The organism is Paenibacillus sp. J22P15, assembly GCF_056269345.1.
On the sequence record NZ_JBWDNT010000001.1, the window covers coordinates 864450 to 922120 of the forward strand.

At 42.0% G+C, this 57671-nt stretch carries 51 protein-coding genes, 2 pseudogenes and 1 riboswitch (2 of these 54 cut by a window edge); of the genes and pseudogenes, 17 read left to right on the top strand and 36 right to left on the bottom strand.

Annotated elements, in window-relative coordinates; all coding sequences use genetic code 11:
- The 4 genes from AC0YN6_RS04040 to AC0YN6_RS04055 form a co-directional block, all read right to left on the bottom strand.
- A protein-coding gene (locus AC0YN6_RS04040) for an ATP-binding protein (RefSeq protein ID WP_475745323.1) crosses the window boundary here: on the bottom strand, positions 1-1088 show its 5' portion. It extends 199 nt beyond the left edge of the window; 1088 of the gene's 1287 nt are visible here — the first part of the coding sequence; the start codon lies at positions 1086-1088; the stop codon falls past the left edge of the window.
- 250 nt (positions 1089-1338) lie between these two features.
- Positions 1339-2220 carry an aminoglycoside phosphotransferase family protein gene (locus AC0YN6_RS04045; protein ID WP_475745324.1) on the bottom strand — a complete coding sequence of 294 codons (882 nt, stop codon included), beginning with the start codon at positions 2218-2220 and terminating at the stop codon, positions 1339-1341.
- A gap of 257 nt (positions 2221-2477) precedes the next feature.
- Positions 2478-2792 (bottom strand): DMT family transporter, encoded by a 315-nt coding sequence (locus AC0YN6_RS04050; protein ID WP_475745326.1) that lies wholly within the window; start codon positions 2790-2792, stop codon positions 2478-2480.
- Positions 2792-3133, bottom strand: coding sequence for a DMT family transporter (locus AC0YN6_RS04055; RefSeq protein WP_475745328.1), 342 nt, complete (start codon positions 3131-3133; stop codon positions 2792-2794). Before AC0YN6_RS04055 ends, AC0YN6_RS04050 begins: the two co-directional genes overlap by 1 nt.
- Before the next feature lie 69 nt (positions 3134-3202).
- Positions 3203-3300, bottom strand: a riboswitch (guanidine-I (ykkC/yxkD leader).
- 171 nt (positions 3301-3471) lie between these two features.
- On the opposite strand from AC0YN6_RS04055, the gene AC0YN6_RS04060 reads away from it, so the two are divergent.
- From AC0YN6_RS04060 to AC0YN6_RS04070, 3 genes are all read left to right on the top strand, one after another.
- Positions 3472-3711 carry a hypothetical protein gene (locus AC0YN6_RS04060; RefSeq protein WP_475745329.1) on the top strand — a complete coding sequence of 80 codons (240 nt, stop codon included), beginning with the start codon at positions 3472-3474 and terminating at the stop codon, positions 3709-3711.
- A 566-nt stretch (positions 3712-4277) separates the two neighbouring features.
- Entirely contained in the window at positions 4278-5078 is an 801-nt protein-coding gene (locus tag AC0YN6_RS04065; protein WP_475745331.1) for a DUF2935 domain-containing protein, read from the top strand.
- 125 nt (positions 5079-5203) lie between these two features.
- Positions 5204-5818, top strand: coding sequence for a hypothetical protein (locus AC0YN6_RS04070; RefSeq protein ID WP_475745333.1), 615 nt, complete (start codon positions 5204-5206; stop codon positions 5816-5818).
- Between the two features lie 74 nt (positions 5819-5892).
- Here the strand turns inward: AC0YN6_RS04070 and AC0YN6_RS04075 are convergent, their stop codons facing one another.
- The 3 genes and pseudogenes from AC0YN6_RS04075 to AC0YN6_RS04085 form a co-directional block, all read right to left on the bottom strand.
- Entirely contained in the window at positions 5893-6708 is an 816-nt protein-coding gene (locus tag AC0YN6_RS04075) for a GNAT family N-acetyltransferase (RefSeq protein WP_475745335.1), read from the bottom strand.
- A 13-nt stretch (positions 6709-6721) separates the two neighbouring features.
- A complete protein-coding gene (locus tag AC0YN6_RS04080; protein WP_475745337.1) occupies positions 6722-7429 on the bottom strand; it encodes a DUF7002 family protein in 708 nt (235 codons plus the stop codon).
- Between the two features lie 169 nt (positions 7430-7598).
- Positions 7599-8835: pseudogene (locus AC0YN6_RS04085) on the bottom strand (HAD-IC family P-type ATPase); the annotation flags it as partial.
- Positions 8836-9030: 195 nt separating this feature from the next.
- On the opposite strand from AC0YN6_RS04085, the gene AC0YN6_RS04090 reads away from it, so the two are divergent.
- The 4 genes from AC0YN6_RS04090 (at position 9031) to AC0YN6_RS04105 (ending at position 12186) form a co-directional block, all read left to right on the top strand.
- Positions 9031-10467 carry an alpha/beta fold hydrolase gene (locus AC0YN6_RS04090; RefSeq protein ID WP_475745338.1) on the top strand — a complete coding sequence of 479 codons (1437 nt, stop codon included), beginning with the start codon at positions 9031-9033 and terminating at the stop codon, positions 10465-10467.
- 143 nt (positions 10468-10610) lie between these two features.
- Positions 10611-11378, top strand: coding sequence for an esterase/lipase family protein (locus AC0YN6_RS04095; protein ID WP_475745340.1), 768 nt, complete (start codon positions 10611-10613; stop codon positions 11376-11378).
- 59 nt (positions 11379-11437) lie between these two features.
- Complete coding sequence (locus AC0YN6_RS04100) at positions 11438-11641, top strand: hypothetical protein (RefSeq protein WP_475745342.1); 204 nt, start codon at positions 11438-11440, stop codon at positions 11639-11641.
- A 116-nt stretch (positions 11642-11757) separates the two neighbouring features.
- A complete protein-coding gene (locus AC0YN6_RS04105; RefSeq protein WP_475745344.1) occupies positions 11758-12186 on the top strand; it encodes a VOC family protein in 429 nt (142 codons plus the stop codon).
- Positions 12187-12279: 93 nt separating this feature from the next.
- Here AC0YN6_RS04105 and AC0YN6_RS04110 read toward each other — a convergent pair whose 3' ends face one another.
- Entirely contained in the window at positions 12280-12816 is a 537-nt protein-coding gene (locus AC0YN6_RS04110; RefSeq protein WP_475745346.1) for a DUF1697 domain-containing protein, read from the bottom strand.
- A gap of 232 nt (positions 12817-13048) precedes the next feature.
- Between AC0YN6_RS04110 and AC0YN6_RS04115 the strand changes: the two genes are divergently transcribed.
- A complete protein-coding gene (locus AC0YN6_RS04115; protein ID WP_475745348.1) occupies positions 13049-13342 on the top strand; it encodes a hypothetical protein in 294 nt (97 codons plus the stop codon).
- A gap of 92 nt (positions 13343-13434) precedes the next feature.
- On the opposite strand, the gene AC0YN6_RS04120 is transcribed toward AC0YN6_RS04115, so the two are convergent.
- Both AC0YN6_RS04120 and AC0YN6_RS04125 read right to left on the bottom strand, forming a co-directional pair.
- The gene (locus AC0YN6_RS04120; RefSeq protein ID WP_475745349.1) at positions 13435-14334 is read right to left on the bottom strand and encodes a hypothetical protein; all 900 of its coding nucleotides are present in this window, start codon (positions 14332-14334) and stop codon (positions 13435-13437) included.
- Between the two features lie 631 nt (positions 14335-14965).
- A complete protein-coding gene (locus AC0YN6_RS04125) occupies positions 14966-15580 on the bottom strand; it encodes an acyl-CoA thioesterase (RefSeq protein WP_475745350.1) in 615 nt (204 codons plus the stop codon).
- Between the two features lie 164 nt (positions 15581-15744).
- Here AC0YN6_RS04125 and AC0YN6_RS04130 point away from each other — a divergent pair, with 164 nt between their 5' ends.
- Positions 15745-16638: a LysR family transcriptional regulator gene (locus AC0YN6_RS04130; RefSeq protein ID WP_475745352.1), complete on the top strand. Its 894-nt coding sequence runs from the start codon at positions 15745-15747 to the stop codon at positions 16636-16638.
- A gap of 131 nt (positions 16639-16769) precedes the next feature.
- On the opposite strand, the gene AC0YN6_RS04135 is transcribed toward AC0YN6_RS04130, so the two are convergent.
- The 7 genes from AC0YN6_RS04135 to AC0YN6_RS04165 all read right to left on the bottom strand — a co-directional run bounded on the left by AC0YN6_RS04135 (position 16770) and on the right by AC0YN6_RS04165 (position 23964).
- Positions 16770-17585, bottom strand: coding sequence for an AraC family transcriptional regulator (locus AC0YN6_RS04135; protein ID WP_475745354.1), 816 nt, complete (start codon positions 17583-17585; stop codon positions 16770-16772).
- A 112-nt stretch (positions 17586-17697) separates the two neighbouring features.
- Positions 17698-18447, bottom strand: coding sequence for a phytanoyl-CoA dioxygenase family protein (locus tag AC0YN6_RS04140; protein WP_475745355.1), 750 nt, complete (start codon positions 18445-18447; stop codon positions 17698-17700).
- A 160-nt stretch (positions 18448-18607) separates the two neighbouring features.
- Complete coding sequence (locus AC0YN6_RS04145) at positions 18608-19429, bottom strand: carbohydrate ABC transporter permease (RefSeq protein ID WP_475745356.1); 822 nt, start codon at positions 19427-19429, stop codon at positions 18608-18610.
- A gap of 5 nt (positions 19430-19434) precedes the next feature.
- The gene (locus tag AC0YN6_RS04150) at positions 19435-20322 is read right to left on the bottom strand and encodes a carbohydrate ABC transporter permease (RefSeq protein ID WP_475745357.1); all 888 of its coding nucleotides are present in this window, start codon (positions 20320-20322) and stop codon (positions 19435-19437) included.
- 82 nt (positions 20323-20404) lie between these two features.
- Complete coding sequence (locus tag AC0YN6_RS04155; protein WP_475745358.1) at positions 20405-21703, bottom strand: ABC transporter substrate-binding protein; 1299 nt, start codon at positions 21701-21703, stop codon at positions 20405-20407.
- A 139-nt stretch (positions 21704-21842) separates the two neighbouring features.
- Positions 21843-22667, bottom strand: coding sequence for an AraC family transcriptional regulator (locus AC0YN6_RS04160; RefSeq protein WP_475745359.1), 825 nt, complete (start codon positions 22665-22667; stop codon positions 21843-21845).
- Positions 22668-22881: 214 nt separating this feature from the next.
- Positions 22882-23964, bottom strand: a complete 1083-nt coding sequence (locus AC0YN6_RS04165) for a glycoside hydrolase family 172 protein (RefSeq protein WP_054024578.1) — start codon at positions 23962-23964, stop codon at positions 22882-22884.
- Between the two features lie 268 nt (positions 23965-24232).
- On the opposite strand from AC0YN6_RS04165, the gene AC0YN6_RS04170 reads away from it, so the two are divergent.
- Positions 24233-25114 carry a helix-turn-helix transcriptional regulator gene (locus AC0YN6_RS04170; RefSeq protein ID WP_475745360.1) on the top strand — a complete coding sequence of 294 codons (882 nt, stop codon included), beginning with the start codon at positions 24233-24235 and terminating at the stop codon, positions 25112-25114.
- A gap of 330 nt (positions 25115-25444) precedes the next feature.
- On the opposite strand, the gene AC0YN6_RS04175 is transcribed toward AC0YN6_RS04170, so the two are convergent.
- From AC0YN6_RS04175 to AC0YN6_RS04185, 3 genes and pseudogenes are all read right to left on the bottom strand, one after another.
- Positions 25445-26854 carry a sialate O-acetylesterase gene (locus AC0YN6_RS04175; RefSeq protein ID WP_475745361.1) on the bottom strand — a complete coding sequence of 470 codons (1410 nt, stop codon included), beginning with the start codon at positions 26852-26854 and terminating at the stop codon, positions 25445-25447.
- 183 nt (positions 26855-27037) lie between these two features.
- Positions 27038-27718, bottom strand: coding sequence for a vWA domain-containing protein (locus tag AC0YN6_RS04180; RefSeq protein WP_475745527.1), 681 nt, complete (start codon positions 27716-27718; stop codon positions 27038-27040).
- Between the two features lie 63 nt (positions 27719-27781).
- Positions 27782-28300, bottom strand: a pseudogene (locus AC0YN6_RS04185) (TerD family protein); the annotation flags it as partial.
- A gap of 264 nt (positions 28301-28564) precedes the next feature.
- On the opposite strand from AC0YN6_RS04185, the gene AC0YN6_RS04190 reads away from it, so the two are divergent.
- Entirely contained in the window at positions 28565-28963 is a 399-nt protein-coding gene (locus AC0YN6_RS04190; protein WP_475745362.1) for a hypothetical protein, read from the top strand.
- A gap of 225 nt (positions 28964-29188) precedes the next feature.
- Here the strand turns inward: AC0YN6_RS04190 and AC0YN6_RS04195 are convergent, their stop codons facing one another.
- Complete coding sequence (locus AC0YN6_RS04195; RefSeq protein WP_475745363.1) at positions 29189-29530, bottom strand: antibiotic biosynthesis monooxygenase; 342 nt, start codon at positions 29528-29530, stop codon at positions 29189-29191.
- A 416-nt stretch (positions 29531-29946) separates the two neighbouring features.
- On the opposite strand from AC0YN6_RS04195, the gene AC0YN6_RS04200 reads away from it, so the two are divergent.
- Together AC0YN6_RS04200 and AC0YN6_RS04205 are read left to right on the top strand one after the other, a co-directional pair.
- Positions 29947-30528 (top strand): hypothetical protein, encoded by a 582-nt coding sequence (locus tag AC0YN6_RS04200; protein ID WP_475745528.1) that lies wholly within the window; start codon positions 29947-29949, stop codon positions 30526-30528.
- Between the two features lie 180 nt (positions 30529-30708).
- Complete coding sequence (locus AC0YN6_RS04205; protein WP_475745529.1) at positions 30709-31365, top strand: class I SAM-dependent methyltransferase; 657 nt, start codon at positions 30709-30711, stop codon at positions 31363-31365.
- Positions 31366-31451: 86 nt separating this feature from the next.
- On the opposite strand, the gene araA is transcribed toward AC0YN6_RS04205, so the two are convergent.
- Both araA and AC0YN6_RS04215 read right to left on the bottom strand, forming a co-directional pair.
- On the bottom strand, positions 31452-32942 hold the full coding sequence (araA, locus tag AC0YN6_RS04210) for an L-arabinose isomerase (protein WP_475745364.1): 1491 nt from the start codon (positions 32940-32942) through the stop codon (positions 31452-31454).
- A gap of 282 nt (positions 32943-33224) precedes the next feature.
- Positions 33225-33410: a hypothetical protein gene (locus AC0YN6_RS04215; RefSeq protein WP_339202807.1), complete on the bottom strand. Its 186-nt coding sequence runs from the start codon at positions 33408-33410 to the stop codon at positions 33225-33227.
- Positions 33411-33572: 162 nt separating this feature from the next.
- Between AC0YN6_RS04215 and AC0YN6_RS04220 the strand changes: the two genes are divergently transcribed.
- From AC0YN6_RS04220 to AC0YN6_RS04230, 3 genes are read left to right on the top strand one after another with little or no spacing between them, the layout of a single operon-like run.
- A complete protein-coding gene (locus AC0YN6_RS04220; protein ID WP_475745365.1) occupies positions 33573-34439 on the top strand; it encodes a class I SAM-dependent methyltransferase in 867 nt (288 codons plus the stop codon).
- Positions 34439-35152 carry an RluA family pseudouridine synthase gene (locus tag AC0YN6_RS04225; RefSeq protein WP_475745366.1) on the top strand — a complete coding sequence of 238 codons (714 nt, stop codon included), beginning with the start codon at positions 34439-34441 and terminating at the stop codon, positions 35150-35152. The genes AC0YN6_RS04220 and AC0YN6_RS04225 overlap by 1 nt, the downstream gene beginning before the upstream one ends.
- 19 nt (positions 35153-35171) lie before the next feature.
- Entirely contained in the window at positions 35172-36419 is a 1248-nt protein-coding gene (locus tag AC0YN6_RS04230; protein ID WP_475745367.1) for a CapA family protein, read from the top strand.
- Positions 36420-36439: 20 nt separating this feature from the next.
- Here the strand turns inward: AC0YN6_RS04230 and AC0YN6_RS04235 are convergent, their stop codons facing one another.
- Positions 36440-36844: a MarR family winged helix-turn-helix transcriptional regulator gene (locus tag AC0YN6_RS04235; RefSeq protein WP_475745368.1), complete on the bottom strand. Its 405-nt coding sequence runs from the start codon at positions 36842-36844 to the stop codon at positions 36440-36442.
- 204 nt (positions 36845-37048) lie between these two features.
- Here AC0YN6_RS04235 and AC0YN6_RS04240 point away from each other — a divergent pair, with 204 nt between their 5' ends.
- Complete coding sequence (locus AC0YN6_RS04240) at positions 37049-37216, top strand: hypothetical protein (RefSeq protein WP_475745369.1); 168 nt, start codon at positions 37049-37051, stop codon at positions 37214-37216.
- Here the strand turns inward: AC0YN6_RS04240 and gyrA are convergent.
- The 12 genes from gyrA to AC0YN6_RS04300 all read right to left on the bottom strand — a co-directional run.
- Positions 37197-39659 carry a DNA gyrase subunit A gene (gyrA, locus tag AC0YN6_RS04245; protein WP_475745370.1) on the bottom strand — a complete coding sequence of 821 codons (2463 nt, stop codon included), beginning with the start codon at positions 39657-39659 and terminating at the stop codon, positions 37197-37199. The genes AC0YN6_RS04240 and gyrA overlap by 20 nt on opposite strands.
- A gap of 12 nt (positions 39660-39671) precedes the next feature.
- Positions 39672-41642, bottom strand: a complete 1971-nt coding sequence (parE, locus tag AC0YN6_RS04250; protein ID WP_475745371.1) for a DNA topoisomerase IV subunit B — start codon at positions 41640-41642, stop codon at positions 39672-39674.
- A 2192-nt stretch (positions 41643-43834) separates the two neighbouring features.
- Positions 43835-44110, bottom strand: coding sequence for a YqkE family protein (locus tag AC0YN6_RS04255; RefSeq protein WP_475745372.1), 276 nt, complete (start codon positions 44108-44110; stop codon positions 43835-43837).
- A 30-nt stretch (positions 44111-44140) separates the two neighbouring features.
- Positions 44141-45325 (bottom strand): formate-dependent phosphoribosylglycinamide formyltransferase, encoded by a 1185-nt coding sequence (gene purT, locus AC0YN6_RS04260; RefSeq protein ID WP_475745373.1) that lies wholly within the window; start codon positions 45323-45325, stop codon positions 44141-44143.
- A 163-nt stretch (positions 45326-45488) separates the two neighbouring features.
- On the bottom strand, positions 45489-47312 hold the full coding sequence (locus AC0YN6_RS04265; RefSeq protein ID WP_475745374.1) for an ABC transporter ATP-binding protein: 1824 nt from the start codon (positions 47310-47312) through the stop codon (positions 45489-45491).
- Positions 47312-49099, bottom strand: coding sequence for an ABC transporter ATP-binding protein (locus AC0YN6_RS04270; RefSeq protein ID WP_475745375.1), 1788 nt, complete (start codon positions 49097-49099; stop codon positions 47312-47314). Before AC0YN6_RS04270 ends, AC0YN6_RS04265 begins: the two co-directional genes overlap by 1 nt.
- A 295-nt stretch (positions 49100-49394) precedes the next feature.
- Positions 49395-53045 (bottom strand): dynamin family protein, encoded by a 3651-nt coding sequence (locus AC0YN6_RS04275; RefSeq protein WP_475745376.1) that lies wholly within the window; start codon positions 53043-53045, stop codon positions 49395-49397.
- A 10-nt stretch (positions 53046-53055) separates the two neighbouring features.
- Entirely contained in the window at positions 53056-53328 is a 273-nt protein-coding gene (locus AC0YN6_RS04280; protein WP_475745377.1) for an NAD/NADP transhydrogenase alpha subunit, read from the bottom strand.
- A 5-nt stretch (positions 53329-53333) separates the two neighbouring features.
- On the bottom strand, positions 53334-54029 hold the full coding sequence (nth, locus tag AC0YN6_RS04285; protein ID WP_475745378.1) for an endonuclease III: 696 nt from the start codon (positions 54027-54029) through the stop codon (positions 53334-53336).
- A gap of 163 nt (positions 54030-54192) precedes the next feature.
- Positions 54193-56676: an S-layer homology domain-containing protein gene (locus AC0YN6_RS04290; protein WP_475745379.1), complete on the bottom strand. Its 2484-nt coding sequence runs from the start codon at positions 56674-56676 to the stop codon at positions 54193-54195.
- 94 nt (positions 56677-56770) lie between these two features.
- Positions 56771-57310: a GerMN domain-containing protein gene (locus AC0YN6_RS04295; RefSeq protein WP_475745380.1), complete on the bottom strand. Its 540-nt coding sequence runs from the start codon at positions 57308-57310 to the stop codon at positions 56771-56773.
- Between the two features lie 19 nt (positions 57311-57329).
- Positions 57330-57671: the end of an N-acetylmuramoyl-L-alanine amidase gene (locus AC0YN6_RS04300; RefSeq protein WP_475745381.1), read on the bottom strand. Its footprint extends 1056 nt past the window's final position; the window shows 342 of its 1398 coding nt (coding positions 1057-1398); the start codon falls outside the window, past its right edge; its stop codon occupies positions 57330-57332.

Sequence of the window (57671 nt, forward strand, 5' to 3'; positions counted from 1 at the left end):
CCCTTCCCTGTATCTATAATCTCAATACATATTTCATCATTACGATTATAAGCGTTTACCGTAACATCCCCACGATCTGGGATGGCTTCTACGCCATTTTTGATCAAATTTAGAATGACTTGAGACAGCTTCGGCTTATTCGCCCACACAAAAAGATCTGATTGATTACAGTTTAGATGAATTTGAACGTTCTGAATCAACCCATAGGAATTCATTATAACTAAGGTATGTCTTAAAAATTCTGAAATCTCGATTAATTCAAGATCATCTGCTTGAGGCTTAGCTAAATTTAAATAATCAGTAATGATATATTCCGCCCTATCCAACTCAGATAAAGCGATTTTAAAATAATCCTTTTTTTTATCGTCTACTGATTCCTGAAGCAGCTGCAGAAATCCTTTAACCACTGTTAGTGGATTACGCACCTCGTGCGCCACTGACGCTGCAATTTGGCTAACAATTTTCAGTTTTTCACTGCGTTCCAGTTCTTTCTTTATGTAAGCGTTTTCTATAAAATGCTCTTTCAGCAGGACGGATATACCCATACCAATTAATGACGCTATAGTAAATACGGTGAGGAGAAAAAAGCCGTATGATTTCATAATGGATGAATAATCGTTGATCTCTATGTATATGAAAACAGAAATGAATAATGCAATTACACTTTTCACTGAAAATAACATACACAAAATTATTCTTTTGCTTAATGTACTATCACGGAAAGTTTTGATTAAGAAGAAGCTTGGACCTACAATTAACACCATTGAGACGACTGCTATTACAACAGCATCTCCTCCGATATATATTCGGCTCACTATCGCAACAATGAGTGCAACAATCCCAGGCACAAGATTTTTGTTGCTATATACAATTAATATAATTAAAGGAATAATTCTCAAATCCACTTGAAAGCTGCCTGCCACATAAACCGGATGAGCCATACAAAGAATGGATGCAGCACCAAATACGAGACCATTCAATATCTGATAGCGGATACTATCAATTATTTTTTTACGCGAAAAAAAGAATTGCTGAATGAAGATTGGAAACAATATGATAATAAGCTGTATACATAATTGGTCTACCATTTCCGTTTATCAATTCCTTCTCTCAATTTACAATATTTGATATATATTTAACGAAAACCTTTTCAAATGTATAATATCACATATATCAGGAAATGATTATTGTTTTTTTTCGATCATATCTCTGCCCTAATCATCTTCCAATTCATTAATAAATTTAGTAGTAACATGAACTTCGTGACAGAAAAAAATCCTTTCTTGTGCCGATAGCGACGAGAAGGGATTTTTTGTTATTTTTATGATTACGCATAGGTTATTTTGATGTATGATCTTTCACAATCACTTCGATAATTCTTTTCGCTTCATCTGCTTTTTTTATATCTGCTCCATCATATTGTACAAAAGTGATTAGTGCTTTCCATAAAGCCCATGCTTGTCCTCGTTTCCAAGTAGCATGATCCAAATTCATAGCTTGTCTAAATACTTCTCGGCTTTCTTCTGACAAGAAAGTCCATGCAATGCTTAAATCAGATGATGGGTCTCCTACACCCAAAATACCAAAATCGATTACGCCACTCAGACGACCATTCCGCACCAATACATTCGAGTGAGAAACATCTCCATGTACCCATACCGGTGCTACTTCCCACTTGGTTGCAATGGCTTCGTTCCATATATCCGTAATAATTTGTTTATCAAAATCACTGCTCAGATTTAGAATTGCCTCTCTCGTTTCTCGATCATATACGGTAAGAGACCCTCCGCGATAAAAATTATGTTCTCCCGCAAGCGGCCCATCCGAACAATCAATGGCTTCAAACGATTTAAGAAAACCTGCTAAATCCTCAGCAAACATGTTCATATCTATAATATTTTCTTCATTTGCAGTTTCTCCATCAAGCCAAAGGCATACAGACCACTCCCATGGATAACCTTCACCAGGTTCACCTTTTGCGATTGGAACAGGTATAGGAATCGGAAGCAAAGACTTAAGCTTAGGTAACCATAATTGCTCCTTCTCTACTTGTGCTACATAACATTCATTGCTTGGTAATCTGACACTCATTCGATTGCCGAGATGAAAAGTACGGTTATCATTCCCTTGTGACTTTACAGGTCTAATTGTTAATTCAGACCATTGTGGAAATTGTGCTGCAATGAGTTTTTTTACTAAATCTGTATCAATAGAAATCATAAGGGCACCCCATTTATATGAAACATTCTGACAGTTGTCGTAAAAATTGCACCATATATTTCAGTTTAAGTCAACAATATGACACTTATTGGCCTGCTTGTCTTAGTACAACCATCATCGTAACCATCCTAATATCATCGAACCCGAGGAAGCTGATCTGTAACTCAGAGCTTCCTCAGAACTCACTAATTCATGATAAATAGTCGAAAGTTTCTAGAGAAAAGAGCTTATATGTTTATGATGTTTGTAAATATAGTTTACGAGACGAGCTTGAGACCAATCGCCGCCGCTAAAACCATAGCTATAAACACGACCCTCTTCCAATCTTTTGATTCGCCATATAGGACCATTCCTAATATTGCTCCTCCAGATGCACCGATACCTGTCCATATTGCATATGCAGTCCCCATAGGAAGTATTTTCATTGCATATGCAAGAAACAGAAAACTTGCCCCAAACCCGAGAACTAACAAGGCTAATGATTTCAAATTACGTTCCTTATGGAACTTGCTTATTAAAGCTACACCCAGCATTTCAAATAACCCTGCTAATATTAATGCAGCCCATGCCATTAGGACTCAGCTCCTTCCTGCGCTTTGTCTTTTGTTACTAATTTCAAACCAATTACACCTGCTAACAAAAGTAAAATCAAAAGCATTTTAATTACTTCGAATGACTCTCCAAAAAATAAGATCTCGGAGAGGACCGTACCCGCAGTACCCATCCCAACAAACACAGCATAAACAGTGCCAACAGGAAGCTTGCGCCCAGCCATAATCATTAAATAAAAGCTAACGATGATACAAATAACGGTACCTGCCCAAGTCCAAATGTCATTTGCGTGCTTTAATCCAATTACCCAAAAAACTTCAAAAAAAGCGGCAATAAATACTTTAATCCAGTTGGTATTCATTTCTATTCTCCTCTTCATTTTTTATTGAAAAACAACGAAAAAAAACCTGAAAGAAAACTGTTCAACAGTTTCTCCCAGGCTTTTATCCTTCCGTGACACAGCATAGCTGTGAGTTTTCTCTCGGACCAGACCAACACACTCGTTGCGGAACCCTAGAAAACATTTTTGTTTATTCAATTGCCTCTTATTATACATACTTTTGAAAGTAATTCAAGATCATCTCTTTAAATACCTGAATACTTTCGATTGTCGAATGTACAGTATTTACTATTTTTTAGAAAAATGGGCATTATATAAAATAAATATAGTCAAATAAAATTAGTGGAGGATTGAACACATTGCAAAATAAAACTAATATCGAAGAAGGACAAGAATTAGTCACTAACAAAGACTTTGAGCAAGCTATTCTTAAAAAGTGTACTGTAATAGTTATGCAAAAAAATATGCGCTTAAGACCACCGTCCCTAGTTACTGGTTTTAATGATAGTACGGTCAGACTCGCGGATAACGCGATCATACTTAGACATGGAAATAAGTTTCTCACGTTAAGTGAAGAAGATCGCTTATCAGCTCTATAAGAGCTGTCTTCTGACAACTCTTGGCCTCTTAATCGAACAATGCCCTGAATAATCACAGGGCATTGACTGAAATATTGAAATCCGAATGGTCCTCAATATACTCCCTTCACTTTACCCCTGAAGCGTCTAAATTGCTCGGAGTTCACTATAAAACGATCCTTAACATGATAAATGACGGTCGTTTGGCAGCTTCAAAAACCGATTCTGGCGATTGGGAATTAGTGAAAGTAATCTTGCTGCCAGAGAACAGCGTATCGAGGATAAAGAGTTTTCGGCGATCTACACACATATGGCCATACAGATGATCGAGAAAGAGCACGACCGTTCGAAAGCAATTGGATACAGAAAGCCATGGGTAATTGTTAAAACGAAGGTGCTTACTATTAAGATGAAGATCAGCAAAAGATATTATCCCCTCCGAGTCCCTCAACTTGTCACAATACAAAAGATCCAATTACCGTTTATTAAGCTGATCTGCCCACCCAAAATGTATACATACAAATGAGAAACGTTGAATATAATTAATTGTTTGTCTGTTAGCCTAGTCACTGGAGGTGCTACTGCAAATGTCAACTATGTTCGTTTCTCGCTCGTTAGATGAAATTCGCTTTTGGTCGCGAATCATGAAAGAGCATTCACTTTTTCTTAAATTAGGCTTTAGATGCGATGATACCCAATTAATCCAAGAAGCTAATCAGTTTTATGTTTTGTTTGAAGAAATCGAAAGAAGGTCTCATGCGTTCACAGCAGGAACAGACCCCGAACAAATTAGACGATTTAATATCGAAGTTCATAATGCAGCTTCCTACATTTGGGCGTTTAAAAGGAAGGTGTTAGGACTGGTATTAACTTGCCAGATGCCTGGGGCAAACAATTTCCCTTTATTAATCGATCATACCAGCAGGGAAGCAAACTATTTTAGAAACCGTTTGGAAGAACTCAATAACGGTACATTAGAACCGCTGCCTGACGCGATTATCGATGAAAATGTGTTTTTCCTTCGAATAATGGCTGATCATGCTAAATTCATCGGGCATCTGCTGGACCCATCTGAAAGGCAATTGGTAGATCAAGCACGCAATTTCAGTCAGGACTTCGACCAACTGTTATTCCAAGCCAAAGATTTGGAATCCATGCGACCGCAATCCCAAACCGTTCCACTGCTTGACCAATTTTTAGATCAAAACCGTGTATCTGTGAAATCTCTTAGAGACTTCAAAAAGACAGCTAAAGATTTAATAGAATCTTGCCGTATAAAAAGCATCATTCACCCCTTATTGGCAGATCATGTCTTCCGCGAAGCTGAGAGATTCCTATCCATTATCGATATGTTTGAGAAAAGTCTAATGGCTAATAAACCCAAATAACGATTAATTCTCTTCCTCGGTTTCAGTCAGATGCTTTTCCCATTTATTACACATGCAACTTTCACTCGTTTTATTAGTATAACTATGTACGTCATTGCACATATCATCAAGGGGGAACATCAAAGTTGAGAATTAAAGAAAATATTATTGGAGCATCGATCGCATTTGTCATTATGAGCGGTCTGGGAGTTTGGGGTTTATCCTTTTACAAAAAAAATATATACACTGCACCCGTTATATCAGATTCAGCAGAAGCTCAATCAACGAACAAGCCAATCCGTGTTCCTACCACATCTTTCCTAGAATATTCATCTGAAAACCGTGCGATTCAAACGATTAAAGATTTTCATGCGATGTTTGATCTGAAGGTTACTGGCGGAGGTATAGATAATTTTGTCGACAACGAAAAAGCATGGGATGACTTTTTGACCTCTGAAGTGTTCAATCCTCAGAAATATCGGAATATTGGAGAGCAGCTTGCAAGCATTGAAGGTTTAGAATTAGATATGCAAAACCTTATTGAGCTTGCAGTGATCGCTCGTGAAAAGCGTGACCCGCAGGCTCTCCGTTATATGCATCGTATACTGCATGATCTTGATATTTGGGCATTTCCGAACGAAGATACAAAAAGCGGAGACTTTTGGGGCGTAACGAACACCGCTCCGTCGAAGGATGCGAAAAAACGCGAGGAACATTCGCAATACATCGCGCAAAATTATATAACTAGTCAAAAGACCTGAGAGGATAACTTCTTTCAGGTCTTTTTTTCAGAGTTGACATCCTTTATAGATGAGGAATCATCTCTCGCTTTTTTTCAGCTAAGTCCATACCAAAATATTTTATAGTTAAAAAATACATCCATGCCCGCGCTCTTCGCCAACTTTATCGAGCCAGTATTTTCTGGTGAACAATCCCAATAAGGCGATAATCCTTTTTGAATACATTCTTCTACAAATGCTCCTGCTACCTTAGAAGCATAATGATGCCTCTTGTATCCATCAAGTGTTTCAATATCAATCGCATGTATTTTCCCTACAATAAACGCCGAAAAACATAAGCTCACTACAGTATGGTTATGCTCAACTAAATAACCAAACCCTTGCTGCAAAAAATCATCTATCGAATCCCAAAAACGAGTGATTTTCCCCTCAAGAAACCTTTGGTTTTCAAATTTTCGCAACTTGAATAAATCACGATCTATCCGCTGAATCGTTATCTGCTCATCTTGGAGCTCATTTGCAGTAACATTCCCTTTAAGCTGAAAGACATGCTGAATATCATTCGAAATATTTCGCTTATCAAAAATAACTTGTAAAGTTTCAGCCCAACTATCATTTTCACAACTAATTTCGACGCAGTTCATATTTAGTTTCTTTAAATTCGGTTCAATCTCATTTTTCATATGTTGCTCCAAATCGGACATAAAGGATTTACTTTGAGGATCTCCGATAATATGAAAGCCTTGCTGACCTTGAATCCAGATTAACGCTGCAGTTATCTCTTTAGGATCATCTACATAAACCCTTCCGGGGTTAACTCTATTTGCTACTGCCCTTACTTCTATATTGTCACATTTGTCTGTGATGAATTTGATCTTATAAAAGTCTTGTTTGTTAAGTTCTGATATCATATTAACCATCTCCTTAATTTTCTTCTGTTGGCGGTCGTCCCCCAAAATTAGCTATCGGTTTCAAAAGATCTCCCCAGCTTTCATATACTTCTTTACGATCATTTACAAAAACCGTTCGTAAATATTGATTCAAATTAAAGACCTGATCAACAATAAGCACCTCCCGTATTTCAGAAGCTTTTACAGGAACAGTGTTATTCACTGTGCTCTTGAAGTCCTCTAATGGAAGAAACATACTGAGACTCTTCTTATAATTACATTGCTTAGGAAACCGCGGTGAACTGCCAGAATCGTATTTAGAGAGCTTTACATTCGAATAATTTTCTAATAATAAGGAAAAAGCATCGAATTCCAGAATAGCAAAGGCTTCATCCGGTTCTCTTCGTGTGTAGTTGTCCATCATTTTCTGGCAGTCCTTAATTGTTGGCCAAAAAAACACATGACGATCAAGATAAGCACGAAATTGTTCCAACGTGCAAGCAGCTTCCATCATACTGTTAGCTATTCTAAGATGTGTATTAATTGTAATTGAATATCCATGATAGTTTACTTCTTTGGATACGGACCTGCGCTCACCGGCTGAATGAGGATAAATTCGATAACTGGACATGAGAGAATCATGTTGTGCAACAGATCGCAAATTTCTTACTCTTGTAAAATGATAAAGGCTCTTCCTGCCTTTTGCTTTAGTTACAGCTGATACGATCTCTTCCTTATCCATACAAATAATCCTCCTACAATTATATGTTAAATATTCCTGAATCTACAGGACGTAAATTGCTAAAAACCACATAAATAAAGAAAAAAAGGCGCCATAGGCGACCTTTTTTAGCTCTAAATTCTTTTAGATTTCTACTTCTATTTAACCAAAATTTCTAGGCATCAACTTGTTATACTTTCATTCTCTGCAAACGAAGTGTGTTTAATACAACTGAAACGGAGCTAAGTGCCATTGCAGCACCTGCGACCCATGGAGCCAGCAGTCCAATCGCGGCAATTGGAATACCTAACGAGTTGTAAGCGAGCGCCCAGAAAAGATTTTGTCTGATGTTGCCCATCGTCTTACGGCTCATAAAGATCGCATCTGGAATACTGTTCAGATCACCGCGCATTAATGTGATGTCCGCTGCTTCCATTGCCACGTCTGTCCCCGTTCCAATAGCCATTCCGATATCCGCCATCGCTAGAGCTGGTGCATCGTTAATTCCATCGCCGACCATGGCTACTTTTTTGCCCTGCGCTTGCAGTTTCTTCACTTCTTCTGCCTTACCTTCTGGCAGTACTTCGGCCAGCACATGATCAATACCGACTTGCTTCGCTATTGCTTGCGCCGTACGTTCATTGTCACCGGTAATCATAATGACCTCGATACCCATTTGTTTCAGACGGTAAACTGCTTCTTTAGATGTCTCTTTGATTGTATCAGCAACTGCCACCATGCCGGCATATTGTATGAGTAGATTCCAAGTGCTCGCCGCCCTTGAATAGAACTCCCAGGTCCGCAGCACGGCCAGAACCGGCCATAATCGATGTTGGAGTTGCTAGACCAAGCGCACAAGGACATGCGATGACAAGAATCGCGATTGCGATCTCCAGAGCGTTGGCGAAATCCCCTGATGTAACCCAGAAGTACCACACAAGGAAAGCTGCAAGTGCAACACCCACAACAATTGGCACAAAAATACCGGAGATCACATCAGCGACACGCTGAATTGGCGCTTTGGAGCCTTGTGCTTCTTCTACAACTTTAATGATCTGCGCCAACGCTGTATCCTTGCCAACCTTTGTCGCTTTTATTTTCAACCGGCCATTTTTGTTAATTGTCGCTCCAATAACGTTGTCGCCGATTCTCTTGTCAACTGGAATGCTTTCTCCTGTCAGGATCGATTCATCAACAGCTGAAGTTCCTTCGATGACTTCACCGTCCACCGGAACTTTTTCTCCCGGTTTTACCAATACATAATCTCCAGCGAGAACTTCCTCAACTGGAATCGACAGCTCCTTGCAGTCGCGAACGACTATTGCTGTTTTCGCTTGCAAGCCCATCAGCGTTTTGATTGCTTCAGATGTGCGCCCTTTCGCCAAACCTTCAAAGAGCTTTCCAAGAATAACAAGTGTAATTAACATCTATTAAATAACTAAGTATACTGGTATAATTTACAAGCAGGAAATTGGTTCATATGGAATAAACAGTTGGAACTTTAATTATCATTTTTTAAAGCTACACAGATCTATATTTTCAAATAATTAATTTGCGAAAAATACAATTAGAACCATATATACTATTGGAAATGGATTTATAAATAAAATGGGGGTATCCATTTGTCAGAGTTTATTATTTACAATTATGTTCCAGCTTTGAAACAATCAAGTGAAACGGTTATGCTTCTCCATGGAAACGGATTGAACTCTTCTTTGTGGGGTGTGATGGGCGAACACTTAAATCAACATTTCAATTTATTATTTATTGATATTAAATCATCACGCGAACTTTCTCCCAATTGGGATTTACTCTGCACCGAACTTCAAGCCACAATTGAACAATTAGGAATTAGTCAATTACATGTAGTAGGACATACATTCGGAGCATCTTTTGGAGTCGCCTATGCAAGCAGGTATCCTGATAGCGTGACTTCTCTTATTTTGATTTCGATTATTTTAGCTTATCCTGCCGTTGAAGGACAAAAAGTACTGGATAAATATATGGCCTCTGTTGAAAAATACGGAGTTCGAAATATTTTAAAAACTGAAGTTCTTCCTTACTTAACTCTCTTTCCGGAGGATCATGATATTGTAAAAACGATAACTAAATCTTTCGATGAAGTGGACGAAAAGCTATATCTAGACTTGTTTCATCTTCAAATGTTTGACCGCCCCTTAGATAATATTCTAGCGATAAATTGCCCAGTATTATTACTTGCTGGTGAAATGGATCATTTATACTTCCCTTCCCTACAATCCATTTCGTCTAGTTATCTTAAAGATAGTTCTTTCTTAATCGTTCCTAAGGCATCAAATTCTGTAATTTTTGACCAACCTCACTTATCGGCACAATGGACAATCGATTTTATTCAGAAAGCATTAAATCGAGTAGATTCTCCTATTCAAAAGCCACGAATTGCAGGTGATATCTCTCTAACTGTACATTCCACTTTTCAGACTGTCTTTAATGAAAAAAATGAATCAACTCATATATTATATATTTCTTTCCTCAATGGATTTAATGTGAAATTAAACAATGTTCCTTTGATCGATGGCTGGAATAAACGATATGCGAAAAATATATTGATCTATTTAATGTTCTACCCCACCTGTAGTCGAGAGGAAATTTGCGATGCCTTATTTTCAGATTTGGATATTGTTTCAGCCACTAAAAACTTGAGAGTGTATTTAAATCATTTGAAGAAAGTACTCGTTTTGCCAAATGGAAAAAGTATTCTAAAAACAACTCGATCGCAAGTCCAATTGGATGTACAAATTGAGAGCGATGTTCTACAATTCGAAAATCAATTAACTCGAATCATTTATTCGGAACATAGTGAGAATCGTTATTTTGAAAGCAAAGATCTATTAAAAAAAGTCAATACGAATCAATTTATGACAGGAATATTCGATGACTGGTTCATTCGATACAAAGCTGAAATGGAAGAGCAGCTAGCTATTCTTTCTAGTTGGGTATCAGAGTGGGAAATGAAGAAAAATCAATCAGATAACGCGCATTACTTTCGTAAGAAATCCGCTCGTCTTCTCGACTACTAAATAATCATCCTAAAGGTCGGACAAGGAATACTCCTTGTCCGACCTTTTCTTTTCTGTAACGTTGATGTAACGACGGAAACAATATACTTCTCTTAAACGACATTAGCCCTTGCTTCAAACCACTAAGAGAAGGTGTTATCGGATTGAACCTCAGAATAAATAAATTTAGCCTCGTTAAGAACTATCTATCTCGTTCTAAAAATAAAGTATTTCATATCAATACGAATTCCAACATCGCTATTGAAAAAACGAAACATATTATTCTACTTCACGGCTGGGGCAAAACAAGCAGTGACATGAATTTATGGGCTGATGCTTTTAAAAATTATTATTTCTCCAGAGAAATGAATATTTGGAATATTGGGTACCCCACTCAGCTCAATTTTGTAACCATTGCAGGTCAGTTACATCAAATTTTTACGAATAAGATCCATGATGGATTTATATTTAAAGAAGTTTATTTTCTTGGATACAGTATGGGAGGAATAATAGCAAGACAGTTAGTTTCATTGGAATTTCCTATAACAAAACTAGCAACCATATGCTCTCCTCATTTAGGAATTCACTCATTTATTCCTTCGATTGACGCAGGTGTATCCTCTTTAAAACAAAATTCCATTGAACTTTCGCTCTTAAAACATAATTCGCTTGATATTTTAATGCGAGATCGATATTTGTTTTGTTCCATTGGCTATAACGTAGAGTCCCTCATGAAAAATCGAAGCTATGATGATGACACTACCGTTAAGGGAGAAAGCGCTCGCGGTGAAGAACTAATTGGATCAATCACAAGAAAGCATATTCAAATTAATTATAAAAAAAATACGAATTGGGGCACTCCTCACCTCGAAGGTATGAACCCCAAAAATTTCGAATGTGTCTTTCGGTTTTTCACTTCCCATCAATCTTAAGCTTGTTGTGGAAGCACTTTACGATATTCGCCACTTATTAAAAGAAAAGAGGTATGACCTTGATTTTTCTGATCACCCTATACGGTTTAATTAGTATTTTCACCGTTTTTAATTTGACCTATGATAGAAAGTTAAAAAAATACAACTTTTTCCCAGCTGGCATACTTGGTGGATGGTTTACTGTGGGTGTTTTGGTTCTAGCTTTTCTTTTCCCGTTCCCTTTCCTCTTTATTCAAGCTAAAGAGCGTTGGAGAAACACCTGATAATGTCGGACAATAAACATCCATTTTAAAGTTTGGAATATCATCATTCAAATGGTACAATTGGTGAGAAAATAAAGGTTCTATTCTGAACCAATGACTACGAAGGAGTGAAGTAAATGTCTGTAGATGTTTATATGAACTTTAATGGTAATTGTCGTGAGGCAGTCGAGTTTTACGCTCAAGTATTTGGAACAGAAATTACACATTTCACGACCTTTGGAGAGAGTCCTTCCCACCCCGATTTTGTACTTCCTGAGGAAGCAAAACAGCTAGTCATGCACGCTCGTTTAAATATCATGGGCAGCAACGTCATGTTTTCTGATGTATTTCCGGGTATGCCCTTTATTCAAGGTAATAATATTACACTAGCTATCGTTAGTAAAAGCATAGATGAGCTAACGTCATTATTTCATAAGCTGAAAGAAGGCGGCACGATAGGGATGGAGCTTCAAGAGACATTCTGGGCTAAGTGCTACGGGCAAGTTACAGATAAGTTTGGTATCGGCTGGCAATTCAGCAGCGTAACTGAAGAAACAAATGGTTAATTCAATATAACCGCCAAAAAGGATAGAAAGCTATTCATTTCATTGAATACTTTCCTATCCTTTTTTTAAATCGTTTCATGCTAATCGTTTCACTTATTTCATCGCTTTCGCCATGGAATCAAGCTTCATGATTGTTTTCCAGTTTCGTACAGTTGCTGGGTGCAGCTTCTGAAACTTTTTCGGGAGCTTGGAGTCAAGAATGCTATTTCGATAGAGAACGTAAATTTCTTTACCCTCTATAACATATTCGTCGTTACCATGGTCAACATCAGGCAGATGATCAATTTGGTCTTGCGTAATTTTTGTTTTTAATAAGGTGAGGTGTATACTCTCTCCTTCTGCCAAAACAACCTCAGCAAATGGTGAGTTTTCAATTATGCTGGCAAGCTCAGACGCCGTCCTTAATATTACAGCAATATTAAATCCAAATACTTTTTTAATCTCCTTCTCGATTTGTTCCTCTAGTGTAATCGCACTCTCATTCGATTCAAAGATGATATTCCCGCTATTTATATACGTTTGCACTCGCATATAGCCCAACGACTCAAACATACGTTTAAGCTCCGTCATTTTTATCATATTATTACCGCCCACATTAATTCCCCGTAAAAGTGCAAAATAAACCGTCATTCGTCTACTCCCTTTCTACCTTTTCTTTTCCTTTTCACTCCATCTTATTATAACTTTTTTTCCCAAAACTGCGAGTGCGGCATAATTCGTCAAACAATCCTATAAATCGTTCCTATCTTTTGACATACTTTTTTGTTGAAATCTGCTATTCTTGTGTTGTTCTTATGATGTTCTTATGCAACGATACACACTAATATGACAATTATTTTTATAAAGAAAGAGGAGATGAACTATGTTGATCAAGAAAAAAAATGATATTACGTTTATTCTAGAAAACTTTAATGAATTAGCGCAATGGGATGCTGCTGGTCAAAAATTTTACCTGGTGTTTGCAGATCGCAAGCGTGGAGGCCAATGGACTCTTATGAACTACAGCGAGGGTCGTTTCAGCATTCATGGATTAGGGGAAGATTACTTGGATGAGCAAGAGTATTTTTTCGAGGAGCCCAGTCAAATTCAATCTTTTCTATGGGAGAATCGAGCTGCTTTTAATGCCGCTCTTAAACCGACGACGATGTGCAGCTAATGAAATAGAATAAAATTATTCATTTGGCAAATAGCACAAAACACACCTATTTTAGCGTGTGTTTTGTGTATCATTTCTATATAAAACAATCTCTACTTATTAAAAGTAAATCGCTGTTGCAGCAGCACTGCCAGTTCCTCTACTTCATCCCATACGATTGGTCGAATGAACTCTTGTTGAATAAGCTGCTCATCCCTTTCGCTATGTCTGATCGTCCACACGACTGGGATATCTCTGCCGAGCGCATAACCAGCAGCCAAATAAACCTCTGGCGAATGGTTCGTTAGATCTGCAATGATGAGTTTACTATCAGAAAGATGGGCTAACGTATGATTTTCACTGCCATCTGCATCTGATGGTTGATATGACAAAGGTAAATAACCGAGCTGCTCCAATTTAGGAAATATACTCTCAATCCATCCTGTTCGCAAATCCGGATCGTCAGAAAGCAACACATAGCATGCTTTCAGCTTCCTGCCCCCTGCTCGTGCAGTCGCCTCACTCCAGCCCTTCTCTGTAAGATAAAAGGACATTCCCTCTCGTATGATGAATTGCTCTTCCCTCAGCTTCTCGATAATATAAACAAGCTCTTGTAGGTTGGGAGAATACGTTAAGTTAAAGCTTTGAGACAGCGGTTGAATAACAACAGCTTGTCCTGGCTCATCGGAATGCCTATAAAAATATTGCAGCAACCGTGCTCCTTTATCTTCAATCGTTACTGGAATATGTGGAGCATTCTCAATCGATTCTAAATCATCAATTGAAAGTAACACCCGTTTACCGCAATCTAACTGCTCTCTTATATATCCCGATATGATCGGAAAACGTTTATTTTTTATCGTATAGGATAATGAGTTAATTTCAAGATAACTATCTCGCAATAAACTATAATAGCCTCCCGGTGCACAGCTGCAGCTCAAATAATTTTCATACTCGCCTTTTTGTTCAATTGATACGATCTCAGAACAGAACAAGCATCGTTTCTTTTCCATGATCATATAACCCCCTATTCACATATATCTTTCGCATATCTTATATGAATTCAGGGGCATAATGTCATTAATATTTATTAATCCGCCTGGTAATATTTTCTGTGCTATTACATTTACTACAGCAGGCGGAGTTATCTTCATTATCGACGCTTCTTTCATGTTCATGTATGATGTGGTACAGCCTATCTGTTTCCTCATTCCAACCGTCAATTTCAAAATAGATTTCATCAAGCGCCGGCGGTGTCACATTATGATATAGCCAGTCATCAGAAGCTTCGCTTGCAAGGCTGCCCCTAGTGTAGTATTTCTCGCCTTGCGATAACGGATAATATAAACTGTAACATTTGACGATGATATGGAGTATTAGCGCACATATTAGCATTACCGTTCCGGATTTCACATTATCCGTTAAACAAAGCACTAGTATGGAGAATAAGATTGCGGGAAAAATAAAAAGAAGCGAAAACAGTGATATCATTAGCTTTAAAAATAAACTCCCTGCATTATGCATCGCATCCTATTTAATCGCATTTCAGCACTTTATAGGATATGCGGCAACAGGTTATCCCTATTTTCAAAATAAAAAGCCGCAGTGATAAACCCACAGCAGCCAATGATAACCTCTATTTTCTTACCAATCCGAACCCCATGCAGACTCATAACCTCTGTTAACAGAATGCTGCGGGACGGATTTAGAATGCGACTCTTTAAATGCATAATCTGTTCCCATATAGTTAGCGAAATGCTTGCTCTCTTGTCTGCGAATACGTCTTGCCTCTTTACGTTCTGGTGCAGTAGCAAACAATAATCGCTCTTCATCTGTTTCTGCATATACGCCTGGTACGACCGTTGGTTTGTCATCTTCACCTAAAGCAACGAACGTTAAAAATGAAGTAGCACACACTTTGCGTCCACCTGTAAGCAAATCCTCAGTCACGACACGGACAAAGACCTCCATTGACGTTTTATGTGACCAAGTCACGAAAGCTGATAAACTGACTGCATCTCCTTTTCTTACGGGGTGAAGAAAATCGACAGAGTCAGTTGAAGCCGTAACGACGGGACGACGGGCATGCTTAGTTGCTGCAATCGTAGCCACATCATCTATATATGCCATTAGCTTTCCACCAAAAATCGTTCCGTGATGATTGGTATCCGGCGGCAGGACGATCGATTCCTTAATGGTTAATGATGCAGATGCTGGCCTTGTTGATAAAGGCACAGTTAATTCTTCTAATAAATTCATGGTAACACCTTTTTTCTTTATAAAATTTTCGATAACGCTAAGTTTACACTCATCTAATCTATAGGTAAAATACATATATCGCATAGTTTTCATTCCTTTTCACTATACTTACACTTAAAGCAGCACATAGCAATATTCCTGCTCTACAGTTGAGGAGCAACCATATGGATCTTAAACATTTAAATTATTTTGTCGCTGTCGCCGAAGCCGGCAGTTTTACACAGGCAGCACACAAGCTGCATGTCACCCAGCCCTCATTATCCAAAATGGTTCGTCTGCTGGAGGAGGATCTTGGGGTACAGCTTCTTGACCGCTCAGCCAAACAGATCGAATTAACGGATGCTGGTGTATCCATTCTCCGTTCAGCGAAGCACATCATTCAATCGTTCGAAGATATGTCGAGTGAATTGGAAGAGGTCGTCACATTAAAGAAAGGAACGCTGCGTCTCGGTATTCCACCTATGGTAGGCAGTTATTTTTTACCGTCAATTATCGAGAAGTTTTTAACTCATTATCCGCAAATTCGCTTGCAAATAATTGAACAAGGCGGGAAAAGCTTAGAGCAAGATATCCTAAATGGTGAATTGGATTTCAGCATGGTCATCCAGCCAGTAAAGGATGTCGAACGATATCATGTCCTTCCTTGTATTAATGAAAATTTGCGGCTAGTTGTCCACGCTGAACATAAACTGGCAACTCAAAATACAATCGAGATGATTCAGCTGAAATCTGAGCCTTTCATCATGTTTCGGCAAGACTTTACGATCCATCATTTAATTAAAGAGCATTGTGAGGCAGCAGGATTTGAGCCTAAAATCGTGTTTGAGAGCTCCCAATGGGACTTTATGACCGAAATGATCGCAGCTAAATACGGAGTCACTCTTTTGCCAGAAGGAATATGTAGGCGGCTTGACCCTAAACGCTTCGCTACTCTATCCGTTGTTCAACCTGCGATTCCGTGGCAATTATCCATGATATGGCGCAAAGAAAAGTATCTATCCTTTGCTTCTCGCGAATGGGTTCAATTTATTGAAGCTGAGCTTCAGAACAAGAAGTGAAATCATACACTGGAACAGAACGAGCATTAACTTTCAAATAAAGGCAGCGTTTATTACATCAAAGGTCTCTCAAATATGTAAAATTTCGAATTCAAAAAAAAGTTCACAGCGTAGCAGCTGTGAACTTTTTTTTATTCGATATGATTACCCTTCCAAGAAAAATTCCTTACTTCCGTAGGCGTCTTACCTGTCTGCTGCTTGACCATCCTTGCAAAATGAAAGGTTGATTTAAATCCACATCTTAATGAGATCTCTGTAATCGATAAACCGGTATGTGTCAAAAATTCTAATGCTCGTACTACCCGATAATGCCAAACATATTTAATCGGAGTTGTATTCTCATGAGTTCTAAATAATCTCACCAGATGTTCTGGTGAGACACCAGAATGATCTGCTAGAATAGTCAAGCTTATTTCCTCTTGATATGTGCTATGAATCAGATTCTTCGAGAGTATAATCGACGGATGAACCTCAGCAAGCTCGCGTGTTCGCGACGTTTCAGAAATATATAATAGAATCGCCGACATACCCAAGCTTCGAACGACATCGCTGTCTGATGAATGATTGGATTGTACGGAAAGCATCACATCAACCAAACGATTAAGCTCTTCAGAGATCGGTTGGACTAGCGGCAGCCCCTCAAAATAAGCTTTCTCCATCTCTGATGAGCTCTCCATGTGTACGGATATCCACCGGTGCCAAGTCTCCCCTCTAGTGGAGAAAGTGAACTGTTCATGATGTTCTGGCTTTAGTAATACGACAGAGCCTGGTGTAATCAAGTGAGCTTCGCCGTCGATCTCGATTTTCATTTCTCCCGAATGCAGCAGCACTAGCTGCAAATCATCCTGCATCCTTGGGCCGTGGCGTCCACCAGATGGATAGATAATTGAGCCTGCCCAAGCTGATTTTATGTTGTTAAATGAAATACAATTCGGCGCGCTGCTCATATGTTCAACCTTTTCCGACTATCCATCATTAACCCGATTCCATTTTGTCATGACGCAACTCTCCTCTTGAACAGTATAAGCCCAAGCGAAGGTCGCTCGGGCTGACAGTCATTTACTTCAACGAATATTTCTCACGCAAGTCTTCACGCAGAGTAACCGCCGAATCCTCACGAATATAGTGACACACGTATGAACGGCGCCAGCGATCTGTACTTCTGTTACGGTTCGAGGAATGAATGAGCAGTTCGTGGAAAAAAAGCACATCACCTTTCTCCATGATAACTGGAATTTGCTCATTTAAATTGATACCCTCTGTTTCGTGAGTATGTTCTTCATGTTCTACGAGATCCTTCACCTTACCATGTGGAAGAAGCCCTAGCTTGTGTGTGCCTGGTATCACCCACAGACAGCCGTTTTGTTCATCCACCTTATCCTCCATAGCAATCCATGCAGCAATCATCGTCATCGGATCATTTTTAATATAGTAAAAATCTTGATGCGCGGCCTGACCCTGTGATCCAGGTTCTTTATAGAAGAACATGCTTTGTACACAAACCGCTTCCTTCTTCATGAGCTGGGCCAAAGCACCGCGTACGATAGGAAGCTTCATCACTTGACGAGAGAAGCCGTCATGCTGATGCGGGTTAAACAAACGAGTAGAAAAACGTGCTTTCTCTGATGTCCGTGCCCAGTCCGGCGTTTCATCGAGCGGTGCAGAGCGTATTTCGAAGATGTGTCTATTAAAAGCATCAATCAAATCCGAGCTGCAACCATTTTTTATAATGATAAATCCGTTTCTATTATATTGCTCCAGTTGTTCATTTGATAATGGCATAAGAAGTTCGCTTTCTGTTTTAAGCATAAAAATTATCTCCTCTCAATTATGCGATTGCGATTGACGCTGTTTTTCATACATGGCTATACATGTATAATACTGCTCAGAGTGCTCTTAAACAATAGCTCTGATTATCAAATTTGTGTCTATAATTGATATTCATCATTTTCGTAAGCAGCTTGGACCACTATCCCTTAATCGATCCAGCAGTCAGGCCATCTACAAAATATTTATGTCCAATTACACTTAGCAATACGAGTACCGGCAATGACATTAAGAACGCACCTGTAATAGGTGAAGCATAATCAATTTGATATGGGTTATTCATCGTCGTAAGGCCGACAGCAAGTGTCATCTTCGAGCCTGATGTTAAATAAATGAGTGGTCCGATATAATCGTTCCATGCGTTCATAAACGTCAATAAAGCGACTATGCCTATCGCGCTGGCACTTAGCGGAAATGCAATACGAAAGAAGGTGCCCAGTTCTGTACTGCCATCGATTTTTGCGCTTTCATAGATTTCTCTAGGAATGTCGATCATCACTTGCCGGATTAGAAATACGCCGAAAGCGCCAACGATACCCGGAAGGATAAGCGGCAAGAATGAATCCAACCAACCAAAGGAGCGAAACATCATGAACGATGGCACAAGTGTCATTTGACCAGGAATCATCATCGTAGCAAGCATCGCAACAAACAAGGTGTTCTTATACTTAAAATCGTATCGAGCAAATCCGAATGCTACTAGTCCATTAAACAGAATAGCTAGCAGCGTTAATGAAACAGCAATTACCAGACTGTTAACGAGCTGAGTGAAAAAAGGCAGCTTCTCGAATAAATGGACAAAGTTATCGAAGGTAGGACGAAGCGGCAGCGGATTTAAAGGATCTCCAACAATGTCCTCGTATTTCTTAAAGGCAGTTCCAATCATAAAGAGGAATGGTGTCAGAAATAGAAGGCTCAATAAGGTGAGGACGCAATAAATGAGTACGTTAAACAGTTTGTTCATCCTTCTCATGCCCCCTGATTTTTGACATTAAACAATTTGAGTTGAATCATTCCGATAATCAGCATTAGAATCGTAAATACATAGCCTAGAGCAGACGAATACGTGAAGTCCAATCTTCGGAAGGCTTGATCGTATAAATAAGAGGTCGGAAATACGAGAGAGTTTTCTGGACCAAACCCTGTTCCTGCCAAAATAAAAGCTTCACCGAACATACCGTATGAACCTAGCAGCGTAGAAAAGACGACGAAAGTCATAATTGGCCGCACTAGCGGTAATATGACATACCACAATCGTTGCGTCGGTCTTGCTCCATCTATTTTCGCTGCTTCAATGAGCTCTTTGGGTACGCTTTGCAAACCCGACAAAAAATACAAAATATTAACACCAAGATATTTCCAAGTACACAATATAATGAGCGCAGGCATCGTCCATGAAGGGTCCTTTAACCATCCAATGGGATCAACGCCGAACAAGCTTAATAAGTGATTAAGAACTCCACTGTCGCGTTCAAGAATAAGCTTAAATATGATGCCGACAGCAACCGCCGAAGTTATGTTTGGTGTGAAAAAGAATGTCGCAAAAAAGCCTTTTTTACTAGATACATTCGGTCGATTCAACAGTAAGGCAACACAAAGAGCAATGGGTAAAATAATAAACAAGCTACCAAAGGCTAGCTGCGTCCCATTCCACATCGATTTCCAAAAAAAAGCGTCCTTTAGAACAAATATGTAGTTGGAAAACCCTGCAAAGGAATAATCCGACGTCCCTTTCTGCAAGCTTAGCCAGAATCCATATAACATAGGATACAAACCAAAAATGGCATATGACAAGAAGAAGGGGCTAATAAAAAGAAACGGTGCCTTATTCCATTTCGGTCGAATTGTTGCATTCATCTAAATTGCCTCCAATAGAAGAAGAGATGCGGCCTTCACACCTCTTCTACCTCGTTATTTATGAGTTTGTGCGTCTACTGTCTTATTTCGCTTCTCTCGCTTCCTCCGATGCAATCAAGCTTTTGAGCTCAGTTTCTACACTTGCTAAAAATTCATCGGGCGTTATTTTTCCTTTTTGGTAATCCGGCTCAAATTTATCCCAAGCTTTTCCTACCAATGAACGCCACCACGCTTGATTTTGGCTAGGTGCTTGCTTGCTGAGATCTGCATATAAGGCGGCAAGGTCCTGATCTCCAAAATATTTAGTCATTACGCTTTCCTGATGCAGCGCCTCGGATTCAGCAGCACTTGTCAGTGCTGGGAACAAGTTAATAATTTGAAAGCTGCGTACAACATTTTCAGTCACCAAATGGGTGTATCGAAGGAAATCAAAAGCGAGATCTTTGTTTTTGCTAAATTTAGATACGGAGAGCCCCGTCCCTCCAATCACTGTAGTCGGAACCGACTCAGGTCCACCTAGCGGCATTGGAACAGCAGCCCATTTCCCAGCTAGGTCAGGTGCATTTTGTACCAATTGTCCTGCCCACCAATCCGCGCCTGTCGCTGCTATGTACTGCCCCTTCGTATAACCTTCCCAAAATTGAGGGCCTTCAGGACTCGTCTTACTCATCAATCCTTGATCTTTCCAAGCTTGGATACGATTCATGACCAATTTACCTTTATCGGTATTGAAGCCGATTTCCCCGCTTGCTGTTACAATATCTCCACCCTCTTGGCGTAGCATGCTTTCGAAGGTGCCAAAGTCTTTTTCAGAACCGCTCATAATATATTTGTCTTTCCCAATGAGCGGCTTTGAAGCCTCCATAAATTCATCCCATGTTTTCAACGTCGTCACATCGATACCAGCAGCATCATAAAGATCCTTTCTGTAATACAAGGCAGCTACACATGCTGCAATTTCAATCCCATAGATGTTGCTGTCTACTGTGTACAAATCCATTCGTCCTTGTGGTATCGCAGTTGTTAACCCACCTTGATCCAAATAGGAATTCAATGGCTCGAATGGAATGTCACCCTTGATATATCTCGGGAACGCTCCTTGTTCAACATCTATTAAATCAGGAGCATCCTTCCCGCCGGATTGAGTCACAACCGTGTACTTATCGTTCATTGCCGCGTGCTCGAGAAGCTCAATTTTGATTTTTACGTCCGGATGCTCTTCCTCGTATTTAATTTTCATCTCATCGTAAAACTGCTTGTGTGTATCCGCAAATGTCCATAACGTTATTGTTGTTCTGCCGTCGTCTTTGTTAGCACCACTACATCCAACTAAAGAAATGTGAAAACTAAGAATTAATGTTAATACAATCCCCTTTTTCATCTCAATCCCTCCACGTCCTGTTATGGAAGCGCTTTATTATTCTTCCTGAATAAAGGTTATCATTGCATCTGTTTTCCAACATTACCACCCCATTGATAGTTTATGAACTGAAATTGATATGCCTTTATTCGACAAAAAACTAAGCGTGGCTCGTACTATTCACATGCTCCCAAGCGGATTTGCGAACATCTGACGGACTTTGACCCGTTCGTTCCCTCATACATCTTGCAAAATGCACTGCCGATTTGAAACCGCAGCGCTCCGAGATTTCAGAAATGGACAATCCAGAGTGCGTCAGTAAATCAATGGCTTGTCTGATTCTGAAATCCCATAAATATTTAATCGGCGTCGTATTTTCATGCTGACGGAACAATCGGACTAAATGCTCCGGCGTTACATTTACACAGGCTGCCAAAGCATTTAATGACCAGTCCTCTGCATACTGGGCATGAATCTTTTTTTTCGCTTCACTGACGGATGGATGGACGTGATGATTTCCATGATGTCGTAAATGCTCTGAAGCATAAAGATGTAAAGCAGACAATCCTGCATACTTAATCAGATGACTATCCAGCGGAGCGAAGGTTTTGAGCTCCAGTATGACGTCCGTAAGCTGATTCAATTCTTTTGATATGGGCATTTGCAAAGGTAGACCATAGATCGCTTCAAGCTCGATCGAAGTAAGACCATCGAATCGAACAGCAATCCAGCGATGCCAAGAATCGGCAAACTTCGCAAATTCAAAAAATTCTTCATGCCCAGGCTTAAGCAATATGACATTCCCAGGCATCAGAGTATGACTACTTCCGTCAATTGTAATATCCACATGACCGGTATGCAGCAATACAAGCTGAACATCATATTGAAAACGCGGACCATAATGCCCTCCCGGTGAATACACAATAGAGCCGCAATCAGCAAAGACGGTACGTTCAAATGAAAATAATTGATGATCTGAATACAATTTAAACATCTCCTTTATATCAATTTTTTACTTAATATAAATATTTGAACTAACCTCCGTTTCCATTTAGAAGAAATTATTGAAATGCATAGAAAAAGCCTATCGAATTCTCTTCCTAAATGGAAGAATAAATTCGATAGGCTTATTAAGATCGTGTTTCATTATGATTAAAATAATGGCTTTCGACAACGAGTCTTCTCATTGTTGTACTATTCTAAATAACTTCTAGTTCTTCTCTTCCCGGGAGCTCTGGATGCGGCTGGTGAGGCTCCGTTTGATACCAGTATGCGACAGATGCGACGTCATCTTGTAGCGGCAAATATTTGCCGTGTGAACGCCACCCTAGTGCTTGCACAGTTACGCGCAAATCATCCTCGAATCGAATCGGGTCCATCACATGCCAGCGGTACATACCGAATCTTTGGTTTGCACGGTAAAGACCATCTGGTTTTATGTGTTGATGCATACCCATGTATGGCGTAGAATGGGTAACATACTTCCGATCCATATCCCAGTTCCAAGCACCGCCTATATAATCCTCAAGACCAGTTGAACATATGGTTGGGAAATCAGTATCGCCATCCATATAAAACTTGACCTCCCCTTCACCCCACCAATTGTTGCTATTCACTTGCCATGCGAGATAAGTTCCGACATAATGCCCCTTTCCTTTAATACCGTCTACTATCGTGTGCACATCTTTATATTTCACGGGGTTGCTGCGTCGCCATTCGGCATGGAAATAAGCCATATCATCAGGAACCTCCGTTAACGTATAGTTCACTTGATAATAGAGTACCGCAGTTTGGGTACTCACGTTTTCCATCGTTATTTTTGCTTTCTTACGGAAAGGCATCTCCCAATAGCTATTAAATCCGTTTGCAGGATTAACGGAAATTGGCAGCGAATTCACCAAACTGCGTTCGCACCAGCCATTGCAGAAGAAATCGCCTACAGGGACACGAACAGATGGATGCTCTTCGTCATCCCAATAAATATTTAAGATAAGGTGGCGCCAAAATTCAACCGGACAGGTCAACCAAAAATGCTGAATAACACCTGAACCATCAATCTCTGCCATCGTAAAGGTTGTACTCGGTTCTATCATAACTGATGGGGATATTTTCCATCCTTGACCTAGCGTTCCGGCTGGAGCAGCTCCTGTTCCTTCAGTTGCCATACCGCCCTTTCCTTTAGCGCCTGTAAAGTTCTCTGGCGAAATCGAGCGCGTTACTGCATTAGACAGTCTAGCAAGGTTTCCTAAACCCATGCCAATGCCGTTAAATGAATTTGTCATTTTTTATTTCCTCCTTATTGGCCCTGCGATTAATTAAAAAGCGTAAATGATTATTGTATTTGCTTGTCCCATTTTCCGTCTGATGAGGATCAAATTTATTGAGCAATTGGTTGATTACTTGCTAACGCTTACATATTTTCTTTCAGCGCAATTATATAACGAAAATGTTTACAGGTATTTAGCAATTGTTATATTTTTTTTATCATTTATGTACTATTATTTAGTATAAATTATTTGAAAATTTCACGCTTACGAGGAGCTGATCCATTTGTACTTAAGGCAACTTTCTCCATATGTACGTGTTGCCATGGATCATTGGCTGCAACCGGGAGCTATGATATTAGAGCGGATGATCTGGGACTATGAAATCTTATACTTAAAACAAGGGGAGCTGGAGGTAACGATTGAAAACTCCGTCTATCAAGCTGAAGCGGGAGATGTCTTTCTGTTTAAACCTGGGCAGCGTCATTCTATTCGTGTCGTTAGCGAGTCCCCTGTCGATCAGCCGCACGTGCACTTTGACTTGATAGAAGGACCTGACAGCGAGGACGTCAGCGTTTCATTTAAATTAGACCATGAGATGGATGAAATGGAAAAAGGATGGTTCCGCGAGGATGTGCTTTCTGGAGGGAATTTATTTCTGCCTAATCATATTCGATTAAGAAATTCCCCTCTGTTCGAAGATATATTGTTTAAGATTATTCGAGAATTTCAAATGAAAACTCCGTTTTTCGAGTATCGGCTCAAAGGTCTGATCTTGGAGTTGTTAGTTTGTTTACTGAGGGACTTCAACTCGCTTCAGCGCGTGGATGAACCGGAGAAAATGGATCTATTAGTAGAAATCCAGCGATATATGAATATTCATGCTAACCGGCAGCTTACATTAGAAGAATTATCGGATCAATTCCATATCAACAAACACTATTTAATTAGTCTGTTTAAAAGTGCATTTGCTGTTACTCCCATGCAATATCATCAGCAAATGCGAATAGAACGAGCAAAAAACATGTTGAGCTATTCTCAATTACTCATGCAAGAAATAGCAGATACACTTGGCTATCCAAGCATTCACGCTTTTAGCAGAGCATTCAAAAACAAAGAAGGCTGCAGTCCTTCTTCTTATCGTTCTTCGATACGTAAGTCGGATTAACTTTTCTAACTTAAGAGGCGGTTCAAGGAATGCATCGCCTCTCTTCTATTGCTAGTAGTCTATTTTCTAGACCTATTTCTACGAAAAGACCAGGTTTGGTGTATTTAGGTCTACATTCTAGATCTATATTTGTTTGAACAATGAAAAGAAGCTCATTTAGCAGGTAGTCAGCTACTTTAAGTCTATTTTCTAGACCTATTTCGGTGAAAAGACCAAGTTTGGTGTATTTAGGTCTACATTCTAGTTCTATTTTGCCAACCAATGCATTGATGATCGTTGCTCCGGGAGAAAGATGATTAGCCCTAACAAATAAACGACAATTCCGTTAATTTATATCTCAGCAACTGCTTCTACATGATAAAAGGACAGCATCGGCAAATAAGTGCCAGTATCGACGAGGAATTGTGATACTGGATTCGTTTGGTGAGCACCATGAACGTATGTCTTTCCACTCGGTTTTCTTGATAATTTAAGCTGTACTTCATCGTTAGATTTAATATCCCACTCAACCAGATCTATTGCGCCCGCTTCGTCCTCCACTGCAAACAATTCCGCCTGCGGATTAATGGCATATAATCTCTCAGTTACATATTGAAAGCGAAGTCGAATGGTATGTGAATCAAATTCTTGATTCTGTATGTATATCGCATGTTCTACATTCGGTGGGTATGCCTGCAACTTCATACTATAAATCTTCTGCAATGCTATATTCGCCGCGCGGCTTCCGATCATTAAATTTCCTACGGGACTGTTGTGAATATCGTCAGACATCGGACAATCCATTGATGGGATAACGTAAACTGCTGGGATTAGTATTGCTGCTTTTCGCTGTGCTTCGCGTACCTTCCCCCACTGTCTGTCGTGAAGCGCTTTGTCTTCTTGTATATTTGTAAAACGGTTTAACTGGACCGTCACGAAGGGAAGCTCCGCTGTCTGCAAATCCTTACGCCAGTATTGAACAACCCTAGTAAAGCGCTCCAAATAAGTATCGGCACCCTCAGGATTACAGTCGGAGCTGCCTTGGTTCCATACAACGCCAGCCACTCTGCCTCCGCAACGTTTTACAGTTTCTATCATGTTACGATAAAGATGGCCTTCTTCATCTGGATTCCAAGCACGAAGCGCTGAACCTCCAAGTGCCGTTTCGATGAAACCAATGGGATAATCGAGCTCGCTCTGCAACAACTTGCCAAAATGCAGCCACGGAGAATGTGCTGGATTTACCCACTCTGTATTCACTTCATGTATCGATGCAGTGGAGTCGTTGAACGGATGCGATGCTAGATCCCATAATCCGTTATTCCGAAGCAAATGTACCCCTAGAGCAGGACTATCCTCCACCGTTCCTCTTCCATATCCGGCTGCATTACTTTGACCCGCTATAATCCATAAATATCCCACTCCGATATGATGAATCATATCTCCTCGTATAGCACCAGCACCAAGCAGAGCATTCCGATCATGCTGCAAGCATGTTTCGATCCGGTATAAACCGCCAGCCGGAACGTTCAAGCTGATTCGCCAGCCATTCTCGCCCTCCATATCACATGACGTCCAGCTCAATGCGTCTCTTCCATTTTTCTCCCAAACGACTCTTGCAAATACTTGAAATGGTCCACTGAGTGCTTCGCGGTCTGCCTCCCAACTACCTGACAGCTCAATTTCCCCTATCCCATTAACTTGCTGAACAATTTCCCAAGCTTTAGGACCGCTCGTCAAAAGAACACCAAATCGTGCCATCCTATTCATCCTTCCTATTGCTTTTTTTCCTAATAATAACTTACTAGTAATTGGACTTATATAACAATATTGCGACTTTTTATTCGGATGTTTAGATTACAATCTATTTGTAACAAAAAAAACTGAACCTAGTTTCCTCCAAGGTTCAGTTCTGTATCTGTGAAATTCCAATCCTAATATAGTCTAGATAGGTCTTATAATCCGCTTCTCTTTAGCAGCCTTCAGCCAGCTAGGAAACTCATTTAATAACTGATCATACAACATTTCATCCGATACAGCTGCAATATCCTCCAGATGAATGAAGTTCGCATTATCTACGATCCGACCTTCCATTGTATCGAGCTTCTTCAGCACTTCAAAGTCAGAATCACCAATGCCAACGAACTGCCAGAAGATAGGCTGAACCGCAGCGGCGGTAATGACCTTTTTGATCGGTTTAACAACTCCGCCATCGTTAATAAATATAATAAAGACTGGCGTTGCCGCATCTTCTTCCACTGTATATTTCTGAATGACATCTTCCATCACTGGCGGCTCATTGTTACGTCCAAACTTATGAATGGTGTTATTATCCATAATGTGACGTTTCACATATTGGTCGAAATCTTTTTCCGAAACAGAAGGCAATCTGCTAAAATGTGTATCGTAAACCCACACGTCAAGAGTTCCGTTGTCATCAAACTTGGTGGCAACCGCCAAGATTCGCTCAACAACTTCCTGAACTGTTCCATTTCGATACATTGTTTGCATAGAGCCGGTTATATCAAGCACAATACCGACTCTAGCTGAAACATTAGTTAATTTTTTCTTCTCCAAAGTGATTTGAACGATTTTTTTCCGCAAATCAATAGGTGTTAATGTCATTTCTGCAACAGCCGCAGCAACCTCTGCATCGCCCTCTTCAATCTCGAGTCCAAAGCTTGTACATAACGCTTCAAGCCCGCCATAAAAACCACTGCCTATTGCGTTAAACTTCCATTCTCCGTTATATGCATATAATTCACCAACTACAACAGCTGTTTCCTTTGTAAGCTCAGCACCATAATCGAACCGAAACAATTGATCACCAGTGATCTCATCTACTAACCGAACATACAAGTCCGATATGTTCTGCATGTAATGACCGAGTCGTTCTCCCTCATGTATCGTTACTGTAAAAGCTAGCTTTGCTGTATGCCCCTGCAGTCGATTCAAGTTTATAGATATCACTTCTTTGTCACTGCTATTCGTATTCACCTCATGGGAAACAGCCCCATTACGTGCTATAGGATTCCCATAAAAAATAAAGTCCTCATCTCGCTCACAGCGGCTTTGATCTGATAAAAGAAACGCAGCAGCATCAATACTCATCGCTGATTCACTAGTTGTCCAACCAAAGTGAACACGAATAGATGAGAGTTTACGTCCTTTAGTAACATCTACCTTTTGACCCTTTGACAACAGCATACACTCAGCTCCTTTTCCGACAATTTATTTTTATTGTTTCTATACATAATGATTATATAATGCCTGTCCTATATAAACTAGCTATAGACGATTCATCCCCGCACAAAAGAGAGTCATTATATATGATTACATACTGCTAAAGTCCCCCGTCAAACTATCCATATTATGCAAAATGCACGTTTACAAAAGGACTAATTTATTATAAAATTCTTTATAAAGAACACCGAGTTCGCAATTGAAGTTTGATTGGGAGGTTTACATATCATGTCAAAATTCAAAAAAGTCTTTTTTCTTACTTTGTTGATCAGCCTCTGTATGTTCCCCGTTTCTACTTTCGCTGCATCAAACAATGGATCGAACAACGTTTCAAACGATGATAAGAAAAGCTTCTTTTCAAGTATCTTTTCTGTATTTTCAGGAGCAAAAAGCAATATCGGCAGCAATGACAATAAAGAAAAGCAAAACAACTACAACAGCAATAACAATTCAAATCAATCCAACAATCACAAGAACGACAAAGATTGGGACAAAAAAGATTGGTGGGATTGGTGGGATGACGACAAAGACTATGATGATGATGACGATTGGTGGGAAGAATACTGCTGGTGGGATAAAAACAAAGAAGATTCCTACAAGCTTTGGGAGCGCTATTATTGCTACTAATATGCCTATTTCCGATAACCGTTGGCTAAAGCCAGCGGTTCCTTTTTTGTGTATACGAAAGGTCTAATTACAAATTCAACTTATTAACTGAATGGCGCGTGGGAATTTTATCCGAATCAATTATTGATGCCTAATTCTGTTGAATTACAAACGAGGAGTGAAAATAAGCAGCTAATTCAACCGTTAAATCATTAAAAAAAGAAAGCGACATAGCCCGAGCAGGCATCATCGCTTTCTCATTATTTCCCGAAAGTACCTTGTTTGATTTTTTTTCACATCATACATATTTACCGATGACTCAATGATAAATTCGGGACGTTGTTCATCCTTCTTATTCCGATGGCCAGCAATATGTACCGGGTCCTTCTCCCAATTCATCCATGCTTGCTCTGATTCCCAGCGAATCATAATAACAACTTCCTCTGTTTCTTTTGCTTTTCTATTGACCATAATATTAATATCGATTAAGCCTTCTTTACCGTCGATATGGCCTTCTTGTCCAAATGCCTCAACAATTTGTTCTGAATTGCCCTTTTCTACTACATTGGATCTCAACTGAATATACACAGAAATCACTCCTAATTATAATAGCATTTCCATTCACTATATCGATAACGATTATCATTGTCAAACATTTTCATGTTAAATATTCCCTTCCTTTGTTAATAATCTGACCACTATCGAAGTACCTGATCGCTCACAACTTCTTCATAAAGCTTCTCTATCCTGCCGGGAAATGATATGATTTCTATCATAACTGGTATCCAAAATAAATGATCGTCATGCAGAAAGGCGGAGAGTAATTGGTACATACATTCATTATTGAACCCATAACGTACAATACCTTTGAAAACGAAGGTGAACAAATAGAAAAATGCAAGGAATGGGGCCTGCTTTCTGAGAAGGCATCCAAAACAAAAGTGTTTTTCTATAAAGGACATGGCATGAACCTTGAATGCAGCATAATTGGCTTTGTGGATAAAATGACAGCGGTCATTTCATTCGAGAACGATCAAAAACATTGCATTCACCCCTCCTTCCTTAAGGAAATGCAAGCTTCGAGTTATGGGCAAAAGGCTTCAATTGCTGCTGAGGAAACCGCCGAGCCCCAAGTGAAAGAAATTGAAAAACAGGAAATTATAAATGAAGTATCGTCTGACGTGGAGCTTGCTACTAAAGTGGAAACAGAACAAGCTCCCACATTAGAAGAAGAAGTAAAAAAAGCGCCAAAAGGTAAAACAAAAAAAGAAAAAACACCAAAGCTCGAGCTTCCAGAAGAAAAGGTCAAAATGGTTGCTAAAGTAAAGGAATTTACTACTGTTCCCAACAATTTCTCGGATACGGATGATGAGGTCGTCATATATGAAGCGGTTTCCATTCAAGATCCAACACTTGAAATTGGTGATGCGTGGTCCAGCCATAGTGCTACCCTCAAAAAATTGGAGTTAGAAATTGGAGACCTACTCCATTTTGAAGGAAAAATCGTCGCCAAGAAGCTTACAAAGCACCCCATTCCTTACAAAATCAATAACCCTGCTAAAATTAAAAAGGAAAAATCGGAATAAACCAATTAACAATTGCTTTAACTAAATAATCAGCCTTACTTCTAAGATAAGAAGTAAGGCTTTTTTAATGTACATACTTTCATAGGCGAAAACTATAAAGATGATAGAAATGATATATTTCACTTATATATCACCTTTATGTAAAAATGTGATTAACAAATATTAGGGGATGGCGAGAAAATATTTAATCTTGGTTGTGGCACTGGTGATTTGGCTTATGAAATATCTAAAACAGGTGCATCGGTGACGGGGATGGATTTTTCTGCAGAAATGATCGAAAAAGCAAAAGAGAAATATCCAACTGTTCATTTCTTCACAGGAAATGCTGAACAATTTCAGTTGAATGAAACATTTGATGCTGTATTCTCTAACGCGGCATTACACTGGATGAAAGATGCGAAATCAGTCGCTCATAACGTCTGGAATATCCTAAACAGCGGAGGCAGATTTGTTGCAGAATTCGGTGGCCAAGGCAATGTAGCAGCTATCATTAGAGGGATAAGCGAAGTTCTGGATGAAGATTACGGCATGGATGCGCGCAATTTAAACCCTTGGTACTTCCCAAGTATTGCAGAATACAGTACTTTGCTTGAACAACAAGGTTTTCGTGTCACCTACGTCCTGCATTTTGACAGACCTACTATAATGGAAGACGGAGAAAATGGATTAAGTCATTGGTTGTCGGGCTTCAGCAACAGTTTTTTCAGCGAAATCGCAGATGATCAAAAACAGGTTGTATTCAGTAAAATAGGTGCGAAATTAAGAAAAGATTTATTCCATGATGGTTCCTGGCATATTGATTATGTACGAATTAGAATAAAAGCCGTCAAACCATAATCCACAATTATAATACAAATAGAGGCTGCTGCTTTTAACCTCCCAAGTTTAAAGCAGCAGCCTCTATTATTTAAGTATGTTTGGAATTAACGAATACGGTAGCTAAGATCGTTCCAACGAAGCTCATTCCGAATATTGCGAACCGTTGAATGTTTATCGATTACTACAGTTTCAATACCGACTTGATTAGCCCAATCCACAAGCTGCTCTATCGTTACTACATAAGAGAATACCGTGTGGTGAGCGCCGCCAGCATAAATCCAGCTCTCTGCTGCATCACGAAGCGAAGGTTCAGGCTTCCACAATACACGAGCAACTGGAAGCTTCGGCATTTCATGCGAAGGTTTTACTGCATCTACTTGGTTAATGATCAGACGGAAACGGTTGCCAAGGTCGATAAGCGAAGCATTTAGCGCAGAGCCTGAGCGTCCATCGAAAACAATACGTGCTGGATCTGCTTTGCCGCCGATTCCGAGCGGATGAACTTCGATTTTCGGACGGCTATCTGCAATCGTAGGACATACTTCAAGCATATGTGAACCAAGAACAAGCTCGTTTCCTTCTTCAAGATGATAGGTGTAGTCTTCCATGAAAGTAGTACCTTTGTTGTTTGCAATCAGCTTCATCATGCGAGTAAGTGCAGAAGTTTTCCAGTCACCCTCTCCACCAAATCCGTAACCTTGCTCCATCAAACGTTGAACGGCAAGCCCTGGAAGCTGCTTCATCCCATGCAAGACTTCAAAGGAAGTCGTGAATGCAGAGAAACCTCCCTCTTGCAAAAATGCTTTAAGGCCAAGCTCTATGCGTGCTTGCTCGCCGATTGATGCCCAAGATGCTGCATTGTTTCTTGTATCTGATGAAATGTCATACTGCTCATTATATTCTTCAAGCAGCTGCTTCACTCCTGAATCTGAAACCTCATTCATTCGCGCAACTAGATCGCCAATACCGTAACCATTGATCGACCAGCCGAATTTGATTTGAGCTTCTACTTTATCTCCTTCTGTTACAGAAACTTGACGCATATTGTCTCCGAAACGAGCAACTTTAAGATAACGTCCTTCATTAACTGCAATCGCCGTACCCATCCAGCTAGCAATACGTGAACGAGTAACCCCATCTTCCCAGTGCCCGGTAACCACTTTACGCTCAAGGCCTAGACGCGCGAAAATGTGACCGTATTCACGATCGCCATGCGCTGATTGGTTTGTATTCATGAAATCCATATCAATCGTATCCCACGGAATATCGCGGTTAAATTGCGTATGCAGGTGAAGCAAAGGCTTACGCAGCTCTGACAAACCATGAATCCACATTTTTGCCGGGGAGAAGGTATGCATCCATGTGATGATGCCCGCACAGTTCTCATCTGCTTTTGCTTCTAAACAAAGCTTATATATTTCTTCTGGAGTTGTTACTACAGGTTTAAATATGATTTCGGATGAAATAACAGAATCTTCATTCAATGCCGCAGTAATAATACGTGAATGCTGTGCAACTTCGTCCAATGTTTCTGGACCGTACAAGTGCTGACTTCCGGTAACAAACCAAAATTGATAAGGCTTAACTTGTAACATTGAAGGTTCCCCCTAAAGTTTTGCGAATGCAAAACAGCTTCGTAAGCATCTGCTTTAAGTTTTGCGAATGCAAAACAGCTATGTATGCGTTCGCTAAAATGATCTTTTGATAGAATAGATTCGCGTAAATAATAGAATTAAGTTACTATAACTTGTACGGACATTATCGCGTTTAAGCGCGGGAGTGACACCGTACTTGTACATACAACTTAACTTACGCTTATCATACTCCGAACCTTCAATGTTTTCAATATCAATCCTATATAAAATTACTTATCCTAATTAAATTTGTTCCAAGCGATACGTATACCCGCAGAATGAACAACGAAATAGTACGCTTTTGTCACCAACCTTGATAGTAAGCCTCTCATCATCTTCGATTTCTATGAACTCTCTACCCTGCTCGTCACGATCTCCAGTTGCAAACATTACCGTTTTATTCCCACATTCGCACTCAAAACTCATCATAATATTGATGCTCCTCTAATTTTAATTGGTCTAAGCTGACTTACGAATAAATACCAGCCTCAAATTAGCTCGGTTTCATTGCTTCATTGTGTTAGCTTCGATATAATTATCGTTGACATTATTATATTACAAAAACAAGGTCAAGGAAGGGTTACGAATAACATGTACATAGCAGATAAATGGGTTGACTACGAGGTTATAGATACTGGAGACGGGGACAAGCTTGAACGTTGGGGCAATTATACGCTTCGCCGTCCTGATCCACAAATTATTTGGCCAATTACAAATGAGAACAACCAATGGAAAAAAGCCGACGGTCATTACCACCGCAGCAATGCTGGAGGCGGCCAATGGTCGATGAGCGAATCGTTGCCGGAACGCTGGACGATATCTTACGGCGAGCTTAACTTCCATATTAAGCCGACAAACTTCAAGCATACAGGATTATTTCCTGAGCAAGCCGTTAACTGGAGCTGGATGATGGACAAAATCCGTAATGCCGGACGTCCTATTCGCGTCTTGAATTTATTCGCATATTCAGGCGGTGCCACCGTCGCAGCAGCTGCTGCTGGTGCAGAAGTATGTCACGTAGACGCAGCTAAAGGTATGGTTCAATGGGCTAAAGAAAATGCACAGCTATCTGGTCTTGAATCCGCTCCTATTCGCTATATAACAGATGATGTATTTAAATTCGTTCAACGCGAGCAGCGCCGCGGTAAGCAGTATGATGCGATTATTATGGACCCTCCTTCTTATGGACGTGGACCCAACGGCGAAACATGGAAGCTCGAAGAAAATCTGTTTCCTTTTTTACAATCATGCACATCAATTTTGTCAGACAATCCGTTGTTCATGTTAATTAACTCCTATACAACTGGATTATCGCCTTCTGTTCTGCATAACCTGCTGCATATGACGATGAATGCCAAATACGGCGGCGAGATCAATTGTGGAGAAATCGGGCTTCCTATTACGAAATCCGGTCTTAATTTACCATGCGGCATACTAGGACGTTGGGAGTCAAAGTAATGTCGATCAAAGTTTTGTTCGAGGATAATCATATAATAGCCGTCGTAAAGCCGCCTGGCATTCTCTCTCAAGAGGATGACACAGGCGATGCTGATATGCTGACGCTTCTAAAGCAGGATATAAAGGAACGATATAACAAGCCGGGAAACGTTTTTCTCGGCCTTGTTCATCGTCTTGACCGCATGGTTGGCGGAGCAATGGTATTTGCCAAAACCTCTAAAGGTGCCTCCAGATTATCTGAATCGGTTCGCAGTAGACAGTTTGGCAAAACTTATGTTTGTGTTGTACAAGGTACTCCAAACAAGCCACAAGCTCGTTTAACACATTTTATCCTCAAAAATAATAAACAAAATCAGGTTACCGTCTATAACAAGCCCACGACTGAAGCAAAAGAAGCCATTTTGGATTACGAAGTCGCAGCAGTTTCTGGGCGTTATTCATTAATTGCAGTGAAGCTGCATACAGGAAGACCGCATCAGATTCGGGCGCAGCTAGCTCATATTGGTTGTCCACTCGTAGGTGACCTTAAATATGGTGCTAAACCAACAAACGGCATTACAGAAATAGCTTTATGGTCGACCTCTGTTTCAACTCCACATCCTGTCACAAAAGAGTGGATGACTTTCCGTTCAATACCTGAGGGCTCGGATGTTTGGAACTGGTGGTCAGCTCCTCAGCTTGAAGCTGCCTCAAGTATGCTTAGCAATTCGTAACAAGAAAGGACGAAATGCAATGCGCCGTAAAAGGCACCGAAAAACGCAAACTGTTTTATTATTATTAAGCTTACTTGGTTTGCTGGTTATATTTATAATGCCCTCCATTTCAGAGAGGGCTTCTGCACCTGCTATCTCGTCCCCCACAGCTTCCGTAGAACCCACACAAGGTGAGCAAGCAGTAGTTACACCTTCTCCATCCCCAGAACCTACCGCACCTCCTAAGCCAGCCTATGCTGATGCTGTATGGATGGCAGTAGGCGATATCATGATGCATACACCACAGCTGCCTGGCTCCTTTGACAAAAAAACGAATCGTTATAACTTTAATCCTTTTTTTGCAGAGGTTAAGCCTATTTTAGACCAAGGCGATTGGGTCATTGCTAACCTAGAGACACCAATTGCAGGTGTAGAATTCGGGTATACGGGCTATCCCACCTTCAACGCCCCAACAGAGCTTGGAGAAGCGCTTAAGGAAGCCGGATTTAACTTAATAACAAATGCCAACAATCATTCACTTGATAAAGGTGAGTCAGGAGTGCTTCGCACGCTTGAGAATCTAAAGGCGCTTGGTCTTCCAAGCAAAGGAACAGCCGCATCGCAAGAGGAGGCTGACCGCGCCGTCTTAATCGAGAAAAATGGAATTGTTATGGGATTGCTTGCATACACCTACGGGACGAATGGCATTCCAATTCCAGAGGGCAAGCCTTACCTCGTAGCGCTTATCGATGAGGAAAATATAAAAGCGGATATCATTCAGTTGAAAGAAGCCGGTGCTGATTTTGTAACCGTCTCTCTTCATTTCGGTTCCGAATATCAAATTACACCAAATGATGAACAAAAACGTCTCGCAAGATCGCTTGTCGCAGCGGGAGCTGATATTATTGCCGGTTCGCATCCACATGTCATTCAACCATATGAAGTACTCGAAACAACTGATGAGAATGGTTATACCAAAAAAGGACTTATCATATATTCTATGGGAAATTTCATTTCTAATCAGCGGGGCGAATCGAAGGATTACGGAGTTATTTTTAAAGTTAATATTCGTAAAAATATGACGGATGGTACTGTTGATCTTACTGAAATTGAATCCATTCCAACATGGGTACATCGCTACAAACCAGATCGCTCTTATCGCTATCGCATCTTACCAATTGAAGAAACAATAGCTGCTTCAAATGATACCTTGCTAACTCAAGCCGACTACGATTTGCTTCAAAAAAATTATGACATGCTGCGCAATCGGCTCGATTCCATGAAATAATCTCGTTTCCAGAGGAACATTTACAAATTTGCTACTTTGCCGAGTAAGTAAACCAGCAGCTGCTGGTTGTGAGACGAAATGCGGTCCAGCGATTGTTCGATCATTTGGGTCCGAATCGCTGTACCGCGCTCCGCTTCCGCTTTTCCCTTCTCCGATACAGAAACCCAAACAATTCTTCGATCATGATTATCCCTAGTGCGTTCAATGAGCTCATTCCGTTCCATCCGATCAAGCAATGTTGTAATAGCAGCAGGTGTAGTCTCTAAATATTGAAGCAGATCTGACGGCTTCATCGGTTGATGCTGCAGCATCAAGTCTAATACATTCAACTGGCCTTCCGTTAAAGGAGCAAGCGATTGTTCTAAGTTATTTTTCCAATCTCGCGAAAGCTTCGTCCATAACCGAGTAAATTCTCCAGACACCATACTCCCACACTCACTCTCTGTCAATTTCCATCTATTTGTTATTTATTATAACAGTCTTTGTTGTCGGATAAAAGATTAACGCAATTAATAATTTGCGCTATTAATCGATATATTGTTGAACATTATGACAGCGTTAGACATACAATAAGGCGAAAGCCCAGCGCTATGTCTTTTCATGTTCAAAAAGTAAGGAGCGTGCACCCAGTGGAAGAAAGAAAAGCAGCAATTATTCAAAAAATCAAACAATATGGCATCATAAAAGACCCACAATGGCTGGACCGCCCGGATGAGCTGGTACCATTGTGGGTCATGCTTGAAGCTATATTAGAAGTAATTGAACGGTTTGATCCGCCTAATCGACCTTTTGATTAGCATCTGTCATGGAACGAGCAAGAGTACTCGTGATAACATCGTTTTTCTCTACCGGGAACAAGAGCTTACCAATCGATTTTCGCTCTTCAATTGGAGCTTTCTCCGAAACAGCAGTAATCTTTGCCCCAGACGAAGTAATGGCTACGATTTCCTTCGCTGTTTTGCAATAATAAGCGCCAACGAGCGATGAACCGTTTGGACGCACTCGTTTACCTTCTTTAAACTCGAACGTTTGGACACCTTTACCGCCTCTGCCTTGAATCGGATAATCCAGAAGCAATGAACGTTTCGCGTAACCAATATCAGTAATGACGAGTAATTCACCTTCATCTTCTGCGACCCATTCCGCGGTGACAAGCTCGTCTCCATCCTTAAGCTGGATACCTCTAACGCCCGTTGCTACTCTACCCATCGAATTCACTTCAGACTCACTAAATCGAATACTCATCCCTAGCTTCGTAATGAGCATGATTTGCTTCGTACTGTCGCTGAGAACGACTCGGATAATCTCATCACCTTCTGAGACCTTACAAGCCGCAACAGCTGTAGATCTCGTAGTAGCATATTCCTTAAGCTCCGTCCGCTTAACTTGGCCGCGTTTCGTGATGAATACAAGAGACGCGGTGGAAGCTAAAATATCTTTGATTGGAATAACGCTGACGATCGAGTCATCCTTTGGTATAGGTACAACATTGACAATCGCGGTTCCTGTATCCTTCCATTTGAACTCTGGAATTTGATGAACAGGCAATAAATAATATTGACCCTTGCGTGTAAACAACAGCAAATTGTCAATCGTATTGACTTCAAGCAATTCGCGTACGTAGTCGCCTTCTTTAACACCTGCGCTCTGCTGCTCACCTCCAGATCTCGTGAACGAAAGCATGCTTGTCCGTTTTACATAACCGTCCTGGCTTAGTGTAACAAGAACATCCTCCGGCGTAACAAGAACTTCGAGGTTCACTTTAAGCTCTTCGATCTCTCCGCGCAGGACGGAACGACGGTCAATACCATATTTTGTTTGAATTTCGAGCAGCTCATCTTTGATGACACCGATCAGTTTCTTATCGCTTGCTAAGATCGATTTCAAGTAAGCAATCTTCTTCATCGCTTCCTTAAGCTCTTTCTCAAGTGTCGTAATCTCAAGGTTAGTTAAACGATATAGCTGTAAAGTAAGGATGGCATCAGCTTGGCGAGCTGAGAATCCAAACTTGGCAACCAAATTGTCCTGCGCATCGCCGCGATTTTTGGATGCTTTAATTGTTGCAATGACTTCATCTAATATATTGAGCGCCTTTACAAGCCCTTCCACCACATGTGCACGATCCTCAGCCTTCTCTAGATCGTACTTTGTGCGGAATGTAACGACTTCTTTCTGATGATCGATATAAGCCGATAATATTTGCTTCAGACCAAGCTGCATTGGAGTTTTATTCACGATTGCGACCATATTAAAGCTGTAAGCTACCTGTAGATCTGTTTTCTTGTATAAATATGCCAAAATCCCTTGAGCATCGGCATCCTTCTTAAATTCAATAACGATTCGGAGACCATTTCGTCCGCTCTCATCGCGCACTTCAGCAATGCCCTCGACCTTCTTCTCTAGTCGAATATTTTCCATCGCTGTCACCAAACGTGATTTGACGACTTGATATGGAATTTCTGTAATGACAAGCTGCTGCTTGCCGCCGCGCATATCCTCGATTTCCGTTTTGGCACGAATATAAATCCGTCCTTTACCGGTAGCGTAAGCATCGCGAATACCTTCTTCGCCCATGATAATGCCTCCGGTTGGGAAATCCGGACCTTTGACATAGGTCATGAGCTCTTCAAGCGAAAGCTCAGGGCTTCCCATGAGCGCGATACAAGCATCAATAACCTCCCGCAGGTTATGCGGAGGGATTTCCGTAGCAAAGCCGGCAGAGATGCCGCTGGTCCCATTTACGAGAAGGTTAGGGTACCGCGACGGCAGCACAACCGGCTCCTTTGTCGTATTATCGAAATTATCTTTGAATTGTACCGTTCTTTTCTCTATATCACGAAGCAATTCCATCGCAATGGATGACAAACGAGCTTCCGTATAACGCATAGCTGCCGCAGGATCATCATCCTGAGATCCCCAGTTTCCGTGGCCATCTACAAGAGGATGCCCCATTTTCCAAGGCTGTGCCATCCGCACCATACCTTCATAAATTGACGAATCGCCATGCGGATGATAATTACCCATTACGTCACCGACTGTTTTAGCCGATTTACGGTATTGCTTGTCCGGCGTATTGCCTGAATCATACATCGCATATAGAATACGACGCTGCACGGGCTTCAAGCCATCGCGCACGTCAGGAATGGCACGGTCCTGAATTATATACTTTGAATAGCGTCCGAAGCGGTCTCCTACCACTTCCTCCAAAAACGCCGGTAAAAACTGTTCCAGCATACTCACGCAGAAATCCCCCTATTCCTCATATTCCATAAAATCGACATTCTCGACAATCCATCGTTTACGCGGATCAACCTTATCTCCCATAAGCGTTGATACTCTGCGTTCCGCTTTGGCAGCATCTTCAATCTGAACTTGTAGAAGTGTCCGTTTCTCAGGATCCATCGTCGTTTCCCAAAGTTGATCCGGATTCATCTCGCCAAGCCCCTTATATCGTTGAAGCTCATAATTTTTTCCGTATTCCTTCAAATAGTTTTGCAGCTGCTCATCTGTCCACGCATAGCGAATTGTTTCCAGCTTACCTGATTTACGTGTAATTTTGTACAACGGTGGCTGAGCAATATATACGCGTCCCAAATCGATTAGCGGTTTCATATAGCGATAGAAAAAAGTAAGCAAAAGCACTTGAATATGTGCGCCGTCCGTATCCGCATCCGTCATAATAATAATTTTATTGTAGTTGCATTCCTCTGCTACAAACTCCGAACCCACGCCCGCGCCTATAGCTGAAATGATTGCCTTGTACTCATCGTTTTTCAAAATATCGATAAGTTTGGCTTTCTCTGGATTCATCGGTTTCCCTTTGAGCGGCAGCAAGGCTTGATATTTAGAATCACGGCCCTGCTTGGCTGAGCCTCCAGCAGAATCCCCTTCTACAATAAACAACTCTGTACGAGTAATATCCTTAGACTGCGCAGGGGTTAGCTTACCATTTAGATTTGAGCTTTCGCTCCGCTTCTTGCCGCTGCGTATTTCTTCACGAGCTTTACGCGCAGCTTCTCGCGCTTTTGAAGCCTGAAGCGATTTTTTTAACAACATTTGTGCAATTTGAGGATTTTCCTCTAGAAAAACCTGCATCTTCTCAGAGACAATCGCATCCACCGCACTGCGGGCAGATGAGCTTCCTAGTTGATCCTTAGTCTGTCCGACAAATTCGACATCAGACATTTTTATATTGATTACGACCATCATGCCTTCGCGCAAGTCATTGCCTTCAAGGTTTTTGTCTTTATCCTTCAGCATAGCTGATTTTCGGGCGTAGTCATTCATTACACGAGTATAAGCCGTTTTAAAACCGGTTTCATGTGTACCGCCGCCCCGTGTTGGGATTGAATTGACAAATGATACGATCGTCTCGGTATATCCGTCATTGTACTGTAGTGCTATTTCTACCTCAATATCATCCCGATCACCAGCAAAATGGATTACATCGTGCAGGACCGTCTTCTCTTCGTTCAAAAACTGAACGAATTGACGTGCTCCGCCTTCGTAATGAAAAACATCCTGTTTACCGCTTCGGTCATCCTTGATCGACACCTTAAGTCCTGAGTTTAGAAATGCGATTTCTTGCAGACGATCTGCTAGCGTATCATAGCTTAACGACGTACCATTCTGAAACACGCGTCCATCAGGCTTAAAAGTAACCTTCGTACCTGTGCGATTCGTAGTTCCAATGATCTCAAGCCCACGAACCGGCTCACCGACATGTTCTCGGCCTGATTCATCCACCCAGTATTCAAAGCACTGTCTATGAATTTTCCCGTCACGAAAAATATCGACCTCCAGCCATTCTGACAAGGCATTCGTAACTGAAGCACCAACGCCATGCAAACCGCCAGATTTCTTATATCCGCCGCCGCCAAACTTTCCGCCAGCATGCAAAATCGTAAAAACGACTTGTGGTGTCGGAATACCGGTCTTATGCATGCCGGTAGGAATACCACGCCCATTATCATGTACGGTCACTGCACCGTTCTTATGCAGTGTTACCTCGATGGCCGAACAAAATTTAGCCAAATGCTCATCGACTGCATTATCAACGATTTCCCAGACGAGGTGATGTAATCCGGAACTGCTTGTACTGCCTATGTACATGCCCGGTCTTTTCCTAACTGCGGTTAACCCTTCAAGCACCTGTATATCATCGGCCTCATAATTTCTATCTGCGGCCGCTGTATTTGCGAAGAGATCTGTTTGCTCTGACATGAGCGTCCCCCTATCTATAATCACGTTTCCGTATCTTCAAGCTATTTTAATTCAAGATGTCTTGTTCGTAAAGGCTTCATAGGAAACGATAATTGTATCTATTCCTTGCATGATAAGTCAACATAGAAATTCGACAGCGACGATCCATCAACTGTCGGCTTGGTCTTTGCTACGACATAAAAAAAAACTTGGAATTAAATAATAAAGCAATATCGTTCAAATTACCATGACTGAATATAAGGATAACACATTAAGGTTGCTTAACAGAACCTACCATCGACAAATTAAATAAAGCGCTCTAATGAATTTCATGATAATCTACAGCTCAGCGTAAGTAATAATCCGAATAAGCGCAAGCAAAATTAAAATAAATATAAAAATAATTTCACTTCTAAGACACTTTCATCGATCTCATCCGAAATTCCTTCTTTCAAAACAATTCCTTATCAGCTTCGACCACTAGCTATTACGCTATACACTTGAATAACTCCGATCTCTGATGTTAGCATGTTTTGCAGATAAGTAGGATTTATGTATTCGTTTGAACAAACCACAAAAAATTATGCGATAAAAAAATCAGCAAATTGTTCACAATCGAAATTTATTGACTTTACCGCACTTCCTTCGTAATATGGTTTACGATTCAAAACCACATACCAAATCATTTTTGAGGTAGACATATGAATACCAATGAACGCATTGATTGCATGAAATGCAAGCATTATTATATTACCTGGGACCCGAGTGCGCCTAAAGGCTGCCGAGCCTTTGGATTTAAGACAAACACATTGCCGAGTGTGACGGTCCTCCGTTCGTCAGGCAAGCCTTGCATGCACTTTGAGAACAAAGAGAAACAGTAAGTAATATTGGGCTACTCTCGAAAGAGTGCTGTTAGCGCAAATATGTTCTTACAGCTCGAAAAGTAACATCCATCAGTGCTTGTAAGAACCTATGTGTTCTTACAGGGCTAGTTGACAGTTTGGTTACTCTCGAAAGAGTGCTGTTAGCGCAAATATGTTCTTACTGCTCGAAAAGTAACATCCATCAGTGCTTGTAAGAACCTATTTGTTCTTACAGAGCTAGTTGGCAGTTTGGGTACTCTCGAAAGAGTGCTGTTAGCGCAAATATCTTCTTACAGCTCGAAAAGCAACATCCATCAGTGCTTGTAAGAACCTATGTGTTCTTACAGGGCTAGTTAGCAGTTTGGTTACTCTCGAAAGAGTGCTGTTAGCGCAAATATGTTCTTACAGCTCGAAAAGCAACATCCATCAGTGCTTGTAAGAACCTATGTGTTCTTACAGGGCTAGTTAAAAGGGCTAGTTGGCAGTTTGGTTACTCTCGAAAGAGTGCTGTTAGTGCAAATATGTTCTTACTGCTCGAAAAGTAACATCCATTAGGCTTGTAAGAACCTATGTGTTCTTAAAGGGCTAGTTGGCAGTTTGGTTACTCTAGAAAGAGTGCTGTTAGCGCAAATATGTTCTTACAGCTCGAAAAGTAACATCCTTCAGCGCTTGTAAGAACCTATGTGTTCTTACAAGACCCAGCTGGCAGTTTGGTTACTCTAGAAAGAGTGCTGTTAGCGCAAATATGTTCTTACAGCTCGAAAAGTAACATCCATTTGTGCTTGTAAGAACCTATGTGTTCTTACAGAGCCAGTTGGCAGTTTGGTTACTCTAGAAAGAGTGCTGTTAGCGCAAATATGTTCTTACTGCTCGAAAAGTAACATCCATTAGTGTTTGTAAGAACCTATGTGTTCTTACAGAAGCCGGAAACGTCGAAATCATCGGGTATTCCTCAATTCTCCAAATCAACTTTCCATTCCCAACATCCTCCGAACCGAAATGTATAATCGTCCTAACTAACTTAAAACCATCTTGTTGTGTCTTCAAGATCCCACAGATAGTGGGTTTAAACCCTACCACGTCGTTAACACAGCGAGAGCAGGTATGCGCTCACACTGCGACGAATGATTGAACTCGATAATATATTCGGGTTTATGATGAGTATATTGAAATTGATATGTTACTTGTACAGCCAAAGACCAGAATTGAAAAATGGCGGTACAGGATTATCCCCTGTAACGCCATTTTTTTCATGGATTTTTCAACATTAATATTCAGAGCGAGTAAACTTATTTTTGGGACAACCTCTGCAGAAATAAATCAGCTGTTTGAACTATGTCATTCATCCTATTATTTATGCTTCGACCAGTTCGGATCGCTATTTTCTAACAGGTAAGAGAAATCATTTTCTAAACGTTTTTGCTCCTGTTTCTTCTTTTCCTCTTCCTGCTTGCGTAGTTCTTCCTTGCGTGATGCCTCTGCTTGCTTCATATCATCAGCCTGCGCTTTGAGCTTACCCAGCACCTCGCTGCTCAATAAATCCTTAAGCGTCAAGCCATTGTCCGGCTCGCTCTTTGGAGCAGTTCTTGGCGCTGATGAAGTTATTTTCTTCTGTTTCTTTCCCATTGCTGCTACACCTGCCTTAAATTTAACTATCTAGTCATTGTTATATGAAACATGAAGTGCTTGTGCAGCTGTTCGTGCCAGATCACGGGCTTGCTCTACATTCGAAGCGGTGCTTAACGCAACAGCCATACGGCGTCCGACCTTCGTTTCTGGTTTTCCGAACACTCTGACCTGCGTATTAGGAACGGACAAAGCTTCCTCAATACCTCCGATGCAGAAGTTGGAAGACTCACGGTCTGCTTTCAACGTATGTGAAGCACCATGCGACAACAGTCTGATCGTAGGGATCGGAAATTCTAGAATAGCTCTTACATGCAGCGCAAACTCAGATAAATCCTGAGTAGCCATCGTGACCATACCCGTATCATGTGGACGCGGCGATACTTCACTGAATAAGACGCCATCCTTTGTAATGAATAGTTCAACACCATAAATACCGAATCCTCCGAGCTCATCGGTAATACACAGTGCGATCGCTTCCGCTTGTGCGATTTGCTCCTCTGTCATTTCATGCGGCTGCCAGGATTCGATGTAATCGCCATCCTTCTGTACATGTCCAATCGGCGGGCAATAGCTCGTACCAGAAACAGAGCGAACAGTAAGCAGAGAAATTTCAGAATCAAATGTAACGAAGCCCTCCACGATAACGCGTTGCTTTTTTGCTCGTCCGCCTTCCATCGCGTAGTTCCAGCATGCTTCTAGCTCCGCCTCAGAACGGCATACGCTCTGTCCTTTGCCTGAGGAGCTCATGATTGGTTTGATAACACATGGAAATCCAAGTGCTTCAGTTGCGAGGCGCAGCTCTTCAAACGTGTCTGCAAAACGATAAGGAGCTGTAGGCAGCTCTAAAGTCTCAGCAGCCAAGCGGCGAATACCTTCACGATCCATAGTCAGCCAAGCAGCTCGTGCCGTAGGAATGACGCGGTGACCTTCCTTCTCCAGCTCAAGCAGCGTTTCTGTTGCGATTGCTTCAATCTCTGGAACAATATAATCAGGCTTCTCCAGCTCGATAATTCGGCGAAGCTCCGCTCCGTCCAGCATATCTGTCGTATAACTGCGGTGCGCCACCTGCATAGCTGGTGCGTGTTCATAGCGATCTACAGCAATCGTCTCGACGCCGAGCCGCTGCGCCTCCAGTACGACCTCTTTGCCAAGCTCACCTGAGCCTAGCAAAAGCAACTTGCGAGCATTCGTTGTTAATGGTGATCCATACATAAAGAAAAAGAACCTCCTGGAAGCAAATCGAAACGTTAGACACGCCAGAAGTGACGCGGCGAGCGTTTCGGTTCGTTTTTTCTTCCATTGTGGAGGTTCTAGGATCAAAAATCAACTATTTTATAAGCAATAGCTAAGAATTATATTAATCATTGCTTATGTTTTAAAGAAATCGGTATTGCGCCTCGATTAAGCCGTTGTATACACCGCGCTTCGCAAGGAGAGCTTCATGATTTCCTTGCTCTACGATTTCACCATGGTCAAGCACGATGATTTCATCCGCATGGCGGATCGTAGATAATCGGTGGGCAATCATAAAGGATGTGCGTCCCGCTAGGAGCGCCTTAAGCGCTTCTTGAATTTTAAGCTCGGTTTCCGTATCAATACTCGCCGTTGCTTCGTCCAAGATCAATATCTGCGGATCGGCAAGCAGCGCCCTTGCGAACGACAACAGCTGACGCTGCCCCATGGAGAGCACGTTCCCCCGCTCCTCTACTTGCGTATCGTAGCCATCTGGGAGATCCATAATGAATTCATGTGCATTAACTGCTTGAGCCGCTTTAACGATTTCCGCATCTGTTGCATCCAAGCGTCCGTAGCGGATATTATCGCGAATCGTGCCTGCAAAAATAAACGTATCCTGAAGCACGATTCCGACCTGCGAGCGCAGGCTTTCAATCGTGACATCACGAATGTCGATGCCATCGATAAGTACACGTCCTTCAACTGGATCATAAAAACGGCATAATAGGTTAATGATCGTACTTTTACCAGAACCCGTATGACCGACGAGCGCGATCGATTGACCAGCTTTTACATCGATTGTAACGCCTTTGAGTGCCGGTCTTCCCTTCTCGTATTCAAACACAATGTTATCGAACTTCACGGCGCCTACAATTTTCGGCAGCGGTTTGGCAACGGTGTGCTCAGCTACGGTCGGTTCCTCATCAATAAACTCAAAGATTCGCTCTGATGAAGCCATTGCAATAAGAAGCTGTGAATACATTTGCCCTAGTCGGTTGATCGGATCCCAGAAGTTGCCGATGTAGTTGGCATAGCCGACAAGCAAACCAACCGTAATAGCTTCTATTTGAATAAGATGTGATCCGTACCAGAATAGAATAAAGGTTCCGATTGCTGCGGTAATTTCGATTACCGGACCAAAGGTTTGGTTTAATGATGAGGCTCTGTTCCATGATTTATTGTTGACTGTATTCATATGGTCGAAGAAGCTCATATTATCTTTTTCTTGCACGTATGCCTGTGTAACTTTCATTCCTTGAATACTTTCATTCAAATGAGCATTAATTCGGGACTGCTTCATGCGAACGTCTTGCCAAGCAAAACGGATCCGTTTGCGAAGCGTCGTTGAAACCAGAAACATGAGAGGCACGGTTATCATGACCGCGAGTCCAAGCTTAAAGTTCCATACGAGCAATATAATGACGATACCGAACAACTGCACACAGTCCATCAGCAAGTTGACGACACCGTTGGTAAATAAGTCCTGAAGCGCATTCACATCATTCGTTACACGAACGAGTACAGAACCTGCTGGGCGTTTATCATAAAAACGGAAGCTTAGCTTTTGGATATGCTGGAATAAATGATTTCTGAGATCGTAGATGACCTTTTGCCCGATTATATTCGTGTACTTAATCCGGTACGTATTGGATGCCCACTGAATAACATACAAGACCAGCATGATGCTTGCGAACATGATCAACTTAGGAATACTTGTTGCTCCATTCTCAGGAGCAATTGCTTCGTCAATCGCTAGGATGACGAGCGCCGGCACGCCAAGGCGTGTCAGCGTACCGAGAATCATCATTAGAATGACTGGCATTAGTTGTTTCGTATAAGGCTTCATGTATCCGAATAATCGGCGTAATTGTCCCCAGTTAAAGGGCTTTTCAATGAGCTCGTCATCTTGATAGACGAAGCGATCATTTTTGTTGGTTGCCTTTGCTTTGGCACTCGTACTCATTATACAGTACTCCCTTTCCGCTCATTCGCTTGCGCAGCCAGTGCAGCATCATCAAGCGGGTAGTCAGCATATTGAATGTTGTAGGTGTCGCGGTATGGACCCTTTTGTTTGATCAACTCTGCGTGTTTACCACGCTGAACGACATGACCATTGTCTAATACGACGATTTCATCGGCATGTCTAAGCGAGGATATCCGATGTGCAATAATGAACGTTGTGCGTCCAGCCATTAGCTCCTTGAAGCCCGCTTGAATTTCATGCTCGGTTTCCATATCAACCGCGCTGGTTGCGTCATCCAAAATAAGAATCCGAGGATTTTTTATAAGTGCTCTTGCGATCGCAATCCTTTGCTTTTGTCCGCCGGACAAGCCCATTCCTCTTTCACCGACGATCGTGTCGTAGCCTAGCGGCAGCTCCATAATGAAGTCATGAGCTTTGGATAGTCTAGCCGCATTTTCGATCTGTTCTGTAGTTACATCGCGTACACCATATGCGATGTTGTCGCGGATCGATGCTGAGAATAGGAATGTTTCTTGAAACACTGGTGCAATTAGTGAACGAAGGCTGGCAACATCCAGGTTTTTAATATCGATGCCATCGAGCGTGATCGAGCCTGTTTTCACATTGTAGGCTCTCATTAGCAATTGAATAATCGTTGACTTACCCGAGCCAGTCGCACCAAGTAATCCAATTACGGAGCCTGCGGGTGCATTGATGACCAAGTCGGTTACTGCTGGTGATTTATCTGGATAACTGAAAGTAACATGGTCAAAGCGTACATGTCCTTTTACTGTATCGCTGTTAACCTCGATGGCATCCTCCATATTTTTCACATGTACATGCTCGTCTAGAAGTCCCAGTACACGCTCGCCTGATGCTTTGAACTGCGTGTAGTTATTAATATGGAACCCAAGGCCCCACATCGGCCCAATAATGTACCAGATCAAGCTGAAGAATGCGACGAATTCACCCAGCTGAAGTGAACCATTAATTACAAGAATACCGCCGGTTACAAGGAGGATAACTGCACTTAAGTTCGCAACAAGCTCCATGACCGGAAAGAATTTCGCCCATATCTTAGCGGCGCCAACTTGATTCTCCTGATAAGCTTCACTGCGTACGGCAAACTTCGACACTTCATGCGACTCGCGTGCAAATGATTTGACAGTACGCACGCCTGTAATATTCTCTTGCACTGCTGTTGTCAAATTACTCATCGCTTGACGCATTTCACGGAATGCAGGATGAATATTGCGCTCGAAACGAACGGCTGCAAAACCTAGCAACGGTATAGTTACCAGTGTGATGAGCGTGAGCTGCCAATGAATGGAGAGCATCATCGCGCCGCCGAAAACGATCATTAGTACCATATTCAATATTTGTGCAAAGCCAAAACCGATAAAGTTGCGAATCGCTTCTAAATCAGCAGTCAAACGAGACATCAAATCGCCTGTTTTCGCTTTGTCGTAATATTGAAAGGACAGCGTCTGCAGCTTGTCGTACAGTGCATTCCGCATGCGGAATGCAACTTTGTTTCCAAGACGTGCTCCAAAATAACCATGTAAGAACTGCATACAAGCTTTAAAAATAATGACTCCGACAACTGTAAAAGCAAGCGTCGGCACGAGCTCGAACTTCCGTGGCGTAATGACATCATCAATCAAAAATCGCAGTAAATTCGGATAGACAAGTCCGAGCGCTGTAGCGCACATTAAGCAAAATATCGAGGTGAACATAAACCTTCGTTCCGCCCAATAAAATGCTTTCAACTGCCTTAGTACGTCCAAGTAAATCCATCTCCCCGTATCTATTTTGTAAGCATGAATGAATATTATCAGCATCGTCAAAAGCGAGCAAACAGTATAAATATGCATATTACTGTTATAAACCTCTTATTGTCTCGTTATCTAAATTGAAAACGGTTAATGCTCCCATTTGGTCGCAAATCATGACAAATATGTGCCTATTACTCAGTTTTTGCACAAAAACACACTAAATAAAAAAAAGCTTTTGCAAGCGTTATTCACGCTTACAAAAGCATTCAGCTGTTACTGCGATAGAACAATCGTCATTCATTGACTTTTAGAGATGAATCAATTGGTTAAGCAGTTGTTTCAGCTCCGATGTATCAGCACTTCCCGATAATGAAATTCGCTTGCCACTTTCATAGGAAAGCATGTCTGCTTGCAGCTGCTCCCCAGCTTGCTCAGCAGCTTTCTGCCATATTTGCTCGTAAAACGAGATCCATAAGGAAGTCTGTTCAGCCATCCATCCGTTTAGCGAAGGAGCAAGCAGTGTTTCAAGTTCTTTGCGAAGGATTGACTTGCCCTCTCCTTCAAAAAACTGACGCGGAGATTTAAAGCGGCTCCATAGCAGCTTCGCATCGACAGTATCTGTTTCCCATGAAGTCGGCTCATCCGGCGTCTGCAAAGCTGCAGGTGCATATGGTATTGCACTGTACGCTGTAATTGATGCTTCAAGACGCTGCGCAGCAATATCATATTGCTTCTGAAGCTGGGTATGAACTCCTCGTTCCATCCGTAGCGAGGTGGCGAGCATTTCCTGTGACAGCTCTAACTGGACGAGCCTTTGCAGCTCTAGCCACGAAGTCCATAATGCCTTGCGCAAATCACGCCCGTCATCTTGCAATGAGGCCGGATTAAAAGCTAGGTTATAAAATTCCCCGAAACGATATTGAAGCCGTTGAACGACATAATACAATAGCTCGCTGAGCTCTTGCTTAAGCTGCTCTGGTAAAACTCCTGTTTGAAGCGCCGAAATCTCGCTCTTCGCTTCGTTAACGGCATGGAGGAGCGAAATAAGCTCCTTCTCACGCACTGCTGCATCGCCCTCTGCACTTTGAAGCCAGCCCGATACGGTCGCTGCTGCGCGTTTCAAATCTTGCTCAGCTGCATCAATAGCAAGTCGTCCGAGATCGTTCTGAATAAAGGAAAGGAATGATTGCTCGAATGCTTCGATACCAGAACGATGCAAAAGCTCCGCATTACCATCAAGCTTGCCGTCAAGCGCCTGTAAGCTCGACACAGGGAATAAACGCGGCGAACGAATCGCATGTTGGAGCAGATTCGTTTCAACATGCTTTAATACGCCTGTAAGCTCCTCTTGATCGGCTGCTAGATCAGCTGCATTGACAAGGAAAAACATTTTATCAAGCTCAAACTGATCCTTCACCCTGCCAAGCTGCATTAGAAATTGACGGTCGGCTTGTGAGAAGGCGTGATTGTAATAAGTGACAAACAAAACGGCATCTGCGTTTTTGATATAGTTAAAAGCTACTCCTGTATGTCTAGCATTAACAGAATCCGCTCCTGGCGTGTCAACGAGAACGATCCCCTGCGCAGTGAGAGCGCAGTCGTAATGAAGCTCGATTTCACTAACGAAACAGGAACGGGATTCCTCAGCTACGTATCTCTCATATTCGGCTTGATCGACCGATAACTGCTGACCTAAGAGCGGCTCATGCTCGGCCCAGCCTGCGCGCGCCGCGCGCAGGAAGCTATAATGCGGCCGGCCGCCAGCTCCAATGGAATCTGGCGATAGGCGATCAATTGCCCGCAGGAGAGCAGCATCATCTGACTGCTGCACGTTCTCACCGAGGAGCGCCAAGGAATAGCGCACATCATCAACAATGGCGTCGCGCGTCTTCATGACGATGCGCGCCGTACCATGTCCGTGCTCCGCCGTAGGGGGCACGAGCCGGTTGATCGCTGCCGTCGTCGGATTAGGCGATACCGGAAGCACCGGTTCGCCGATCAGCGCGTTGGCAAGCGATGATTTGCCGGCGCTGAAGGCGCCGAATAATGCGATGGTGAAACGGCTGTCCTGCAGCCGCTTCGCCTTATCGCGCATCGCTTGCGCAGCCGCCACCAGCGCGGCATGCGGCGCTAGCAGCTCCGCAGCGCTCGCTAAGCGCGCAGCTGCGCTGTGCTGCTGCGCTAAGGCGGCTCCGCCTGCGAGCGCGCTGCGCTCTGCTGCGGGGCGGCGCGCAGCTGCGCCCGCACCGCGGCTGCTCTCGCTCGCCTGCGGAAGCTGCGCTGCTTCCGCCGCGCCGCCCGCTTGCGCGAGCGAACCAGCACCAGCTGCGCGCGGTGCTGGCAATGCCGGCCTCGCCGGCGCCTCAGGCAGCGCAGCAGCAAGCCGCGCCTTATGCTCTTCTGCGCGCTTCGCGAGCGCAGTAAGCGCATGTAGAGCGCCAGCTTGCGCGCGAAGCGCGGCAAGCTGTGCCTGTGCCTCAGCGGCGGCAGCTTCGCCGACCGCTGCTGCATGATCCGCCAGCGCGTCGATAATATCTAGCGCACGCTGGCGGTAAACCGCCTTTACATCCGCGGCTAGATCGCGACTATACGTCATCGTATATTCATTACCGATGACCGCACCTGATTTCACCCGCGCGATTAGCCATTCTGAATCCGGCAGCCAAGCAAGATTACTGGCAAGCTCTGCCTCCAGCCGCTCGCCGTCAAATGCGATGCGCTCAGCTTCTACGCGCAGCAAATGCTTCACATGCCAATCAATAGATGCGCTGATTAAACTGTTTAATTCCTCACTGAACGCCTTCAAGCGACGTTCCTGCTCTGCAGCAGTCTTAGAAGCGGCAAACAGCAGCCCTGCCTTAAAACCAGGTTTGCGGCTCTCTAGAAAGGTTTGAGCCAAATCACGTAGTCCCGCTGGCGTAATATTCGCATTATCGAGCAGTGACTGCAAATCTTTGCGCAGCTGAGCACGATAAACCTCTTTTTGCTCAGCAATATTGCGAATCTGCAGCTTTAACCGATCCATGTCCGCGGATACACGAGCAGCTGCTTCCTCGCCTCCAGCCTCCTCAAGCAGCCGTTCACGCTCAGGCTCTGCTTGAAGCTCGTTCCTCTTTAAATGGACATCCGTCACATGACGCAAAGAAGCATCTACGCTGTATACACAAAGCGGCTTGCGGATCGTTTGAAGCTTGTTAAGCAGCTCAAGAAGCTGATCCCATTCCTGATGTGGATGCTCAGGCTCACGTAACGACAAATAGACGATCCCCGCAGGCTCCAAATGCCATGCGTGAAACGCGTCCTCAACGGATTGACGATAACTGGCAAAGGATAACTCGCGATCACGATGCTTATCGATCTGATTAACGATAAAGTATAACGGCTTTCCCCAATCCTTCAGCTGCTTCGCAAATGAAAAATTGATTTCTGATTGAACATGATTATAATCCATTACATAAAACACGACGTCAGCAAGGTGCAAGGCTGATTCTGTTGCCATGCGATGTGCATCGTCAGTCGAATCAATACCAGGTGTATCGAGAAGCACGGTGTGATCGCCCAGCAGCTCGCTTGGATAAACGATGGATACGGACGTAAATTGCTCTCCATCCACGCAATAACGATCTAGCTCGTCTATTGGCACTTCAGCTTTAGATGGTACGCCGTTCTTAACCGTCTCTACCGCTGCATATGCCCGTTCCCCTCCGCGAATAGAAACCACGTTGGCACTCGTAGGAATTGGACTTGAAGGAAGAAGCTTAGTTCCGCATAAGCGATTGATTAATGTAGATTTACCAGCCGAAAAATGTCCACAAAAAGCGACAGTAAGCCGACCATCGGTCAGCTTACTGTTGAGCTCCTGTGCTTGCTTTGCATGTATATTATCTCCTGCAGCTGTCATTAAGCCGGCTGCCTCGGATATAGCTCCCGCTATGCTTTGCACGGTTGTTTGAGTCATTTGCTTCTCCTTAAACAGCTTGCTCTTCTGCAGATGGCATACAAATTTCAAATACGTTGCCATGCTGCAAGATCATGATATTACGTTCTTTATCTCTCATAACTACAACTTCTGGTTTAATGCGCATACGCTCGATGTATTGATCAGGAACATCTCCTGAACCGCTAACTGTAATTCCTTCTACTAGGATATCCTCGTGCTCCTCTGGAGGAGACTCAAGCACTTGCTCATAGATATCAGAAAAAAGTTCAAAATTGTTTGTGTACACAGAAATACAGTTCATTGTCATCATCCTTCATTGGCTATTTTAGGTTTTGTACTCTTATTTTTGGTTTTAAAGCCTGGCTTCATACGTTGTTTTCCTTCTTTGCACAAATCAAGCAGCGGACAAATTGGACACTGCGGGCTCTGTGCTTTGCAGTGATAGCGACCGAAGAAGATCAGTCTGTGGTGGGTCAAAGTCCACTCCTCGCGCGGAACGAGCTTCATCAACTTCTTCTCAACCTCTAAAACACTATCATCGGCCTTTGCAAACCCCAGTCGCTTCGTTACGCGATCCACATGCGTATCGACTGCAATGGCAGGCACACCAAATGCATTGGACATGACGACGTTTGCAGTCTTGCGTCCTACACCGGGCAGCTCGGTTAGACCTTCATGACTCTCAGGCACTTTACCGTCATATTTATCAATGACGATGCGGCAAAGCTTTTGTATATTTGAAGCCTTACTACGAAACAAGCCGATGCGGCGAATATCCTGCTCCAGTTCCTCCAGCGGTACGCTCAAATAATCTTCGGGACACTTATACTTTTGAAATAAGCTTACCGTAACCTTATTGACCGTCTCATCCGTACATTGTGCAGACAGCAGTACTGCTATAGTTAGCTCAAACGGATTGCTGTGATTAAGCTCACAGTGCGCGTCTGGAAACATGTCCGCTATAATGTCCAGTACATGACGCATTTTCTGTTTCGCACTCATCGTCCTCTCCCCTAATCAAACACTATCGTTCAAAGTGTAGCGAAATTTGTCACGCTTCGCAACCGTAAACAAGCACATTCTATAAAAAAACTGCCCATAAGGGCAGTTTTTTCACAAAATATAAATATCTGAGGCTGTAATTCATGAAAAAACCAGGGTTAGACTACTTGACGATCGCGATGGCATAGTTTCTAAAACCGAATATCGTAACTGCATCGCCTGATTTATAAGCAGTTACTGAAACTGCATTTCCATTCAAAAAATACTTCGTTTGGCTATTTACATTAAAATAATTGCGATTGTCGTTATCCGCAGCTTTCTCCGTCCAAACCTGAGAAGCAGTTGCATTAAAGTTCGTAAAGATACGGCTTTCACCAACAGCTACCGTAAATTGTGTCTTGTTTCCTTCCAGCTTCTGAATCTCAACATAGTCACCTACTGTAAGTAGGTTGGTTGTGGTTCCTTGTGAGGCACCTTCAATAATAACGAATCCAGCATCGCTATTATAAGCAACGGATTGACCAGCCAGGTCCATAATCGTTACACTGTTTGCCGAGACGGATTGAACCTTACCATAGGAAACGGCTAGTGTACGTGCGGATACCGCTTCTCTCCCTAAATAATTGACACTAATAAGAGCACCTGGTGTAATTTGTTCAATCGTAAGCTTAGCTCCAGCTTCGTTAGTCAGCTCTGTGCTGAGTACATTGAGCTCAATAGGAGTTGTCATTGCATTTTTTACACGAATTTTCTTGTTGATCACATCAACGGACATTACTTCATATTGAGCGTTTGTATGCACTCTAATCGTCGAAACCATATCTTGATTGTTGTTCAAATCTAGCGTCAGCTTATCGCCTGCTTTCAAATCGCTAAGCTTCGCATTTGCAATCGCCGCATGCTCAACATATGCAGTGTTATAAGGAAGCGATAACGTAACACCACTATCTAACTTAATGCTCATCAGATTACTTGATGAGTTAAGCGACAATAATGTGCCTGTATATTTGGTTAGGAATTGCAAGGATACAATCGTATTGCCAGTATAGCTGATTACAATTTTCCGGTTTAGTGTCAATAGACTGTTCGCAGAAGCGAGTGAAATCACGTTGCCGCTGTATTCAATTCGAGTTTTATCCGTAAAATACAGCGCTTGTGCATTGCCGCCGTTAGCATCTACAATGGTCAATAGTTTTTTATCGTAAACATAACCAGCGACCTGAGCGCCTGCAATCATTTTCACATCACGATTGATAACTTTTACCTTCGTTACTCGATCTGATTCATTAAGCGTCAGCTCAACTTGATCCGCTTCCTTAATCAGATCTTCAATTGATGCTCCGGTAATCCCAGAAATTTCTACGCTTACTGTCTCTGCCATAAATTTCGAAACAAGAGTAGTACCTTCCATTATGGTAATCAGGTCACCAGTCGCACCAAAGAACGTACCTTTTACGCTTGTAGCTGATGATTGTGCGGAAGCAACAATTTTTAGCGTTGCAGGCGCATCACGGAAACTATCCTGTACGATGCTAATTTGACTATCCCTTTTGATTGCACTTAATGCAAGAGGTTTCCCGTCAGTATCTACAACCACAACCGAATCGTTGTAGAAAAATTCAACAGGCTTATTGTTAATCCACATATAAAGCATCTTCTCGTCAGCGATGACGCGATCCAGCGTTCCCGTTGTCGTCTTTGTATACACTTTCTCGCCCTTCACTTCGACGAACAACGCTTTTCCGTCTTTCGCAATAACGGTTACGTCTCCGTACTCAAGCAGCTGCTCCTTCGTTATTGGTGTCTCTGTCTTGTAATGATAAAACAACGTATCTGAGTTAAGTTTATAGCTTGTCTCCTTCTTATCACTGTAAATCGTAATTTCTGAATCGGTTAATTTGGATACGATACCAGTAACCTGTCCCTCATACGCTACAGGGAACAGCTTCTCCGCTCGGCTGAACATCGTTGCAAGACTTGCACGGTCTACATTCGCTTTTGGAACAAATTTGTCAGCTGTAACGCCCTTCACAAGCTCTAGCTTTGAAGCTGCATTCACATAGCCTTTGTACAAAGAACTGATTTGGGCAGCGTCCGCAAAGGTTGAAGTCGTATTTTGCAAACGAATCGCTTCGTCTTCCTGTTCAATCGCACGAACCATAAGCTTTGTTACCCACTCCCGGGTAGCAGGCTTCGTCCCCCAAGCTGTCTTAGGATCTTTGGAAGCGAGATCATATTCTTCTGTTTGATCTAGCAAGCCTTCTTGGAAAGCAAGCCTAACATACGCTTTGAAATAATTACTTACTGAGAATGAATTAGGAAATCCAATAGTAGCGTCTTTATCCGCTTTATTGTCTAATCCTGCAAACCGTAGAGCCATGAGCACGGCCTCTTGCTGGCTCACATTATCTTTCGGACGAAATACAGTGGCGCCGTTTACTGTCTTATTTCCTTCAATAATACCTTGTAAGGCAAGCTTCGCTATGTGCTTCTCTGCCCAGTGACCGCTGCTTACGTCTGTAAATGGTGTCGTTAAACCGGAGGAAGCTGCGCTGATCGTTGAAGGCAGAACTACCCCGCTTCCTGCGACGAGCGATAACGCCAACGCTCCAATTAGAATTTTTTTGCTCGCAAAATGCAGTGTCATAATGGATATTCCCCCTGAAATTATGTATTAACTCAAGCAGAACGGCTTCGCTATCCTACAACTATGCGGGAGCGAAGCCATTCGTTTTCAATACCTATTGCTTCATCATCGGATGTTCCAGTTCGACATGACCCATTAGAGTTTCAACTTTTTCACCATCAGTGAGCAGTTGGATCGATTGAACGAAATCAAATTGAAACAATGTTTTTTGGAGTGTCTCAATGACAAACTTCTCACCTGGCGCTCCAAGGCGAGCTTCATCTGGCAAATGAATGTCCAGTGTAACAAGCCCGTCCGTTAGTTCTACGGATTTAATCTCAATTGGTTTCCATAAGGAAACAGCGTTCTCGCCAGCTTCTTTTTGCAATTCAGCAATTGCTGCTTTGACCAGATCAGCATCAGTCTCATAAGTAAGCTTGACTGTATGTTCTACTGTTTCATTAAGTTCAATATCGGTTAAGTAAATAATAGCATCTTGCTCGTTTAGCGCGGGTGTAGGCTCAGGTGTAGGAGAATTCGTTGGTGCTATTGTGCTGCTTGGAGTATTTCCTGCCTTATCCTGTACACCACAGCCTGCTAACGCAGCAGATAATATGATGACAGCAAGCAGCCCGCGTGCTTTGAATGTTTTCATTACACTGAACACCTGCTTTCTATTTAACTTTTAAGTACTCTTTGATACCTGCTACCAGCTCAGCAGCTATTCTGCTTTGTGCTGCATCGTCGAATAGCATTTTTGCATCGTTTGCGTTGCTCAAGAAGCCTGCTTCTACTAATACTGCTGGCATTGTTGTTTGCTTGATTACTTTATACGCTTCTTTCTTAACTCCACGGTCTTTAATTTTTGTTGCAGCAACTAGATGCTTTTGTATAATACCTGCAAGCGCCTTGCTGTTCTCTCGATAGTAGTAGGTTTCAGAGCCTGAAGCGGAGCTAGGGCCGCTGTTGGCATGAATAGAAAGAAATAAATCAGCCTTTAAGCCTTCAGCAAACTT

Coding starts and splice junctions, on each gene's coding strand:
- nth (WP_475745378.1), bottom strand. CDS start 54,029: ATGAGTGCGAAACAGAAAATGCGTCATGTACTGGACATTATAGCGGAC.
- AC0YN6_RS04150 (WP_475745357.1), bottom strand. CDS start 20,322: ATGAATGCAACAATTCGACCGAAATGGAATAAGGCACCGTTTCTTTTT.
- AC0YN6_RS04075 (WP_475745335.1), bottom strand. CDS start 6,708: ATGATATCAGAACTTAACAAACAAGACTTTTATAAGATCAAATTCATC.
- AC0YN6_RS04140 (WP_475745355.1), bottom strand. CDS start 18,447: ATGCTTAAAACAGAAAGCGAACTTCTTATGCCATTATCAAATGAACAA.
- AC0YN6_RS04190 (WP_475745362.1), top strand. CDS start 28,565: ATGTCAAAATTCAAAAAAGTCTTTTTTCTTACTTTGTTGATCAGCCTC.
- AC0YN6_RS04120 (WP_475745349.1), bottom strand. CDS start 14,334: ATGGAAAAGAAACGATGCTTGTTCTGTTCTGAGATCGTATCAATTGAA.
- AC0YN6_RS04230 (WP_475745367.1), top strand. CDS start 35,172: ATGCGCCGTAAAAGGCACCGAAAAACGCAAACTGTTTTATTATTATTA.
- AC0YN6_RS04110 (WP_475745346.1), bottom strand. CDS start 12,816: ATGACGGTTTATTTTGCACTTTTACGGGGAATTAATGTGGGCGGTAAT.
- AC0YN6_RS04115 (WP_475745348.1), top strand. CDS start 13,049: ATGTTGATCAAGAAAAAAAATGATATTACGTTTATTCTAGAAAACTTT.
- AC0YN6_RS04050 (WP_475745326.1), bottom strand. CDS start 2,792: ATGGCATGGGCTGCATTAATATTAGCAGGGTTATTTGAAATGCTGGGT.
- AC0YN6_RS04155 (WP_475745358.1), bottom strand. CDS start 21,703: ATGAAAAAGGGGATTGTATTAACATTAATTCTTAGTTTTCACATTTCT.
- purT (WP_475745373.1), bottom strand. CDS start 45,325: ATGTATGGATCACCATTAACAACGAATGCTCGCAAGTTGCTTTTGCTA.
- AC0YN6_RS04275 (WP_475745376.1), bottom strand. CDS start 53,045: ATGACTCAAACAACCGTGCAAAGCATAGCGGGAGCTATATCCGAGGCA.
- AC0YN6_RS04105 (WP_475745344.1), top strand. CDS start 11,758: ATGTCTGTAGATGTTTATATGAACTTTAATGGTAATTGTCGTGAGGCA.
- AC0YN6_RS04220 (WP_475745365.1), top strand. CDS start 33,573: ATGTACATAGCAGATAAATGGGTTGACTACGAGGTTATAGATACTGGA.
- AC0YN6_RS04045 (WP_475745324.1), bottom strand. CDS start 2,220: ATGATTTCTATTGATACAGATTTAGTAAAAAAACTCATTGCAGCACAA.
- AC0YN6_RS04290 (WP_475745379.1), bottom strand. CDS start 56,676: ATGACACTGCATTTTGCGAGCAAAAAAATTCTAATTGGAGCGTTGGCG.
- AC0YN6_RS04255 (WP_475745372.1), bottom strand. CDS start 44,110: ATGGGAAAGAAACAGAAGAAAATAACTTCATCAGCGCCAAGAACTGCT.
- AC0YN6_RS04145 (WP_475745356.1), bottom strand. CDS start 19,429: ATGAACAAACTGTTTAACGTACTCATTTATTGCGTCCTCACCTTATTG.
- AC0YN6_RS04175 (WP_475745361.1), bottom strand. CDS start 26,854: ATGGCACGATTTGGTGTTCTTTTGACGAGCGGTCCTAAAGCTTGGGAA.
- AC0YN6_RS04135 (WP_475745354.1), bottom strand. CDS start 17,585: ATGAGCAGCGCGCCGAATTGTATTTCATTTAACAACATAAAATCAGCT.
- AC0YN6_RS04265 (WP_475745374.1), bottom strand. CDS start 47,312: ATGAGTACGAGTGCCAAAGCAAAGGCAACCAACAAAAATGATCGCTTC.
- AC0YN6_RS04225 (WP_475745366.1), top strand. CDS start 34,439: ATGTCGATCAAAGTTTTGTTCGAGGATAATCATATAATAGCCGTCGTA.
- AC0YN6_RS04280 (WP_475745377.1), bottom strand. CDS start 53,328: ATGAACTGTATTTCTGTGTACACAAACAATTTTGAACTTTTTTCTGAT.
- AC0YN6_RS04080 (WP_475745337.1), bottom strand. CDS start 7,429: ATGGATAAGGAAGAGATCGTATCAGCTGTAACTAAAGCAAAAGGCAGG.
- AC0YN6_RS04130 (WP_475745352.1), top strand. CDS start 15,745: ATGGATCTTAAACATTTAAATTATTTTGTCGCTGTCGCCGAAGCCGGC.
- araA (WP_475745364.1), bottom strand. CDS start 32,942: ATGTTACAAGTTAAGCCTTATCAATTTTGGTTTGTTACCGGAAGTCAG.
- AC0YN6_RS04295 (WP_475745380.1), bottom strand. CDS start 57,310: ATGAAAACATTCAAAGCACGCGGGCTGCTTGCTGTCATCATATTATCT.
- AC0YN6_RS04200 (WP_475745528.1), top strand. CDS start 29,947: ATGACAGCGGTCATTTCATTCGAGAACGATCAAAAACATTGCATTCAC.
- AC0YN6_RS04125 (WP_475745350.1), bottom strand. CDS start 15,580: ATGAATTTATTAGAAGAATTAACTGTGCCTTTATCAACAAGGCCAGCA.
- AC0YN6_RS04065 (WP_475745331.1), top strand. CDS start 4,278: ATGTCAACTATGTTCGTTTCTCGCTCGTTAGATGAAATTCGCTTTTGG.
- parE (WP_475745371.1), bottom strand. CDS start 41,642: ATGTCAGAGCAAACAGATCTCTTCGCAAATACAGCGGCCGCAGATAGA.
- AC0YN6_RS04180 (WP_475745527.1), bottom strand. CDS start 27,718: ATGACATTAACACCTATTGATTTGCGGAAAAAAATCGTTCAAATCACT.
- AC0YN6_RS04215 (WP_339202807.1), bottom strand. CDS start 33,410: ATGATGAGTTTTGAGTGCGAATGTGGGAATAAAACGGTAATGTTTGCA.
- AC0YN6_RS04165 (WP_054024578.1), bottom strand. CDS start 23,964: ATGACAAATTCATTTAACGGCATTGGCATGGGTTTAGGAAACCTTGCT.
- AC0YN6_RS04235 (WP_475745368.1), bottom strand. CDS start 36,844: ATGGTGTCTGGAGAATTTACTCGGTTATGGACGAAGCTTTCGCGAGAT.
- AC0YN6_RS04055 (WP_475745328.1), bottom strand. CDS start 3,133: ATGAATACCAACTGGATTAAAGTATTTATTGCCGCTTTTTTTGAAGTT.